The following is a 57,671-nucleotide window of genomic DNA, read 5'->3' on the forward strand; positions in this document are numbered from 1 at the left end:
CATTTTTTGCAAAGAATAGATATAATTTAGATTGGCCTATTTGTCGTTATATTGTTCGTGATATAAAAAACGGCAAAGATGTGTTTATTGGTATATTGGCACCTAACTTATATAATACTCTACCAACTATAGTTTTAGGTACTGTTTTTCCATTAGCTCAGTTTGCTCAGTATGCAATAGCATCAAAACTTATATCTATTATATTTACGGTTCAAAATGTGATAGCTAAATCACTATTTTCCACAATGTCAGTTATAAAAACAAATCCGGTAAGAAAGCTTTTACTTTTGAATTTTGCAATTTCAGTAATTCCAATTTTATTTATTCTTCTTTTTGGAGAGAAAATAATAACAATGCTTTTAGGCCAAGCTTACGCAGATGTAAATAAATACTTTAGTATTCTTAGTTTAGGTGCTTTATTTTTAGGGTTGTCTAATGCTCTTTCAGTTGGGTACTTTTTACCTAAAGGTTACGATAAGTTATACAGAAATATATCAATTCGTGTATCAGTGGTTTCTGGTATTATTACAATTCTTACAATATATCAATTAGGATTAATGGGCGGCGCTATATCTTTGACTTTTGCACGCTTTCTTTTTTTGTTGGATTATAGTGTTAATTATCTTAAATTAAAAAATAAAAAAATGCAGTATAAAGCTTCTTGTTAAATATATACCATTATTTATATGGTTGTAGCTTGGTGGTTGTAAATTAAACAGAGCATTAATCTTTGCATGGAATAGAGTGAATAAAAATGATTGAAAAATACACGTTAAATGATCATAACTTGGTATTAAAAGGAGAGGGAGCTGGAGAGTTTCCACTGTATATATTTTTATCAGATAATAAAAAAATACTTTTATATTCATATTCTATAAATGAGTTGTTAAATGACCCCCATGTTAAAAATACTATCCAGATGTCTGAAGTTGGGATTTCATTTTTATTACAAAGTGGTGTAGTGCCCCCTCCCCGTACTGCTTATAAAAATATATTTATTCTAGGTATAGGTGATAAAGTTAAGGTCAGTAGTGAGGCTGACTCGATAATTTTAGAATTCAGCCATAATTTTCCTTTTATGAACTCTAAACGCCTTACTGAAAGTGATATGCAACCAGATGAAGATTTGATTTTAGAGATGTTAGCTGAGGCAACAATTAGTCGACTTGATACAAAGTCTCCAAGCTTTTTGTTTCATAGTGCAGGTAAAGATAGTAATAGTATTGCATTGGCTATTGCCGAAGCTGGTTGGCAAGATAAAATCACATTAATTACTCATAAATCTAAAGGTAAAGCTGATGAAAGTGGAATTAGTGCAAAAATAGCAAAGCAGTTAGGTTATAAGCATATTATATTAAATGAAATTGATAACTTAAATGATGATCATAAAAAAGAAATAGAAAAATACTTTTATAATGCACCATTCCCATGTGTAGATAATGTTTCACTTGCTTATCCATTGTATGCTTATCAAGTAAGTGATTTAAAAGGGGCAAATCTAATCTTTGGCGACGGGAATGATAGCCATATGATTTCTCCTCCAAGTAAACGGGAAATTAAATATTCAAATTTATCAAAGTATTCTGCAAAGCTTGATTTTTTAAGAGGGTATGTGAACTCTGAAAGTGTCTTTAGCCCTTTTTTAAGAACCCCAGCTGAATGGTTTGGTGTATCAGGTTTCTCATTTAAAGATAGTAAAGCGATATACTCAGATAGTGAATCTGTTTATAGTTACTGGAATAATGAATCAAAAATAAGAGTTGGTTGGGATATCTTTGATTACAAATCAGATATATATTCAACTAGAACAATTACAGAGCGAATGATTAGAAAATTGCATAATTTTGCAGATGTTAACAATGCGAATATTGTGTTGCCTTTTGCGAATGAACGCGTAGCTGAATATTTTGGTAAGATGCCTGAGTCATATTTATTTAGTAGAGAAACATTCAAAAACAAGTTGATTTTGAGAAAAATACTAAAAGAACGAATGGGATTAGACTCTGATATTATTGGTAAAATGGGTTGGACATATGACTCGCATGCGATTATTTTCAAAAATTGGGATTGGGTTTTGAAGGAAATGAAACAGAGCAGTCTTTGGGAGCAAGATGAGTTGTTCGAGGTGGTTTGTCGTTTAAAAAAAGTTATGCATAGTACTCATAAGTATTCAGGGCTTTCAGGAAGGTTGATTTATCAGCTTTTTTTATTATCAGCCTGGTCTAATAGAAATAAATATTTAAAAGACACCAAGCTACCTATTTTTTAAATAGGAATACAGTAAGTGCAAGATAAAAATTAGTATTGATGGTATTAGTTGAAAAATAAAATATATCACTATTCTGTTAATAGCCTCAGTATTTTTTCTCCATATAAGTCGGTAAAATATTTTGAATGTCACATATATTGAAAAATCTATTCTGGTTTTGTTTTTTATTTCTCCTTTTTTAGTTGTATTTAATCATATATTTAATCCAATCCCATTCTCCTTGATTAAAGAGTTAATACAGTTGCAATTGATTTTCATACTACTTTCAAAGGTTATAGATGCTAAATTAGAGCGGTTTGAATTGTATTGTTTTATCTTTCTAGTATATATGTTATTTCATATAGTGACGGTAAATGATTTTTATGCATGGATCGATGGTGTTAGGTATCAATTAGGTTATATTACTATAGGGTTGCTATTGATTATTAATAGGCAGCATTATCCGAAAATGCTTCCTAAACTTATTTCTGTTTTATTTTATGTATCTTGCCCAGTAATATTAATTGCTACTATAGAGTTTTTCGATTCAAAAATCATTGAATTACTTTACGGAGAAAGTAAAAGCTTATTGAATAACACCGAACTAGCTCTTGGCGAACGACTAATATCTACTTTAGTTAATCCCATCAATTTGGGGATATTTTTAACTTTGGGATTTGTTTCTGCTTATTTCATGCTTAAGGAGAAAAGAATAAACTTTGCTATTTTCTTTATTTATTTCTTGTTTGTATTGTTTGTTGTTTTTTTTACTTTTAGCCGAATTGCATTTTTAGCAATTTTATTGGTCTCTTTTTATTTTCTATTCAGTGGTGGAAGTTATATAAAAAAGATACTTTTATGCATTGCTTTTTTTATTGTTGTATATGCAATTACATTTTATTTTGACAACCTATTATTTTTAAATAATTTTAATTTGGAATTGATGCAAGAGCGATTTTTTAATATTTCAAATTCAAATACTTATGTTGAAAATTCGAGAGTTCAGAATTGGAAGGTTGCATTGCAAAATATAGATACAATTTTACTTTCACTTTGGGGGCTAGGTGTGGGATTTATCAACCCAACTGTTGAAGTTGGCGGTATTGTAGTTGAAAATATGTTTATAAGTATATTAATTGAATTTGGCATTATAGGTTTGTTATTTTATATTTTATATTTTATATTTTTAGTGATAGCTAGTTTTAGGCTTAAAGGTAATGAAAGATATTTTGCAGTTGGTTTTTTGATAGTTTATGCAGTGTGCGGTATGGGAAATGATTTGAATCGTAATTTCCCCTTTGTATTCTATTTTTGGATTTTTTCTGCCGCTATAGTATTAACATATAAAAAGGAAAAATGTAGTGGGTGATTTTAAAGGAAGAGCTTTCCATTTTGTTTATAATTATTGGGATTATAGTGGTGCAACGCAGCAGTCAATAAAGCTGGCTAAGGAAAGTAGTTATAAAACTATTTTTATCAATTCGCAGAAAAATAATTTATTTTTTTTAAATCATACTTCAGATAATAATAGAGAGGTAATAAATGTACCATCTTTATTGGTTTCTCGCATTTTAGCTTTGTTATATATCCTTATTTTCAAGGTGAAAAAAAACGATGTATGTCATTTTCATGGGTTTCATCATATACCTTTGTTTATTGCTTCTCTGCTCTCTCGAGTTTGCTTCTTTAAATGTACTTTAGAGGGGGTGGATGACCTCTATAGTTTAAAGTTGAGAAACCCAAAGTTTCTTAATTTTATATTGAAAAAAATAAAATTTATCAACTCTTTGAATGAAAAGATATTGCGTATAAATAAAGAGTCAAACTTATGTCACGACGATAAGTTAGTGGTGATTCCTAATGGGGTTGAGATTGAGGAAATTGACACTAGTCTAGTATATGAAAGAAATTGCTTTATATGTGTTGGGGCTGTGGTTCCAAGAAAAAATGTAAAGGAGGTTATTGAGTATTACATACATAATTATTTAGATTCCGAACTCCCACTTTATGTCATAGGGCCTGCAGATAATTCTATTGCTGAGTTTAATGAAGCGTATTTCCAAGAATGTTTACTATTAGCTGAAAAATATAGTGAAAAAATTTTTATTGTAGGAAATAAAAATAAGCAGCAACTTTTTGAATACTATAGGCGAGCTACAGCAATGCTTTTCTTTTCTCATAAAGAAGGTACACCGAATGTCGTATTGGAAGCAATTAGCTTTAATTGCCCCGTTATATATAAAAAAGCAGATGAGGTTGTTCGGTCGATTCTATCTATCAAAAAAATTGATAATTTGCAGTGTGAGACCACGCCTTCTTTAAAATCTTTATGTATGATATCTGAGAGTGGAGAACTTAGAAAAAGAGCCTTCGATTATAATATTAGAACGATACAAATAAAAACTAGTCAGTTGTATTCAAATATGGTGGAGGAGAGGGTTTGAGGTTATTAACAGTCGCTATATCAACTGTAAAAAGTGAGCGGGATAATGTTTTAGAGAAAATAAATAATTTATCTGGTGCAACAAAAGATTTATTGGACTTTTTAGTAGTATCTCAATTTGAAGACGAGTACCAAAATTCTTTAATTGGGGATATAAGGGTTGTTAAACTTACAGGTAAAGGGTTGAGTAAAAGTCGAAATCTTGCGATTCAAGAAACATCTACGGAGTGGATATGGTTTCAAGACGATGATTTTTCGATAAATGAGAACGAGTTATCTTTTTTAGTGAGTAGTTTATCAAATGGTGATATTGATATTGCGCTTATTAGAATTGGCTCATTGGAAAATAGTGAGAAATATTATAAAAATTATGTAGATTATTCAAAATACACTCGCTTATTATCTTTAAAAGTATCATCCATAGAAATCATAGCTAGAGTAAGTTTCATTAGAGATAAGGAAATATCTTTTAATGAAAAGTTAGGTTTAGGTACTGAGTTACCTTGTTGTGAAGAAAATCAGTTTATGCTTGATAGTTTTGATAGGGGGGCCAATATTAATTTTTTAAATAGAACCCTTTGTTATCATACAACTCTAGCGGAGAATCGAAAGATAGATTATGTTAAAAATTTAAAAGCTAAAGGTTATTTCCTTCGGAGGCTACCTGCTTATATATCTTTACTTCTAATATTTAAGTGGGCTTTTACTCTAAATACCAATTTTAGTTTTTTTCAAAATATCAAATTACTTACCAATGGTTTTTTGCTTAATGAAAGGATAAAAAAATAGTGCATATTTTATATCTCCATCAGTATTTTGCTACCCCTGATTCTAGTGCAGGTACTCGTTCATATGAACTGGCAAAACGCTTTGTTAGGAGTGGTCATAGTGTTACTTTGGTTACCTCTTCCGCGGCCTTTCCTGATAAGTATCACTTTAATAAAGGTTGGAATTATATAGATATTGATGGGGTTAAACTTTACGTATTACATCTCGATTACTCAAATAAAGACAGTTTTATAGCAAGAATTTGGAAGTTTATATATTTTTCAGTTAGATCAACCGTTAAATCTCTCTCAATATCTGCTGATGTGGTTTTTGCTACAAGCACACCATTAACAATTGCAATACCAGGGTTAATATTTTCAAAAATAAAAAAAGTACCCTTAGTATTTGAAGTACGAGATCTCTGGCCTGAACTACCAGTGGTAATGGGTGTAATTAAAAATAAGTGGGTCATTAAGCTAGCTACATGGTTAGAGAAATATACTTACAAAAATTCTAAGCGCCTTATTGGCTTATCACCAGGGATGTGTGATGGAATAATAAGGCATGGAGTCCCATCAAAGCATGTAACCTTGGCTACTAATAGCTGTGATACAGATTTATTCGATGTTGATAAAAGTGTTGGTTTTCGTTATTTAAAAACTAAATTAAATTTTGTTAATGGACGTAAGCTTATTGTTTATACTGGGACTTTTGGTCTGATAAATAAAGTGGGCTATATTGTAGGGTTAGCAAAAGCTGCACAGAAAATCGATCCTAACTTGTGTTTTTTAGCCATTGGCGATGGCATGGAGAAGCTACAAGTGATTTCTGAAGCAGAAAAAGCTGGAGTTTTAAATGATAACCTTTATATTTTACCGCCAGTTCCAAAAACAGAAATTGTAGAGTTGCTATCTGCAGCTGACTTATCTTTATCTCTTTTTGGGCCTGTTAAAGAGATGTGGCATAACTCAGCAAATAAACTGTTTGATGCACTAGCCTCACAGACTCCAATTGCTATAAATTATGGTGGTTGGCAGCAAGACTTTATTAGTGAGCATAATTGTGGCCTAAAGCTAGATGCAACTGATTATTGTAAGGCTTCAGAAAGTATTTCTAAATTTTTAAATACTGAAAGTGAATACATAACTGCTGTTGAAAGTTGTAAAATTCTTTCATATGAACATTTTTCGAGAGATATAATGGCAGCTAGGATAGAGAGTACTTTAATAGATGCAATTAATAACTAATTGACATATATTTTAAGGGTTTTGCTATTCCAAAAATTTGATGGGCGTTTAGATCGTTGATTTTTTTTGTGTAAGGTTTGCTAGTTATTTTAGTTTAGTAGTACGTAATTTAAAAAATTAATGGGTACGTTTTATAAATGTTTTTCTCATAAGATTTTTTGAGGTGTGGATTATATCCATATATTATTTATCATATTTACTGTTAAGCTTCTACTTGTATGAGTATCAGAGGGTATTTAGGGATGGATTATATTTTATGAATGTGTTTGGTGAATTAGTAACTCTTCGCTCGATCGAAAGAACCGATGCTGATTTCTTATTGGAACTCGTTAACTCCCCTGAGCTGGAGTATTGGGTTGTTGGTAGCTCTGTTCCGATATCTACAATTCAGCAAGAAAAGTGGATTGATAATATAGGCAACTCGCATACAGATATTCGTCTAATTGTAGAGAATAAAGAGGGGGTTGCTGTAGGCTTTGCTAATCTAGTTCAAATTGATCCTATAAATAGAACTGCAGTTCATGGTGTTAAGTTTGCAAAAGAATTTAGAGGCTGTGGGTACGCAAAAGATACTGTAATAGCTATTATGGAATATGCATTTAATACTCTAAATTTGAATAGGCTAGAGTCAACTATTTTGGAATATAATGATTCATCAATAGGCTTATATACTAAAGCATGTGGATGGAGCGTTGAAGGGATTAAAAAATCAGCTGTATATAAAAATGGAGTCTATAATAACCTTGTTATGATTGGCATTACAAAAGATGATTTTAAACAGCTTTCTTTAAAAAAGTGTAGTTAAGGACGTAACTATGTATCGTATTATTTTTAAGCCCTTTTTAGACTTTATTGTTGCGGCTATCCTTTTAATTCTTTTATTCCCACTAATTTTTATTTCCTTTATTTTTATTAAATTAGAAGACCCTAGCGGACCTGTTTTATTTAAGCAAAAACGCATAGGCAAAGATTCTAAAGAGTTTAGAGTTTTTAAACTCAGAAGTATGAAAGTAAGAACACATGATAAAAGCGGTAAAGAATTAACAGATCATGAGCGTATGCTGCGATTTGGGGAGCTATTTAGAAAGTTAAGTATAGATGAGTTGCCACAATTAATAAATATACTGAGGGGCGAAATGAGCTTTATTGGTCCTCGCCCTTTACCGATAATCTATGGGCCGTATTATAATAAAAATGAAAATCGTAGGCATGAAATTAAACCTGGGATTAGTGGTTGGGCTCAGGTTAATGGTCGAAACAGTATATCTTGGGAAGATAAGTTTAAGCTTGATGTAGAGTATGTTGAGCGTATTGGTTTGGTTTTTGATATAAAAATTGCCTTTTTAACTGTTTATAAAGTTTTTGCTAAGTCAGATGTCGTTGTACGTGGAGAGAGTACTAACATCGATTTTCATACGTATAGGCAAGAGCAAAATAATGGAAAGTAAGTTATGGGAAATTGGCAGTGACTTTAATGCGGTATCAGGTAGCTTATGTAGTCTTGATAGTTGGCCTTCAGAAGCATTATTTTTGGCAAGTGGTCGTTCACCTGTTCTTTTATTAAAGAACCTACTTGCAGAGCGTGTGCTTTATTATCCTGATTATTTTTGTTGGGATGTAATCGAGTTCTGGAAAGCTCATGGAATAAAGACCAAAGCGTACCGTGTCTTTTTTGCAGATAATCAAATAAAAGTCGACTTTAGTAGCGTACCTAATAATGCGGCGGTTCTTGCTGTTAATTTTTTTGGCTGTGACAAGGGAGATTTATGGAAGCGCTTTAAGAGTGATAATGATATTTTACTCATTGAAGACCATTCACACTCGCCAATGTCTGAATGGGCAAAAAGCAGTAATGCTGATTTTGCTTTTTCATCTTTGCGCAAAACATTACCTATTCCTGATGGTTGCATTTTCTGGTCTCCTAATCATAGCGAAGTCCCTGTAGTTGCGATGAAGCCTTTTGACTCAAGTTTGAAGTTAGAGGCTATGAAGCTAAAAAGTGAATATTTTGAAGGGATTGAAGTTGATAAAAATACTTTTTTAGAGCTATTTACTGCTGGTGAACAGCATTTGGCTGAGAGTGAGCCATGCTTTATCTCAGATAATAGCCATAAGAAGATTTTAGGCGGATATCCTATCGAATATATGAATATTCGAAAGAGCAACCAACGGTTGTTTATAGCTAACTTGAGTGTCCTCGTACGTAAAAATGTTGAGCTATTTCATTTTGCCGACTTTGCAGTTCCATTTGGAGCCGTATTAAAATGCTCGACTCCAGAAATAAGAGCTCGGCTGAGAAGCCATTTGATTGCTAATAAAGTTTATTGTCCTGTACATTGGCCGCAGAAGAAGGGCTGTGTATCGCAGGAGAGTCTTTCTTTATCTGAGCAAATTATTACAATCCCTATCGATCAACGTTATTCATTAAAAGATGTTGGATTGGTAGCTCAATTAATTAATAGATTTTTTGAAAATGAATGAATTTAAAGTAATAACAGTAAAAGATGAGTGGTGTAAAGAACTTACTGACTATAGAAGTGATTGGTATCATAGTTGGGATTACCATGAAATGGCATTTAAAAATAATGAAGGTAAACCGATACTTTTTGTTTTAGCTAATGATTCCAATGAGAGTATCGCATTGCCTTTACTGCTTCGTGATATTACAGGCTCCGAACATAAAGATATGACATCAGTTTATGGTTATCCGGGGTTTTTGCTTTCAAGTGATGATGCAATTAATTTATTTGAACAGTTCCTTGAGCACTTACTTGTTTGGTCTAATAATAACTCAGTTGTGTCAATTTTTTCACGCCTTAACTCTTTGCTAGTAGATGCTAATGCATTAAAAGGGTGTTTCCCTAATGGTGAAACAGTGGTTGTTGATCTGAGTAATGATGAGGATGAGCAAAAAAGGCGTTATAGGAAAAATTATCGCAACCTATTAAGGCGATTAGAAAAGGATGGGTTTAAAGCTGACTGGTCAAATTCTCAAGAGAGCATTGATGACTTTAAATCTATTTATCTAGCGACAATGAAAGGTTTGGATGCTGGCGATTATTACTTCTTTGATGACGCATATTATGATGACTTATTGAATAGCACTGGCTTTGAGGTAAGGATTTATAATGTATGGTTAAATGAGATTAAAGTTTGTTCAGGCATGTTTGTATTTTGTGATGATATTGTTCAATATCATCTCAGTGGTACTTTGCAAGAGTATAAAGATTTAGCACCAACACGAATGTTGATAGATCAAGCACGAAAAGATGCTACCGAATTAGGTTTCAAATATTTACATTTAGGTGGTGGTTTAGGTGGTGGTAGAGATAGCCTATTTAATTTTAAGTATGGTTTTTCGAAAGAATCTATTGAGTTTTTTGTTTTTAAAATGATTACGAATATGGATGCGTATAAAGAGTTAAGTAATTTAACTGAGGTTGACGCAGTTCCTGAATCAGGTTACTTCCCATTATATAGAAAGGTTAATGAGTAATGTTAAATACCCCTTTTTCTCCTTGGCCTAGCTTCACTCAAGAAGAGGCCGATGCTGTAAGTCACGTAGTTTTGTCGAATAAAGTAAATTATTGGACGGGTACTGAAGGCCGTGAATTCGAAAAAGAATTTGCTGCATGGGCTGATTGTAGCTATGCCATAGCCTTAGGTAACGGGACTTTAGCACTTGATATTGCGCTTAAAGTGTTAGGTATTGGGGTTGGTGATGAAGTTATAACCACACCGCGTACTTTTTTAGCATCTGCGTCAAGCATTGTTACAGCGGGTGCTGCTCCTGTGTTTGCTGATGTTGACTTAAACAGCCAAGCAATTACGGTTGAGTCAATTAAGGCGGTGCTTACACCAAACACTAAAGCCGTTATTGTTGTACATTTAGCGGGTATGCCTGCTGAAATGGACGAGATAATGGCGCTCAGCAAAGAACATGGTTTTTATGTAATTGAAGACTGTGCACAAGCGCATGGCGCTAAGTATAAAGGTAAGTCTGTGGGCAGTATAGGCCACATTGGCGCGTGGAGTTTTTGCCAAGATAAAATAATGACTACTGGCGGCGAAGGCGGCATGGTAACCACAAACTCTAAAGAGCTATGGTCCGCTATGTGGAGCTATAAAGATCACGGTAAAAGTTTTGATGCAATTTATAATCGTGAACACCCACCAGGGTTTAGATGGTTACACGAAAGCTTTGGTACTAACTGGCGCATGACCGAAATGCAAGCTGTACTTGGTCGTATTCAATTAACCCGCATGACAGAGTGGACAACCAAACGCCAAGCGTATGGTTTGCAGCTAGATCAAGCCGCAGGTGATTTTGACTGTATTCGCTTAGTTTTAGTGCCTGAGTATAGTGAGCACGCTGAATATAAACATTATATGTTTATTAAACCTGAGTGTTTAGCCGAGGGTTGGGATCGTGACCGTATAGTAAACACCATTGTAGAGCACGGCGTACCTTGTTTTCAGGGGAGTTGTTCTGAAGTGTATTTAGAAAAAGCGTTTGATAACACCCCGTGGCGTCCTGAAACTCGCCTACCAAATGCTGTTGAGTTAGGTGAAACGTCAATTATGTTTTTAGTTCACCCAACTTTAACCGAAGCTGAGATAGCAAAAACAACCCAAGTTATGAAAGAAGTGTTTGCATTAGCGAGTAAGTGAAAGGTTGCTAGGGAAGAGGCTAGGACCTAGACTCCTAGCAACTAGAATCTATATTTCAAAGGAAGGGGCCTCAATGCAATTTGAAAAACTGGATGTTTGGAAAAGAGCTTCACGGTTAGCTTGTAATATATATAAAGTTACTAAAGATTGTAAAGATTATGGCTTTAAAGATCAGGTAACGCGTTCAGCGGTTTCGATTCCTTCAAATATTGCAGACAAAATTGTAGGAGCATATTTTGAACGCGCTTGCGCGGCCTCGAAGAGGTGAGATAAATGGACTTATCGAATAACGGTTGAAAGAGGGAGCACTAATGATGAATCTAGATTTTTATATTACGCTAAAGGTTCTGCTGGTGAATTAGTTACACAACTTTACATTGGCATTGAAATTGGATTTATAGAAAAAGGTCATGGATTAAAGCTAATATCTGAAGCTAAAGAAGTTGCAGCGATTATTGCGGCGTTAATTAAACGCAGAAAGGGATTTGTGAAAGAGCAAGAGTCCAACTATGGTACTGATAGCTCCTAGCTCCTAGCTCCTAGCTCCTAGCTCCTAGCTCCTAGCTCCTAGCTCCTAGCTCCTAGCTCCTAGCTCCTAGCTCCTAGCTCCTAGCTCCTAGCTCCTAGCTCCTAAGATCTAGCTAATTTAGGCTATCTACTCTATAATTCATGAAATTTTAACAAGTAAAAGCACTATTTTGTGTACTTTATTTTTTAAATCAATCAAATACAAGAAAAAGGGAACTTGTTGTGGATAGCTACATCAGATCTATTTTAAATGCATCGCGTGGTACAAAGCGTGTCATCACGTTATTTATAGACTCGCTCTTTATTGCGGCAGCATTTTGGCTAGCTTTAATTGTACGCTTAGATAGCCTTGCCCCTTTTAGCGATCTTGATAATTGGCTGCTTTTAGCTTTATTAATCCCCACTGCATTATTTGCATTTATTAACTTAGGCTTATATCGAGCTGTACTTAGATACATGAATGCACAAGCATTATGGGCAATTGTACTAGGCACCGTTATAACCACAGTTAGCTTGGTGTTATTGTCGTTTTTTGTTGGTATTACTATCCCGCGCACTATGCCATTTATTTTTGCTTGGTTATGCTTATTAACAGTTGGTGGTTCGCGTGTATTGGTACGAGCCATGATTGGTAAAATGGCAACGGCAAATAAAGAGTCGATTATTATTTATGGGGCTGGATCTGCAGGGCGACAATTAGCCACTGCGTTAGGTGCTGGGCCTGAATATTATGTACGCGCATTTATTGATGACGATGAGACAAAGCAAGGTTCAATCATTCAAGGTATACCAGTAATTAACTTTAAAGGTATTTACGAACTAATTAATAAAGGTAAAGCGACTAAAGTTTTACTGGCCTTACCAAGTGCAACTCGAGCAAGGCGTAAAGAAGTGTTAGCGCAATTAGAGCCGTTAACTATTAAAGTGTTATCAATCCCTGGTATGGCCGATGTGGTTGAAGGTAAAGCTAAGCTATCAGAGTTTCGTGATGTTGAAATTGAAGATTTATTGGGCCGAGACCCAGTAACACCTAAACCTGAATTAATGGCTGCTAATATTACCGGTAAAGTGGTAATGGTAACAGGCGCTGGCGGTTCTATTGGGTCTGAGCTTTGTAGGCAAATAGTTAGGCAGCAACCTAAAAAATTAGTGTTATTTGAAATATCAGAATTTGGCTTATATTCAATAGAAAAAGAGCTAAATGAGTACATTATTAATAACAGCATTGATTTAGAGCTAATACCAATAATGGGCTCTGTGCAGCGCATTAATCGTATTGAAACAGTAATGATGGCATTTGGCGTACAAACGGTTTATCACGCTGCGGCTTACAAGCATGTTCCACTGGTTGAGCACAATGTAGTTGAAGGTGTGCGTAATAATGTATTTGGTACATTTTATGCGGCAAAAGCGGCTGCAAATGCGGGTGTTGAAACATTTGTATTAATTTCGACGGATAAAGCGGTTCGTCCAACAAATGTAATGGGCGCGACTAAGCGAATGGCTGAGTTAGTGCTACAAGGTTTAGCGCAAACTAAAGGTAAAGGTCATCGTACACGTTTTTGCATGGTGCGTTTTGGTAATGTACTTGGCTCGTCGGGTTCGGTTGTGCCGCTATTTCGTAGGCAAATTAAAGAAGGCGGACCTATTACGCTTACTCATCAAGATATAACCCGCTTTTTTATGACAATACCAGAAGCAGCGCAGCTTGTAATACAAGCCGGCTCTATGGGCAAAGGTGGTGACGTATTTGTGCTTGATATGGGCGAGCCAGTTAAAATTAAAGATTTAGCAAGTAAGATGATTCGTTTATCTGGCTTTGAAGTAAAAGACAAAACTAACCCACATGGTGATATTGAAATTCAATGCACAGGCCTTCGCCCAGGTGAAAAGCTATATGAAGAGCTATTGATTGGTGACAATGTTGGCCAAACGACTCACGAGCGTATAATGACAGCTAGTGAGGTAATGCTGCCATTACCTGAGTTAAATGTATTTTTAGAGGCACTCGACATAGCTTGCCATAACTTTGATCACCAAGTGATTCGTCAGTTATTATTAGATGCACCAACAGGGTTTAATCCAACAGACGGTATTTGTGATTTGGTGTGGAATGCAAAGCATGAGCTACCAGCAACTAATGAACTTGCAAAGGTAGTTAATTTAAAAAGTTAACGACCTTTGCAGTTAACACCTCAGATTTAAAAAATTAGAATTAAAGTTTAAGGATATTTAAATGAAAATTGCAGTTGTAGGTACGGGTTATGTTGGCCTGTCAAACGCTATGCTACTTGCACAAAATAACAAGGTTGTTGCACTAGATATTGATGAAAATAAAATTGCGCTTTTAAAAAATAAACAGTCGCCGATCGTCGATGTTGAAATTAGCGATTTTTTAAAAAATAAGCTATTAAATTTCACAGCAACAACAAATAAAGAGTCTGCTTTAGTTGATGCCAAGTTTGTGATTATTGCGACGCCAACTGATTACGACCCCGAGACTAACTATTTTAATACAAATACAGTCGAATCAGTCATCCAAGATGTTCTGAAAATCAATCCAACTGCTACTATGATAATTAAATCAACAGTTCCCGTTGGTTATACTCAATCGGTGAAGGACAAATTTGAAACCGATAACATTATGTTCTCACCAGAATTTTTACGTGAAGGCAAAGCGCTGCACGATAACTTATATCCATCACGCATTATTGTGGGCGAACAAAGTGAGAGAGCACAAATTTTTGCTAACTTATTAGCACAGGGTGCGCAAAAGCAAGATATTGATATTTTATTTACCGATTCAACTGAAGCTGAGGCTATTAAGCTTTTTTCTAACACTTATTTGGCTATGAGAGTTGCTTACTTTAACGAACTTGATAGTTATGCTGAAAGCCATGGTTTAAATGCAAAGCAAATAATTCAAGGTGTGAGTTTAGATCCGCGAATCGGTAGTCATTATAATAACCCATCGTTTGGCTATGGTGGTTACTGTTTACCTAAAGATACAAAGCAATTACTCGCGAATTATAAAGATGTACCAAATAATATGATAGGTGCAATAGTTGACGCTAACACTACTCGTAAAGACTTTATTGCTGATTCAATTATTAGGCGTAATCCTAAAGTTGTTGGTGTATTCAGGTTGGTAATGAAAACTGGCTCTGATAATTTTAGAGCGTCTGCAATTCAAGGAATAATGAAGCGCATAAAAGCTAAGGGAATTGAGGTTGTTATTTTTGAACCAGCTTTAGCCGATAACGCTTTTTTTAACTCCCGAGTGATTAAAGATCTAAACGAATTTAAAGAACTTGCTGATGTTATTGTATCTAACCGTATGGCTGATGACCTATTAGATGTTGCTGATAAGGTTTATACTCGTGATTTGTTTGGCAGCGATTAATTTAAAGGAATATAAATGAAATATTTAGTAACTGGTGCTGCCGGTTTTATTGGTGCAGCGACTTGCCAAAAGTTGTTAGCCGCGAATCATACAGTAGTTGGGATTGATAACCTGAACGACTACTATGATGTCAATTTGAAGCTAGCACGTTTAGCGCAATTTGAAAACGACTTTGAATTTACATTTGTTAAAATGGATATTGCTGATCGTACCTCAATGACAGAGTTGTTCAAACATGAAAAATTTGATCGAGTTATTCATTTAGCCGCACAAGCAGGAGTTCGCTACTCTATTGAAAATCCTGATGCTTACGCAGACTCAAATTTAGTTGGACATTTAAACGTATTAGAAGGGTGTAGGCATAATAAAGTACAACACTTGGTTTATGCTTCTTCTAGTTCAGTATATGGGTTGAATGAAAAAACACCATTTGAAACTACAGATAGTGTTGATCATCCGGTATCGTTTTATGCTGCAACAAAGAAAGCTAACGAGCTGATGGCACATAGTTATTCACACTTATATAACTTACCAACTACAGGGCTACGCTTTTTCACCGTTTATGGGCCTTGGGGTCGTCCTGATATGGCGCCATATATTTTTACTAAAAAAATTCTTAATGGCGATACAATTGATATAAATAATAATGGCGATATGTGGCGCGACTTTACTTATATTGACGATATTGTTGAAGGTGTTATTAGAGCTTCCGATGTTGTTCCTAAAGCTGATGTAAATTGGAAAGTCGAGTCAGGTTCGCCGTCATCTAGCTCAGCGCCGTATAAAGTATATAATATAGGCCATGGTAGCCCTATAAACTTGATGGACTTTATTACCTCAATTGAATCTGAGTTGGGTATTGAAGCAAAAAAGAATTTTCGCGAAATGCAAGCTGGCGATGTTTATAAAACATTTGCTGATACCCAAGATTTATATATTGCAACAGGCTATAAACCTTGTGTAGGTTTAGAGCTTGGTGTAAAAAACTTGATTGATTGGTATAAAGATTTTTATGAAAAACAATAAAGGACTAACTATGAAAGCTGTTATACCAGTTGCAGGGCTAGGTACGCGTATGTTACCTATGACTAAAGCAATTCCAAAAGAAATGTTACCACTAGTTGATAAACCTCTTATTCAATATATTGTGAATGAATGTGTTGCTGCAGGAATAAAAGAGATTGTGCTAGTAACTCATAGTTCAAAAAATGCTATTGAAAACCATTTTGATACAAGTTTTGAGCTTGAAGCCACGTTAGAAAAGCGTGTTAAGCGTAAGTTATTAGATGAAGTACGCTCAATTTGCCCGCCAGATGTCACTATTTTGCATGTACGCCAAGGTGAAGCAAAAGGTTTAGGTCATGCTGTCTTATGTGCCAAACCAATTATTGGTGAAGATGATTTTGTTGTGGTTTTACCCGATGTAATTCTTGATGCCTATACGGCAGATCAAAAAAATGAAAACCTAGCCGCAATGATAGCTCGTTTTAAAGCTACGGCAGCTAGCCAGATCATGCTTGAGCCTGTACCACAACAAGACGTAAGTAAATATGGCATTGCAGACATTGGTGGTGTAGCTATTAGTGCCGGTGAAAGCGCAAAAATTAAAACGATGGTTGAAAAGCCGAGTATTGAAGATGCACCATCAAACTTAGCTGTTGTGGGTCGTTATGTTTTATCAAAAACAATTTGGTCGCTACTGGCTAAAACACCTATTGGCGCTGGCGGTGAAGTACAGCTAACCGATGCAATCGATATGCTTATGGAAAAAGAAGTCGTAGAGGCATTTCATATGAGCGGCCGTGCTCACGATTGTGGTGACAAACTTGGTTATTTGAAAGCGATTGTTGAGTACAGCATGCGCGATGAAAACCTTGGTGAAGAGTTTTCAAGCTTTATTGCAGGTTTAGTGCAATCAGATAATAAACACTTAAAGGCTATTTAAAATAGCTTTAGACTCGCTGCTTTATAAAAAGATGGCTTATGTCACCGTTTTTTAAATTATAAAGCAGTCACGGCTAAAGCCTGTGCCTACGGGTTACTTACACGTAGGAGAGCGCTTTAGCGTCGATGGTTTTACGCTGTATTCAAACGAATTATCATAGCCAAAAAATAAGCATTTTCACGGCTGAAGCCTGTTCCTACGGGTTACTTACACGTAGGAGAGTGCTTTAGCGCCGATGGTTTTACTGTATTTAAACGAATTATCATAGCCAAAAATAAGCATTTTCACGGCTAAAGCCTGTTCCTACAACTACTTTTGTTTGGGCAATAAAAAGCCACCTATTTTAAGGTGGCTTTTTTGATCGCAAGAATGGTGATGTTAATTCTATTGAAACATTACTACTCTAACGAGCTAAATAACTTACAGTGTAATCAGTATTACCAGATCTTTACGCGATCTTCTGGTTTGATATACATTTTATCGCCTTCTTTTACGTCGTATGCTTTATAAAATTCAGGCATGTTCGATAAAATACCAATTACACGGTAATGGCTTGGCGAATGCGAATCTGTCATTAGGCGATTACGTAACTCTTCGTCACGATATTTACGACGCCAAATTTGTGACCAACCCATAAAGAAGCGCTGGTCGCCAGTGTAGCCATCAATAATCGGTGCTTTATCATTTCCTAAAGATAGCTGGTACGCAGTGTGGGCAACGGTTAGGCCGCCTAAATCACCGATGTTTTCGCCTAATGTAAGCTCACCATTAACGTTCGCATCTTCAAATGGCTTATATTCGTTATATTGTGCGACTAACTGACCTGTACGCTCACCAAATTGCTTAAGGTCTGACTCACTCCACCAGTTACGTAAATTGCCGTCACCATCGTATTTAGCGCCTTGATCATCAAAGCCATGACCAAGTTCGTGGCCAATTACAGCGCCAATTGCGCCATAATTTACTGCATCATCAGCGTCTAAGTTAAAAAATGGTGGTTGTAAAATCGCGGCTGGAAATACAATTTCATTATTAACCGGGTTGTAATAGGCATTAACGGTTTGTGGTGTCATGTGCCATTCAGAACGATCTACTGGTTTACCTAATTTTGCAATCATATCTGCGTATGACCATTCGCTATGGCGAATATAGTTGCCTACGAGCTCATCAGCATTAATACTTAGCGCTGAGTAGTCTTTCCAGTTGTCAGGGTAGCCAATTTTTGGTGTGAATTTATCGAGCTTTTCTTTTGCAGCAAGTTTAGTTTCTGGGCTCATCCATTCAAGGTTTTCAATTGCTACGCCATAGCCTTTGATCACGTTATCAACGAGTTCTTCCATACGCGCTTTAGCTTCAGGCGGGAAGTTTTCTTTAACGTAGACTTTGCCTAAAATTTCACCTAGCACACCATTTGACGCATCAACAGCTTGCTTCCAAAGTGGGGCTTGTTCTTCTACGCCGCGTAATGTTGTGCTGTAAAAGTTAAAGTTTAAGTCAACAAGGTCTTTATTTAGTAGGCCTGCATAGTTGCTTACAAAGTGAAACTTAAGGTAATTTTGCCATGTTGTTACATCGGTTTTTGCGTAAATATCGGCAAATTTTTCAAAGTAACTTGGTTGACCCACTATGATATCAGTAGTATTCACGCCAGATGCTTTAAAATATTCAACAAGGTCAAAGCTTCCTGTTAATTTACTGGCATCAGCTACACTCATTTTATTGTATGTTTTAGTTGCATCACGCTGCTCTACACGACTCCACTGCGCTTGTGCAATATTGGTTTCAAGTGCAACAATAGCTTTTGCTTGTAGCTCTGGTTTTTGTACACCAGCACGCTTTAATACTTCAGTTACGTAGGTATTATAAGCCGCGCGGATTTTAGTGAATTTTTCATCGTCTTTTAAGTAATAATCACGATCAGGTAAGCCTAAACCTGATTGGTAAGCATACAAGGCATATTCGCTTGAATTTTTTGCGTCATTATTTACATACCAACCAAATGGAGCGCTGCCGCCTTGCATGCGAAGTTGCGCCATTAATGTAACGAGGTCAGACTTGTTTTTTACTGCGTCAATCGTATTTAGCTGTGTCATTAGCGGTGAAATGTTAAGTTCTTCACGCGCATTTTCGTCCATGTAGCTTTTAAAGAAAGCGCCAAGTTTGTACTCATCACTGCCTGGTTTTGCTGTTGTACTTGCTGCTGCTTTTTCAAGTACTGTTTTCATGGCTTTTTGTGATTCGTCATATAGCTGTGAAAATGAGCCGTAGTTAGATTTATCACCTGGGATTTCTGTCGTTGCTAGCCATTGGCCGTTTACGTGGTAGTAAAAATCATCCTGAGCACGGACTGATTTATCCATGTTCGCTAATTCAATGCCTGAATTTAATTGTTCAACTGGTGCGCTAACCGCCGCTGTTTCTGGGGCTTTTGTTTGTTCTTGTTTATCGCCACAGCCGATTAGTCCCAAAGCAAGTGCAATACTTGCTGCAGTAAGAGTTACTTTTTTCATGAGAGTCTCGTTTGTTAGTTGTTGTATGAATAATCAGTTAACCGAATAAATAAAGTATTTCGATAGAATATTCTCTGACCCCATCTTAAACCTGTTCGTAACAACAATAAACCAGTTACACGCAACGATAGTAGCTAATATGTAACAAAGTTTATCGAAGAGCAGAATCAAAGCTGTTCAAGCCGATGTAGGTGTGAGTTTACCTCGCGCGGTTTGGTGTTTTTGTTAATTTGCGCGGCGTAAAGCCCAGCCTACGGCAAATTTAAGAATGGATGTTTGGTTTATTTGTAGGCGGGAGTTATCTCCACAGTTTGGTTTTTTGTTAATTTGCGCGGCATAAAGCCCCGCCTACGGCAAATTTAAGCACTGGTATTTTGTGTATTTGTAGGCGGGAGTTTACCTCGCGCAGTTTGGTGTTAATGCGCGAGGTGGAGTTTAAAATTGTGTTTTTATTTTTTCGATGATTTCTACATTGGCGGCGGGGAAGTTGTATTCGCTTAGCTTATCAATTGCTACCCATGCGCTTAATTGGCCTTCGGCGCCATGTGCATCGCCGCTGAAGTCGGTGACAACATGCACGTCTAGTTTTACACATTTATCGCCATAATCATGCTCTATGACCATTAGCTGGCTTGAGCTGTGAATCGTTAATGCTACTTCTTCAATAAGTTCGCGTTTTAGTGCCTCAAATACGGTTTCGCCGCTTTCTACTTTCCCACCCGGAAACTCCCATAAACCGCCTTGGTGTTTATCGTCTGGGCGTTTGCAAATAAATAATGTGTTGCCAGCTTTGATAACGCCAACGGCTACGTGGATTATTTTTTTTGTCATATTTTAATCTCTATTTTTAATTAATCTGCGCGGCGTAAAGCCCCGCCTACGGTAAATATAAACGCCAAAGCCAGCTTATATCGGTTATTGTCACCTAATTATTTTCATAAAAAAAGCGACGCAGGCGTCGCTTTTTAATTATTACTTAACAATATATGGTTACTTTAATTTACCGCAACACTGTTTAAATTTTTGACCTGATTTACAAGGGCATGGTTCGTTACGGCCAACTTTTGGCTCCGCACGAGCTGCGACTACGGCACCTTGTGGTGTTTCGCCGCCAACGTGCTCAACTTCTTCGTGTTGATATTCGCGAGGTGCGCTTTCGCTTTTGCGATGTTGCTCTTCGATTTTTTCAACGTCTTCTTCAGCGCGCACTTGTACTTTACTTAAAATACTTACTACGTCGATTTTAAGGTTTTCAAGCATCTCTGAGAACAATTCAAACGATTCACGCTTGTATTCTTGCTTAGGGTTCTTTTGTGCATAACCGCGTAAGTGAATACCTTGGCGTAAATGGTCCATTGCAGCAAGGTGATCTTTCCAATGTTGATCAAGGCTTTGCAGCATAATTGCTTTTTCAAACTGGCGAAGTACTGGTTCGCCAACTTGCTCTTCTTTTTGCTTGTATGCGGTATTGATCTCTTCTTCGATTCGTTCACGCAGCTTTTCTTCGTAAAGCTTGTTGTCGTCTGCTAGCCATTGTGTGATTGGCAGCTCGATCAAGAAATCTTGTTTTAAGCGTTCTTCTAGGCCTGGGATATCCCACATTTCAGCAAGGCTTTGCGGTGCAATATATTGGTCAATTGTGTTACCAAGTACATCGCCACGAATAACCGTGATGGTTTCTGAAATATCGCCTTCAACAAGTAGCTCATTACGTTGTGCGTATACAACACGACGTTGGTCGTTTGCTACGTCATCGTATTCTAGTAATTGTTTACGAACGTCAAAGTTACGTGCTTCTACTTTGCGTTGTGCGTTTTCAATTGCGCGGTTAACCCATGGGTGCTCGATGGCTTCGCCGCGTTGCATGCCGAGTTTACGCATCATGTTAGTCATGCGTTCACCAGCAAATATACGCATTAATGCGTCATCCATTGATAAGTAAAAACGGCTTGACCCAGCATCACCCTGACGACCAGAACGACCACGAAGCTGATTATCAATACGGCGAGATTCATGACGCTCGGTACCAATAATATGTAAACCGCCAGCTGTAATTACTGCATCGTGACGTATTTGCCATGCCGCTTTGATTTCAGCTATTTTTTCATCACTTGGGTTATCAAGTTTTTCAAGTTCGCTATTCCAGTTACCACCTAACACAATATCGGTACCACGACCGGCCATGTTAGTTGCAATGGTTACTGTGCCAGGTAAACCTGCATCAGCAACGATGTCGGCTTCTTGCGCATGGAACTTAGCATTAAGTACGTTGTGCTTAATTTTTTCTTTACGTAAAAATTGCGATAAGTACTCTGAGCTTTCAATTGAAATAGTACCCACCAATACTGGTTGGCCGCGCTCTTGGCAATCTTTAATATCGACTAAAATTGCTTCGTATTTTTCTTCTTGCGTTAAGTAAACTAGGTCAGCACGGTCATCGCGGATCATTGGCTTATTAGTTGGCATAACAACAGTATCAAGGCCGTAGATTGACTGGAACTCAAATGCTTCAGTGTCGGCAGTACCTGTCATACCTGCAAGGGTTTCGTAAATACGAAAGTAGTTTTGGAATGTGATTGATGCCAACGTTTGGTTTTCGTTTTGAATTTTTACACCTTCTTTAGCTTCAACAGCTTGGTGTAAACCTTCAGACCAACGACGCCCTTCCATTGAACGGCCTGTATGCTCATCTATAATGATAACTTCGTTTTCTTTTACAACGTAATCAACATCTTTTTGATAGAGCTTGTGAGCGCGTAATGCAGCATAAACATGGCTTAGTAAAGTGATACTACCTGCAGAGTAAAGCGAATCGCCTTCTGCTATTAAACCGCGCTCGGTTAGTAATTCTTCAACTTTAATTTGGCCGCGTTCAGTTAAATGAACTTGCTTAGATTTTTCATCGATTGTGAAATCGCCATCGCCTTCAATACCTTCTTCGTCTTCTTTTTCTTGTAGTTCAAGAGTAGGAACGATGGTATTGATTTCAGTGTAAAGCTCAGAGCTATCCTCAGCTGGGCCTGAAATGATAAGCGGAGTACGCGCTTCATCAATTAAGATTGAGTCAACTTCATCCACTACTGCGTAGTAAAGTGGACGTTGTACGCGTTCGTTAATGCTAAACGCCATATTGTCACGTAGGTAATCAAAACCAAACTCGTTATTTGTACCGTAAGTAATATCGGCAGCGTAGGCTTCTTTTTTCTGCTGCGGCATCATACCTGGTACGTTGCAGCCAACTGTTAAGCCTAAAAATTCAAATAGTGGACGGTTTGTTTCAGCATCACGTTTTGCTAAGTAGTCGTTTACGGTAATAACGTGGACGCCTTTACCCGTTAAGCCACGTAAGTAAGCCGGTAAACTTGCAGTAAGTGTTTTACCCTCACCGGTGCGCATTTCTGCAATACGCCCTTGGTTTAGTACCATACCGCCAAGAAGCTGTACGTCAAAGTGACGCATGCTATTAACACGCTTTGATGCTTCACGTACCACAGCAAAGGCTTCTGGCAGAATGTCATCAAGGCTTTGTCCGTTATCGTAACGTTCTCTAAACTCTGCTGTTTTGGCTTTTAAATCTTCGTCTGAAAGCGCTTCTAGTTGCGTTTCAAGTGCGTTGATCAGCGCGACCGTCTTTCTTAAATTTTTAATAGTGCGGTCATTGCGACTACCAAAAATCTTGGTAAATAAATTAGATATCATGATAAAACCGTTACAATATATTCTTTGTTAGCCGATTATCAGCTAACCCATTTTGATATGCCCAAGCGTTTTGGGGTCATTACTAATTAATATACTGCTCATAAAAAGAACATATTAATTAGCAATTTTAATAAACGCTGCAAAATGCATCATTTATTACGTGCGTTACTATACCAGACTCTGCGAAACAACGAACCACCTGTTCATCAAGATGCCCATTTTTAACTGAAAAATTTCGTAAATACCGTAAAGATAACTTTAATCTTGCTCATTTATTACATTAACGATGAATATATGGAGGTGGATAAAATAAAATCAAGGGTGAAAACAAAGCAATCGGCTGGCTTATTATCAATGAGGTACTTACTTTTTCCCGTGCCGTGCGAGTCGCTCTAGTTTTGCTTTAAGCGAAGGGGGGGCGTTTGAGGCAATTGCGGTGAGGTAATCTGCTGTTTGTTCGCTCATGGGGGGGTGTTTAGCTGCGGGTGCGTTGTTATTCATTTTTGTAGTGGTGTTTGGGCTCAAGCGCTGCGTAGTTTGTGGATTTGCAGTAATTTTTATTTGCCCAAGCTCAGCCATACCAGCAGCTCGAAAATGTGAAAGCATATCCATTTTTAAATAATTTAAACGCAGTGCGATAGGCGCTGATACCGCTTCGATCATAAGTGTGCCATCGCGATAGTTACTTACGCGACATTTACCGCCTAAATTAGCGCCTAAAAAATCACTCAGTAAAGTTTGCTGCTTATCGAGAGCTTGGCTTTTGCCTGCATATGACGCCAATCTGCCGCTGAGGCCCGCCATAATATCGTTTAATGGCTTTGGTGCGAACCTGTCTTTAGCCATGAAAACACCAGTATTTAGAACGAAGAAATTTATTTTAAATGATTGCAAATACAAAGCAATGATTAATGCTGGCATTTCAAATTAAGTAACCCCATCGGCGCTAAAGCGCGCTCCTACGTGCGGGTATATCGTAGGAACAGGCTTTAGCCGTGATAATAGCTGTGTTTGGCTGTGATGACTCGGTTTGGCTGTTAATATTTTGTTTGAATAGCGTGAAACCCATCGGCGCTAAAGCGCGCTCCTACGTGCAGGTATATCGTAGGAACAGGCTTTAGCCGTGATGATAGCTGTGTTTGGCTGTTAATATTTTGTTTGAATAGCGTGAAACCCATCGGCGCTAAAGCGCGCTCCTACGTGCAGGTATATCGTAGGAACAGGCTTTAGCCGTGATTGCATACTCTATTTTGATTTAATCTTATATGGTGTGATTCCCCCACCGGCGCTAAAGCGCGCTCCTACGTGCGGGTATATCGTAGGAACAGGCTTTAGCCGTGATGATGGTTATTTTTGGCTGTTAATATTCTGCTTGACCGTTAATATTCTGCTTGACCGTTAATATTCTGCTTGAACATCGCATGAAATCCATCGGCGCTAAAGCGCTCTCCTACGTGCAGGTATATCGTAGGAACAGGCTTCAGCCGTGATGATGGTTATTTTTGGCTGTGATGATTCTGTTTGGCCGTTAATATTCTGCTTGAACATCGTGCGAAACCCATCGGCGCTAAAGCGCTCTCCTACGTGCGGGTATATCGTAGGAACAGGCTTTAGCCGTGAAAATAGTTATGTTTGACTGTGATGATTCTGTTTGACCGTTAATATTCTGCTTGAACATCGTGCGAAACCCATCGGCGCTAAAGCGCTCTCCTACGTGTAGATATATCGTAGGAACAGGCTTTAGCCGTGATATTAGTTATGTTTGGCTGTGATGATTCGGTTTGGCCGTTAATATTTTGTTTGAATAGCGTGAAACCCATCGGCGCTAAAGCGCGCTCCTACGTGTAGATATATCGTAGGAACAGGCTTTAGCCGTGAAAATAGTTATGTTTGACTGTGATGATTCTGTTTGACCGTTAGTATTCTGCTGAACATCGCATGAAACCTATCGGCGCTAAAGCGCTCTCCTACGTGTAGATATATCGTAGGAACAGGCTTTAGCCGTGATAATGGTTATGTTTGGCTGTGATGATTCTGTTTGGCCGTTAATATTCTGCTGAACATCGCATGAAACCTATCGGCGCTAAAGCGCTCTCCTACGTGCGGGTATATTGTTGAAACAGGCTTTAGCTGTGATAATGGTTATGTTTGGCTGTGATGGATTCGGTTTGAATATTGTGCGAAACCCTATCGGCGCTAAAGCCGCTCTCCTACGTGCAAATATATTGTTGAAACAGGCTTTAGCCGTGATGATGATTATGTTTGGCTGTTAAGGTTCTGTTTGAATATCTGTGCGAAATCTATCGGCGCTAAAGCGCTCTCCTACGTGCAGGTATATCGTAGGAACAGGCTTTAGCCGTGATGATGATTATGTTTGGCTGTTAAGGTTCTGTTTGAATACCTGTGCGAAACCTATCGGCGCTAAAGCGCTCTCCTACGTGCGGGCATTATGTTTATCTCTTTTATTTTGTGCTGATATATTTTAATCTCGCTGTACATTGTTTAAACATATAAGGATATATTATGAATATTACACACCATGGAGCGGTGAATGGGGTGACAGGCTCTTGTCATCAACTCGACTATACAAGTACTGAATCGGTGCTGATTGATTGTGGTATTTTTCAAGGTGAAGACGCGGGGCCAGATTTAGCAATCGATTTTGATATTTCTACCGTTACGGCATTAATCGTGACTCATTGCCATATTGATCATGTTGGCCGTATTCCTTATTTGTTTGCTGCTGGTTTTAGTGGACCCATTTTTACCTCAAAGGCATCAGCAAGCTTGTTGCCCTTGGTGATTGAAGATGCACTTAAAGTGGGTGTAACGCGAGATCAAAAAATCATAGATGCCTGCTTAAGTTTACTTGAAAAACGTATTGTCGCTGTTGAATTTAATCGGTGGTTTGAGTTACCTGGCAGTAATGAGTTACCCCTTACAAAGGCTCGGTTTCAGCGTGCTGGGCATATTCTTGGTTCAGCTTATGTTGAAGTCGATGTAGGGGTAAAACCTAATCTTCAGCGTGTGGTGTTTTCTGGTGATTTAGGCGCGCCTTATACGCCGCTGTTACCAAGCCCCAAAGCGCCTTATAAGGCTGATGTGCTCGTGATTGAATCAACCTACGGCGATAAAAACCATCAAGGGCGAAAAGAGCGAACATCAACGCTTAAAAAAGTGATTGAAAAAGCGGTTGCAGACAGCGGCGTTGTATTAGTGCCTGCTTTTAGCATTGGGCGTACGCAGGAGTTACTCTACGAGTTAGAGCAAATTATTCACAACGCCCGTAAAAACCCATCTTGGCAAAGTATTAATGTGATTGTTGATTCACCTATGGCGGCTAATTTTACGAGTAAATATCGAGAGTTTAAAAGTCTATGGGATGATGAGGCTAAAAAGCGTTTAGCGAACGGCCGTCACCCGTTAGATTTTCGACAATTACATACTGTTGATAGCCATAAAGAGCATCTTGCAGTGATTGAGTATTTAAGTAAGCGAGATGAAGCTGCAATTGTTATTGCCGCGAGTGGCATGTGCACAGGTGGCCGAATTGTGAATTACCTGAGCCGATTTTTGTCAGATAAAACAACGGATATAATTTTTGTTGGTTACCAAGGCCGTGGAACGCTTGGCCGAGACATTCAAACATATGGCCCACGTGGCGGTTATGTGCATATTAACGACAGTAAAGTGACTATACGCGCTAAAATTCACACAATTAGTGGTTACAGCGCTCACGCAGATCAAAAAGGCTTAGTTAAGTTTGTAACAGGAATGCGCAAAAAGCCTGCTTTGATTAAAATTGTGCACGGCGATGAGCAAGCAAAGCAAGCATTAGCGCAAAAGTACAAGGCTATTTTAGGTAATGCGACAAGCGTTGAAATTGCAAAATAGTTGTTATTTAGATAACTATATTTGGGTATAGAGACAAGTGTTAAAACTGATACACTTAGGTCGTTAAGAATCGAGAATAATAAAAATGGTTGAAAATGAATATTAAAAAACATGATTTGAGTTTAGTTATATTGGCGGGCGGCTTAGGCAGTCGCTTTGGTGGCAACAAGCAAATTGCTGAAATATCAGGATTAGGCTGTACCATCATGGAGTTAAGTATTACAGATGCATATGCTGCAGGTGTGACTCAAGTGGTTATTATAATCAACCAGGCTGTTCGCAGTGAAATAGAGCAGGTTATTTTACCGCGTCTGCCTTTAGATCTTGACGTGGTGTTGGTTGAACAGCGAATTGATTTAGTACCAGTGCAATTTAAAGCACTGGTTGATGAACGTGTAAAGCCTTGGGGCACGGGTCATGCTTTATTGTGCGCAAAACAGCATGTACATAATCCTTTTATTGTGATTACCGCTGATGATTATTATGGAACTTCGTCATTTAATTTATTGGCTGAACATTTTAAATTACACTCAGATTGGGCGATGGTTGGTTACCCAATTATCAATACTTTATCTGATCAAGGAGGCGTTAATCGAGGTGTTTGCAAGATCCAAAATAACCAGCTTATAAATGTTATTGAGTTTTTAAACATAAGCATAGAAAACAACTCCCTTATGGGTGAAAACCCACAGCAACAGCGGGTTCACATTGCTGATGATGCGCTAGGTTCAATGAGTTTTTGGGGGTTAACGCCTTCATTTTTCAATAGATTAGAAACCGGTTTTGATAACTTCCTGCAAAAATATGACAACGGTGTCAAGATGGAGTATTATTTGCCTGATCAAATTCAACAAACGATCACAAACAATCAACAAAGTGTCACCGTTTATACTGCGCAAGAGTCCTGGTATGGAGTGACCTATAAATCTGAATTACAGGATGTTGCGAGTAAATTATATGAATTACGTCATGGATGAAATAGCACCGATCTTGCCTTTTTCTGGGCACAAAAATAGCGAAGTAAGTATGAAGTCAAATCCCACTGCGGTTTACTTGTCTGAGAATTTTGGTCTAGGCAATGAACGTGTCAGCATGAAGCCGATTGGAAGTGGCCATATTAACAGCACTATGCTGTTAAGCGTGCCTAGCAAGTCGTTAGTAGTCCAAAAACTCAATACCGACGTTTTTCCTGAACCAGATATGCTGGTTAAAAACGCACGTTTAATTGAATCCCATTTAACGCAAAAGCATCAAGTAGGCGAATATAATTTAGATATTATTCGTCATGTTGCGACGGTTGGCGATGATTATTTAGTTGAATGTGAACAAGGTTTGTGGCGTGCGCTCGAATTTATTGGCGGCAGTTATAGTGAAGATGTAGTGGCAAATACTTCACAAGCAGAAACTGCGGCCAATGCATTTGGCCAGTTTGCTGTTGCGTTAGAAGATTTTGATGCGAAGCAGTTACACCATGTTATTCCTGATTTTCATAATTTAGCAATGCGCGCTGAAAAATTAACAGACGTTATCAAAGCAGATCCTGAAAACCGTTTAGCAAGTTGCCAAGCGGAGGTTGATTTTTGCTTATCTCAATTTGGTTTAATTGATGAATTAAAAGCATTGAAAGGGGTTGTACCAATTCGCCCTTGTCATAACGATACTAAAATTAACAACATGTTGTTTTGTAATAAATCACATGGTGCAAAAGCCGTTATTGATTTAGACACCTGCATGCCAGGTTATTGGCTTTATGATTTTGGTGATATGGTGCGAACTTTTTGTTCTCCAGAACAAGAAGATTCAACAAATTTAGCAAACGTGCGTGTGCGTGAAGACATTTTTGAAGCGGTTGTTAAAGGGTATGTGGAACCTTTAAAAGACCTAATCACTGAACAAGAAAAGCAAAGTTTTTGGTTAGGCACAAAGGTAATGACGTTTATGATTGGTTTACGTTTTTTAACTGATTACATTGATGGTGATCATTATTTCTCGATCAAGCATGCGAATCATAACCTTGAACGTGCGCAAAATCAGTTTGCGTTATATCGTGATATTCTAGCTAAAAAAAGCACGCTTAAAGCTATATTAAGTGATGTTTAACTAGATTTCATTGAATCACAACAGATAACCCTTAAGAGCCGCATTTGCTCTTAAGGGGTTGTACTTTGATAAACCCTATCGGCGCTAAAGCGCTCTCCTACGTGCAAATATATTGTTGAAACAGGCTTTAGCCGTGATAATGGTTATGTTTGGCTGTGATGATTCGGTTTGGCCGTTAATATTTTGTTTGAATAGCGTGAAACCCATCGGCGCTAAAGCGCTCTCCTACGTGTAGGTATATCGTAGGAACAGGCTTTAGCCGTGATAATGATTATTTTTGGCTGTTAAGGTTCTGTTTGGCTGTGATGATTCTGTTTGAATACCTGTGCGAAATCCATCGGCGCTAGAGCGCTCTCCTACGTGTAGGTATATCGTAGGAACAGGCTTTAGCCGTGATAATGGTTATGTTTGGCTGTTATGGATTCGGTTTGAATACCTGTGCGAAATCTATCGGCGCTAAAGCGCCCCCCTACGTGTAGATATATCGTAGGAACAGGCTTCAGCCGTGGTAATGGTTATGTTTGGCTGTTATGAATTCGGTTTGAATACCTGTGCAAAACCCATCGGCGCTAAAGCGCTCTTCTACATTAATCTCCTTTTTCTGCTATCTATCCCTATCAGCTTTACCTATTAACCTGTTTTAGGTAAGTTAAAAACAGGTTAATTCAAGGATAATAATAATGAAGCAGTTTAATCGTCGAGACTTTTTAAAAGCGGCTAGTGCAGCGGCTGCAGCAAGTGTTGTGGCAGGGTGTGCAAGTGGTGTTAATGGCGGAGCAGTTACGCCAGCACAACAAGGGCGTTCAGTTATTGGTTTAATTGCACCAAAAATGGATGTTGTACGGGTGGGCTTTATAGGTGTAGGCCAGCGTGGTTATGGCCATGTAAAACGCATGAGTCATATTGCGGGTACTAAGATAACAGCCATTTGTGATACGCATACAGAAGTACTCGAACGTTCAGCAAAATTCTTAACAGATAAAGGCCTTCCAAAGCCTGCGCTATATTCAGGAGCTGATAACGCCTATCAAGAAATGCTTAATCGCGATGATATTGATATTGTTATTATTTCAACCCCCTGGGCATGGCATGCTCCGATGGCGATTGATACTATGAATAGCGGTAAGCACGCATTTGTTGAAGTACCACTGGCATTAACAGTTGAAGAAATGTGGCAAATTGTCGATACCGCAGAGCGCACCCAAAAGAACTGTATGATGATGGAAAACGTCAACTACGGCCGCGATGAGTTAATGGTATTGAATATGGTTCGCCAAGGTGTATTTGGCGAGTTATTGCATGGTGAAGCGGCGTATATTCATGAGCTACGTTGGCAGATGAAAGAGCTTGAGCATAAAACGGGCTCTTGGCGTACTGCGTGGCATGCTCAGCGTGATGGTAACTTATACCCAACACATGGCTTAGGGCCGGTATCACAGTATATGAATATTAACCGTGGCGATCGTTTTGATTTTTTAACGTCGATGAGCTCACCCGCTTTAGGGCGCAGTGCCTACGCTAAAAAAGAGTTTCCTGCAGATCATCAACGCAATCAACTTAACTACATCGCTGGTGACATGAACACCACGCTTATCAAAACAATCAAAGGGCGCAGTATTATGGTCCAGCACGATACGACTACACCAAGGCCTTATTCTCGCCATAATTTAATTCAAGGCACTAATGGTGTGTTTGCTGGTTTTCCAAATCGTATCGCGCTTGAAGAAGGCGGCTCTAAGAGTTTTCATGAGTGGGATTATGAAATGGAAGATTGGTATAAAAAATATGATCATCCGTTATGGACTAAAATGGGTGAAGAAGCGCAGCGTAATGGCGGGCATGGCGGCATGGACTTTTTAATGTTTTGGCGCATGATTTATTGTTTACGCAATGGCGAAGCTTTAGATCAAGATGTATACGATGGCGCAGCATGGTCGGTTATATCGCCGTTATCGGCGCAGTCAGTCAGCAGCCGCAGTGCATCAATTGATATCCCTGATTTCACTCGGGGTGCTTGGAAAAATGCCCAACCATTAGGTATTGTTAGCTAGGCTAGGGCGTCAGCGCTTTAGTGTACAAATAAAAAAGCCCATTAATACGTTGTATTAATGGGCTTTTTTAATATCAATAATATTTAATATTATGACATTATTGTTTCTTTTAAATACTGAAAAAGCTCTTTATAGCCTCGTGCTGGCTTTTCTGCTTTAGCTTCTTTGGCAGCATTACGCACTAATTGACGCATTTTTTGACGCTCTAGTGCAGGGTAATCTTCAATTGTTTGATTAATTAAATCATCACCTTGTGCTATTAAGTCACTACGTAATTGCTCAATTTTTTTAATCATAACTTCAGCCTGATTATTTTTATTAAGCATGATGTCGATAATCGCTTTTATGTCTTCGATGTTTTCAACAGTACGTAATGTTTTTGCTATGTAGTTTAGGTGGCGACGGTATGCATCGCTCTTGTTACTGATTTTATCAGCAACAACCATTGCAGCTTTTAAATCGTCATTTAAGGGTAAGCGTTCGCGCTGCTTTTTCCCCATTTTGGCAATTTCGGAACCCAACTGATGAAACTCTTGCGCTTCGCGTTTGAGTTCACTTTTTGATACATAGATAATTTCTTCTTCAATTTCAGCAGGCTTGCCTTTTTTCTTCGCCATGGGGTGCTCATATAATAACGTTAACTGTCGGCATTATACGCGATTCTTTTAATGATTAATATTAGCTGATGCAATGCGATGAGTGTGTTAGCATTTAAGTATATTGTAAGCGTTACAAGCTCAGGACCTAAAATATGAAAAGCCAACAGCAAGATCCTATTTACACTCAGATTTCTCAAGTCAAAGATGCCGTGGCAGAAGTGCTAGAGCATGCAAAAAAACTTGGTGCAACTGGAGCCGAAGCGGCAATGTCGAGCACATCGGGTTTATCGGTAAGCACACGTATGGGTGAGGTCGAAACGATTGAGTTTAACCAAGACGGTGGATTGGGGATCAGCGTTTATGTTGGCAATCATAAAGGGTCTGCATCAACGGCTGATTTAAATCCTAAAACGTTACGTACCGTCGTCGAAAAAGCAATTGATATTGCAAAGTTCACATCTGATGACCCGCATAATGGTGTTGCCGATAAGGAATTACTTGAATTTGCTCCACTTGATTTAGATTTATACCACCCATGGGATGTGAGCCCTGAAGAGGGTATCGAGTTATGTCATGCGGCAGAACAAGCTGCACTCAATGCTGATGAGCGCATTGTGAATTCTGACGGCGCTAGTTTTTCATCACATCAAGGCTTACGAGTATATGGTAATAGCCATGGCTTAATCACTGGTTACCCGCGCACACGTCATAGCATTAGCACTATGGTGATAGGTAAAGATGGCGAACAAATGCAGCGTGATTCTGCGTACACTGTAGCACGTGACCAAGCAGGGTTAAATGATGCGGCTTCAGTTGGTCTGGAAGCTGCCACTGAAACGTTAGCAAAACTTAATAGTCAAAAGTTAGGCACCATGAAAGTCCCGGTTGTTTTTAGAGCTGATATTGCCAACTCATTGTTTGGGCATTTAGTGTCGGCTATTGGCGGTGGTGCACTATATCGTAAATCGAGTTTTTTATTAGACAGCTTAGGTAAACAGGTATTTAGCAATTGCGTTAATATTTCAGAACGTCCGCATATTTTAAAAGGCTTAGCGTCATCTCCTTTTGATAGTGAAGGTGTAAAAACAATTGATCGTGAGATCATTCAAGGTGGCCAGTTACAAACTTATTTATTAGCGAGCTACGCTGCACGTAAGATGAATATGACACCAACAGGCCATGCTGGTGGCATTCATAATTGGTTGGTTGAGCAAACTCATGCTGACTTAGCTGCATTATTAAAAACAATGGGCACAGGCTTATTGGTTACAGAGCTAATGGGCCAAGGTGTTAACACAGTAACGGGTGATTACTCTCGTGGCGCAGCGGGTTTCTGGGTTGAAAATGGTGAAATTCAATATCCAGTGAGTGAAATTACCATTGCCGGTAAGTTACAAGATATGTTTAAGGCAATTAGTGGAATTGGTGGCGATATAGAGCGTCGTGGTGGTATTCAAACAGGCTCGGTATTGATTGAACAAATGCAGGTTGCGGGAAGTTAGGTTAAAGCTTGAAGTTGTAAGCCGTAAGCCGTCAGCCGTCAGCCGTCAGTCATAAGCATAACATTGTGCGGGGTAAACTCCCGCCTACAGGTATGATTAACTCAGATATTTGGGTTTGTTGTAGGCGGGGCTTTACGCCGCGCAAATCGGTTATCTTTTTATTATCCAATTTTAAATAAAAACACTTTACCTCAACTATTGTTGAGGTTTTATTGTGACTTAAATTATTTTAAATAAAGGGTATTTATTATGTATTTAGAGCACGTAAATTTGGTGGTGAGTAATGTTGATGAGATGCTACATTTTTATAAGGCCGCTTTTCCACATTGGTCAATCAGAAGCGAAGGGCGAGGTGATTGGCATGGAAAACCACGTAAATGGTTGCACTTTGGAGATGACCGCCAGTATCTAGCACTTAGCGATAATGGTGAGCAACCTAATCGTAATCTAACAGGACACCAAGTTGGCCTTGCGCATTTTGCTTATGTGACTAGTAATATAGCTGCGGTTATTTCGCGTTTAGAAAATGCGGGTTATAGCATTGCTAAACCAGGTGCAGATAATCCATTCAGGAAAAATGTGTACTTTATTGATCCTGCTGGTTTTGAAGTAGAGTTTGTTGAGTATTTAAGTGATATTCCCAGTGAGCGAAATAACGATTTATGATTTGGGACAAAATTCAAACCGAATCATCACAGCCAAACACAGCTATCATCACGGCTAAAGCCTGTTCCTACGATATACCCGCACGTAGGGGAGCGCTTTAGCGCCGATGGGTTTCGCATGCTATTCAAACAAAATATTAACAGCCAAACGAATCATCATAGCCAAACACAACTATTATCACGGCTAAAGCCTGTTCCTACGATATACCCGCACGTAGGAGCGCGCTTTAGCGCCGATGGGTTTCACGCTATTCAAACAAAATATTAACAGCCAAACCGAATCATCACAGCCAAACACAGCTATTATCACGGCTAAAGCCTGTTCCTACGATATACCCGCACGTAGGAGAGCGCTTTAGCGCCGATGGGTTTCACGCTATTCAAACAAAATATTAACAGCCAAACCGAATCATCACAGCCAAACACAACTATTATCAAGGCTGAAGCCTGTTCCTACGATATACCTGCACGTAGGAGCGCGCTTTAGCGCCGATGGGTTTCACGCTATTCAAACAAAATATTAACAGCCAAACCGAGTCATCACAGCCAAACACAGCTATTATCACGGCTAAAGCCTGTTCCTACGATATACCCGCACGTAGGAGCGCGCTTTAGCGCCGATGGGTTCCGCATGCTATTCAAACAAAATATTAACAGCCAAACCGAATCATCACAGCCAAACACGACTATTATCACGGCTAAAGCCTGTTCCTACGATATACCTGCACGTAGGAGCGCGCTTTAGCGCCGATGGGTTTCACGCTATTCAAACAAAATATTAACAGTCAAACCGAATCATCACAGCCAAACACAGCTATTATCACGGCTAAAGCCTGTTCCTACGATATTCCTGCACGTAGGAGGGCGCTTTAATACTTATCTTTTCCTTGCCAGCTTGTTTTTAGGCTGTTGGCAAAGCTGACAAACTTTTCTTTTATTGTGCGTTTAATTTTTATTTCAACTGAGCCAAGCACCACTTTGCCTTCAATGGTAATTGTTGGCCCTTGATGTTTATTGAGCGACACCGATTTATTTTCGACACTACCAACAACACTGAATATTTTAGAAACCACGTTAACGTGCTCAGGTACATAAATTTCGTCACTGCCTAATAAGCAATTTACATGGATAGTAATGTGTTGGTGCTGAAAAATAGCATCTGTAAAATCTAATTCTATTGAACCAAGTAGGTTAGTAAGATGGATCACCTTTGGCACAACCCACTGGCCACTGCGTTCGTTTGACCCAAGAATACTACGTAGGTGCAGTCCTTCATCACTAGTGTTGTTACTGTAGTTAGGAGAAAACTGGGCACGTTTTTCAGATTGATAGCTACTGTCGGCTTTTAATTCTAAGTCACTCACCAGATCGATTAGAGTTTGGTTGTTTGTGGCTTCCATTGCTTGGTCCAATCGACGCTCAAAGGCTTCTGCAGAAATAACCGCGTGGCTGTAGTTATAGATTAATTGATCAATAACTTGTTCACGCACTTGTTCAATTGGGCGATCTTCTAATTTTACAGTCATGAGTTTTCCTTTGAGTGACTTTGTTGTTTTGTAATGGCTCTTTTGTAAAGCAAAGCTTAGGCCATTTTTTTAGTTGTTAAAAATCAGCTGTTTATTTATTTCAAAGATACTTTACCTTTTAAAATTAATGAAATATTAACGAACAACACTATTAATTGGTTTATTTAACAACCATGAGAACAAATTACTTAATAGCCTGTAAATTATTACCACACGTTGAAAGAGAGATAAACTAGGTTTGATTTAAGTTGTTGATATTAAAGGTTTAAAAAGTTGGCCTGATGTTCGCATTACTCTAATTGTCTTAAATCAAAAGGAAAAAGATTATGAAAACATTTAACAAATCTATTATTGCCGCTTTAGTTCTTGGTACAACTGCTATGAGTGCTCAAGCAAGTAGCTGGGAAAATGAAAGTAAAGATGCTTGGATTGATGGAAAGGCGGAAACAGTTCTTTTAATGAACACTAACCTAAACAATTTTGACATTAACACAGATGTAAAAAATGGCAAGGTTGTACTGACAGGTAAAGTTGAAAGCGAGCTTGATAAAGAGTTAGCTGAAGAACTAGTACTAAGTCTTGATGGTGTACTGGGCGTAAATAATGAGCTTACCGTTGTAAAAAATGCTGAAATCAAGCACAACGATAACGATAGCGTTGAAAGTGACTTAACTGACGCAAAGATTAGTACTGTTATTACTACACGTTATTTATTCAACTCAGAAGTTGGCGGTACAGATATTGATGTAGATACTGACAAAGGTGTTGTGACACTCAATGGTACAGTAGACTCTGATGCTGAAAAGCAACTTGCGGTTAAAATTGCTAAAAATGCTGAAGATGTACGTGATGTAGTTGATAATTTAACTATTATCGCAGAGTGATTTTAGTTAGAAACGCCCAGCTAGGCTGGGCTTTCTACTCTTATAACAAGGAGTGTAAACAATGGATTTAATACGTATTTTATTATCGGTTTTAATTCCGCCTTTAGGTGTGTTTTTACAAGTTGGCCTAGGTGCACAATTTTGGATTAATATTTTATTAACGCTATTAGGTTATTTTCCAGGCCTAATACATGCAATATACATTATTGCGAAACGTTAAATTTATTAGTTAGCGACAAGGAATGAACAGCAAGGACGGTAGCATATTCAAACCATTTCAAAATATGAATTTCTGTATCTTGAGGTTGTTTGGGTATATAAAGCGTAGCAGGAGATCTTTATGGAAAAGGTAGCGCAACACAATCAGGAAGAAAAAACACGCCCCCCAAAAGCGTTATGGACAGCGCAACAGTGGAAGCGAGTTATTGATATGACCCAAGGAATGAACAAATAATCAAGTTGATTAGTTAAGGATAATAAAAACTACAAGGATTGGCTCAGGAGTTAAAAGGATATTTATATTTATACGGACATTTTTGGAACTGCCTATTTAAGGTATGTGTTTGCACAAGGATCAAAAAGGATTTTAGCTAGGATGGTTACATTCAAATTATAAGTGCATGCTATTTACTAATAGAGAGCATGCACTTATGACCCACCAGAATTCTTCAGTATTAACTTACGTCCCAAATTTTAAGAAAATCCGCGCAAGGTAAATCCTGCCTGAGGCCGTGGTTAAATCATAGCAGTTTAAATTTGTGTAGGCGGGGCTTTATGCCGCGCGAATTTTTTGGAAAAGATATTTGGTTCTAGGAAAGTAATAAATTCTAAGTAAGTAATAAACTAGGCGGGATATATGCTTTTTCTGTGTTGTTTCAGGCAGTGTGCGAGGTAAACTCCCGCCTACGGCCATGGTTAAAATCATAGCAGTTTAAATTTGTGTAGGCGGGGCTTTATGCCGCGCGAATTTTTTTAAAAGATATTTGGTTCCAGGAAAGTAATAGATTCTAGGTAAGTAATAAACTAGGCAGGATATATGCTTTTTCTGTGTTGTTTCAGGCAGTGCGCGAGGTAAACTCCCGCCTACGGCGTGGTTAAAATCACTGTTTTAATTTGTGTAGGTACGCTCTTAGACGAGCAGCCAGGTTGCGGTTCCTAAGAATGCGAATATGCCGACAATGTCTGTAACGGTTGTCAGTACTACGCTACCAGCAAGGGCGGGATCTATTTTCATTCTTTTCAAGATCAGTGGGATACTTGCACCAGCGATGCCCGCAGCAACTAGATTCATAAACATTGCAAATGCGAGTACGCCACCAAGTTTAAAGTCCCACTGCCAAATTGCGACTACACCTGCTATCAGAATTGACCAAACAATACCGTTAATCGCGCCAATAGCGAGTTCTTTCATAAGTAAGAAACGTTGGTTAGTTTGGTTTATATGACCAACGGCAATACCACGTATTACAAGTGTTAATGTTTGGCTACCCGCAACGCCACCCATTGAAGGCACTATGCCATTCAATACAGCAAGGATAGGTAGGATTGCTAAGGTGTTTTCAAAAAAGCTGGCAACAATAGCTGCCATAAGTGCTGTTAATAAGTTAACTCCCAGCCAAATAGAGCGTTTTTTAGAGCTTTTTAATACGGGAGCAAAGGTGTCTTCTTCATCATCAAGACCCGCCAAGCTTAACAGGCTATGCTCGGCGTCTTCTCGGATAACGTCAACGATATCATCGATTGTAATACGACCAAGTAGATGGTCGTTATCATCAACAACAGGTGCTGATATCCAGTTATGGCGCTCAAATAGTTGGGCTACTTCCGTTTCATCCATTGAAATAGGAATGGACTCACAATCTTCATCCATAAAATCACGAATGATCTTATCCGGCGAATTAGTCAATAATGTGGTTAGTGACATGGCACCTATAAAGCAGTTGTTTTTATCAACGACATAAAGGTCATCGGTGCCCTCTGGTAGTTCACCTCTTAAGCGTAAATAACGAAGTACCACGTCGATAGTGACATCTGGACGAATGGTCACGGTATCTGTATTCATCAGCGCACCAGCAGAGCGCTCTTGATATGAAAGAGCTTGCGTTGCGCGTTCTCTGTCTTGGCTATCCATTGCGCTAACAACGTCTTGATAAACTGTGTCAGGCAGGCTTCTTAGCACTTCACCTAAATCATCATGCCCCATGTCTTCAGTGGCCGCAGCAATATGCTCCGGTTCCATTTGGGCGATAATACCTAAACGAACATCTTCTGAGAGTTCTTCGAGTACGTCACCTTGAACATCAGGGTCAACTAGTTGCCATAGTTGGGTACGAGTTTTATGGGGGGATGACTCAAGCAGTAATGCGGTGTCACATGGGGCTGTTTTTGCCAACATACGCCTAACTTGAACAAACTGACCACTGTTAAGTGACTTAGTCACTTGTTTTAGTTGTTGTAGTGGGTAATCTTGTTCAAAAGCTTCAGGCATTGGCGTCCTTAAATAATTAATACACTTTTAGGGTAGGGTAGACTTCGATAATTAAGCAGGCTGATTGTTATAACCAACATGCTTATTCAGTTTATCGCAATTTGTAAAGCGATACTACGAGCTATTCTTGCTCGTTAAATTTCTGTGCAATAAGTTGTCCTATTGCCGCTAGTGCGGGTTCTGCATCGGGGCCTTCGCACACTACTTTTACTTCTTTTCCTTGGCTACTTTCAAGTAACATTAAGCCTAATACGCTATCTCCAGCGGCTTCTTTGTTATCTTGATGAAGCGTAATACTGGCATCGAACTGCACGGCTAGTTGCGCTAATACACTGGCTGCACGGGCGTGTAAACCAAGCTTATTTTCTATTAAAAATGTATCTTCTAAACGCATTGGTTTCTCTTTGTTTATTCTTGTTCGCGATGGCGAATCTTCACATTACTATGGCTCATTGCAAAGCTTTCGCCAATGGTTTGTGCTAAATACACTGAACGATGTTGTCCACCGGTACAGCCGATTGCAATTGTTAAGTAGCTACGATTATTGCGTTCAAGGTGTGGTAACCATGTTTGCATAAAAGTTTGAATTTGCCATGTGAATTTTTGCACTATGCTGTGACTCGCTAAATAATCTTTTACCGGTTGATCAAGCCCTGTTAGTGGCTTTAATTCAGGTTCCCAGTGTGGGTTTGGTAAAAAGCGCGCATCAAATACATAATCAGCTCCCTTAGGAATGCCATGCTTAAAACCAAATGACTCAAATGTAATGATCAGTTTTTTATCTTTTTTTCCTAAGATTTTTTCGCGAATTGATTCAGCCAGCTGGTGGACACTTAAATCGGTTGTATCAAGAATAAAGTCGGCGCGGGTAATGAGTACATCTAATAGCACTTTTTCTTGTTTAATGGCTAAATCAAGTGGCAATGAATCTAAAGAAAGTGGGTGTAAACGGCGTGTTTCAGAAAAGCGCTTAATGAGCGTTTGGTCGTCACTGTCTAGATAAAATAGAGTTGGGTTTGCAAACCCCGGAAGATACTCAAGGATATCATTAAACTCTTGCTGTTCTTTGGGTAAGTTACGCACATCAATACTGACGGCAATCTTATCGTAGTTATCAGATACACTACGCACTAACGACGGTAATAAGTTTACAGGGATATTATCAACACAATAATAGCCAAGGTCTTCTAATACACGCAAAGCGACAGATTTACCTGACCCTGAGCGCCCACTGATGATAATTAATTCCATGTAAACTCTCCTTCTTTTAACTACGACTGTTCAACAATTACTTGATATAGATCTTGGTCTGTTTTTGCGCTACGTATTTGTTTACAAAACTCTTTGTCGTTGAGTTTATCAGCAATTGTAGCCAACGTCTTTAAATGAAGTTCACTGTCACCGTCAGGTACGATGAGTGCAACAAAAATATCGACGGGGCGATTATCAATGGCATCAAAATTGATTGGTTGTTCGCTTACTAAAATTAAAGCGAGTGGTTCTTGTGCGCCACTCATGCGACCATGCGGGATCGCGATACCACGGCCAATACCTGTACTACCTAATTTTTCTCTATTTAATAGAGCACTCAATATGTCTTGTTGTGATAAGTGAGGAAGCCGTTCATGAGCCAATTGGCTGATAAATTCGAGGATACGTTTTTTGCTATTAAAAAGGACCGCAGCTTTACTGCAGTCCTGACAAGTAAGTGAACTTAGTTTCATAGTGTTAGTGTCGAGCGTGCTTCTCTTTGTGTTTGATAACTTGACGGTCGAGTTTATCGATGAGCCCGTCAATCGCGGCATACATGTCCTGGTGCTGCGTTGAGGCAAATAGCTCTGCGCCACTGACATGTAATGTTGCTTCTGCTTTTTGGTTGAGCTTTTCTACGTCAAGAATAACATGGACATTGTTGATGTGATCAAAATGCCTCTCAAGCTTCGCAAACTTATTGTTTACATAGTCTCTTAATGAATCAGTAATTTCTACGTGACGACCAGTTAAATTTAGTTGCATAAGCATTTTCCTTCTTGTGGTTTTACGCCTTAAATCAAGCTTTTACGTTGATTTGACGGTGGAATAGCTAGCGATTCACGGTACTTTGCTATTGTTCGTCTAGCTACTTTGATACCTTGCTCTGCCAATATATCTGCAATTTTACTATCACTCAATGGTTTAGCTGAGTTTTCTGCTGCAATCAATTTTTTTATGAGTGCACGAATTGCTGTCGATGAGCATTCTCCGCCATTTTCGGTACTGACATGGCTTGAGAAAAAATACTTTAACTCAAAAATACCACGTGGTGTATGCATGTACTTCTGGGTTGTTACCCGGGAGATTGTTGATTCATGCATTTCAACCATTTCAGCAACATCGTTTAATACCATAGGTCGCATAGCCTCGGGGCCATGCTCAAAAAAACCTTGCTGCTGTTTAACAATGCAGTTAGTTACTTTGAGTAATGTGTCATTACGACTTTCTAGGCTTTTTATAAACCATTTAGCTTCTTGTAAATGAGAGCGAATAAATTGGCTGTCAGTGCTCGATTTTACTGAGCGCGACATCGCCGCATATTGGCTGTTAACTCTAATTTTTGGCATGCTATCTGGGTTGAGCTCTACCACCCAGCGGCCTTTAATTTTTTTCACTGACACGTCGGGAATAACGTACTCTGACTCTTCTCGAACTATGGTATCCGCAGGCTTTGGATTAAGGCTGTGGATGAGTGTCATTACTTCTTTTAGTTCATCTTCCTTTAGCTTAGTCTTTTTCATCAAAGTACGATAGTCGCGACTAGCTAATAAATCGATATGATCAGTTAAAATCATTTTTGTTTCGGCAATCCAAGGCGTTGCAGGATCAAATTGATTTAGCTGAATACATAAACATTCAGGTAGGCTGCGTGCAGCAATACCGACCGGATCAAATAACTGAATACGCTTTAATACCGCTTGAACTTCATCAAGTTCAATTTCTTCTTCGTTATTACCTTTGTTTAGACTTTCAGCAATGTCTTCACAGCTTAGTGTAAGAATACCTGAGTCATCAACCGCTTCGACAATGGCTATCGCGATAGCTTCGTCAGTCGGACTAAAATGAGTCAGCTGTAGTTGCCACATAAGGTGATCGTGGAGGGTTTCAGATGAAGCGCCTTGATAAATAGATTCATCTTCAGGCATTGGCCCTGATGAAGAGCTTGGTGCGGCGCTCATGTATTCATCCCATGTAACATCCATCGCCATTTCGTCGCTTACGGTATCTTTTGCTAGCGCTTCACTGCTTTCTTGTTCGTATTCACTTGGCGTGTCATCAGCTGAGGCACTGACAGTTTGATCATCAGTATCTTGTTTTTGTTCGTTCTTACCACCTGATTCATCACCAAAGTCATTTTCATCGACCTCAAGTAATGGATTGCTATCTAGTGCTTCTTGGATCTCTTGTTGAAGATCTAACGTGCTCAACTGTAACAAACGAATAGCTTGTTGTAGCTGTGGTGTCATTGTAAGTTGCTGGCCCATGCGCAGCTGGAGTGATTGCCTCATGTATCTCTAACAATCCTTTTATTGTTGTCATAATTAAGTCTAGCAGAACCTTAGCCGGGCGTGGCTTTATAGCCTAAATTGCTCACCCAAATAAACGTCGCGGACTGTTTGGTCGGCAAGTACATGCTCAGGAGTGCCTGATGCAATTAACTCCCCATGAGAAACTATGTAGGCTTTTTCACAAACATCAAGGGTTTCTCGTACATTGTGGTCGGTAATAAGTACGCCTATCCCACGGTTTTTAAGATGTTCAATAATCTTCTTTATATCTAACACCGAAATAGGATCAACGCCAGCAAAAGGCTCATCTAACAGAATAAATTTAGGGTTTGCGGCTAAAGCGCGAGCAATTTCAACGCGACGGCGTTCACCACCAGATAATGCCATACCTTGACTATCGCGGATATGCTGAATGCTAAATTCATCAAGTAAGCCATCAAGCGCTTCTTCACGAGCTTGTTTATTTAGCTCTTTACGGGTTTCGAGTATCGCCATCAGGTTTTGGTAAACGGTCAGTTTGCGAAATATCGAAGATTCTTGCGGTAAATAGCCAATCCCTAAACGTGCACGGCTGTGCATTGGTAATAAGGTGATGTCGTTATCATCTATGCTTATTTTACCTTTGTCGCTTGGCACTAATCCTACAATCATGTAAAAAGTGGTGGTTTTGCCTGCGCCATTAGGGCCAAGTAAGCCAACAATGCTACCAGCGCTGACTTCTAAGCCTACATTTTTTACGACTTGGCGGCCTTTATAACTTTTTGCTAAAAACTCAGCTTTTAATGTGCTCATGGCTGACCTTTTTCGTTATCTTTTTTAGTGTTTACTGGGACTAATATTGTATGCACTCGTTCGTCTGAATTTTCATCTTTTTCAGCGCTAATTAATTGTTGGTCCATGTCGTATGTAATACTTTTGGCATTAATCTTTTGACCTGCTTGAGTGACTTGGGCGTTACCGATTAAAGTTAAATAGCGTTTATCAACATCGTAACGAACCTCATTGGCGCTGGCGCTCATAATTGTGCCATCTGTTTGTTTTTCTTCAAAGTATGCAGGGCTTCCAGTGGCAACAAGCAGCTGCTTATTATCACCTAAATCTTCACGTTTGTGCACTTCTAGGTGATCGGCTGTGATACGACGATTACCATGGATTATCTCTACGTTTTTTTCAAAAATACCGACATTTTTTTTCAGCTGTGCAAGCTGTTTATCAGCGCTTATCGATACTTGGTCTGCAAGTGGAAGAGTACCTTCAGCAAAGCTTGAAAGGGCAATGAACAAGCTAGGTATTACAAGTAAGTGAGCAAATTTATTGGTCATAATATATGGTTCGCGTATGGTTAATAAGTTCTACCACTTCGGCTTTTAAGTCGGCTCTAAGGCCGCGTCCGGTGGTCTTTAAATTTGGTCCGATTAATTCAACAGGCTGTTCTGAACTCATGGTTTGTTGTTCAATATCAACCAAGATATTATCGGCATTAATATGCTTAATCATTGCGTTGTTTGTGAGATTTTTAGCAACAACATTGCCTTCTAAAATCAACTGGTTATTTTCATATAATGTGGCTTCTTGCGCATTGATTTGCCACGTTTGCTGTTGATTATATAAAGTAAAAATAGGCTTTTCAAAGTAAGTAAATCCTAACTGCTGATAAAGTTCCATTTTTGCTGCGGTTACTTTGTGGCTAATTTTACCTTGCTCATCAAATGCGGTTTGCTTTAATTCGACCGCGGTATAATCAGGTTTTGCTATCACATCTTCTTGATTTTTTACCGTGGTCGTTGTTTGGCTAAAGTACGGGAGCCACAACCACGCCATAAAACCTATAAATAATACGCTTAATATTAAACGCGCACTATTCATGAGCTAGTCCCTTCACTGGTCAATGATTTTCCATTAACTAGCATTAATAAGTCGGTTAGCTCGCGTACTGCACCAAAGCCACCGGGTAGCATTGTTGTGTAATGTGATAGTCGCTTAATTAGCGGGTGTGCGTCATTTACAGCAACTGCAAAGCCAACCAGTTCCATGACCGGTAAATCAGGACCGTCATCGCCGATATAGGCAATTTGTTCGTCACTTAACTGGAGTTTATCTTTTAGCTCTTGATAAGCGTGCAACTTGTTTTCTTGGCCTTGGTAGATATGCGGTACAGTTAGGCTAGTCATTCGTTGCTGAACTATCTGTGAATGGCGGCCTGTGATCACGGCTACTTCAAAACCACTATTGATAAGCGCTTTGATACCAAAACCGTCTTTAGTATTGAAGGCTTTTAGTTCTTCACCTTGGTTACCAAGATAAATACGGCCATCAGAGAATACCCCGTCAATATCACAAATAAGTAATTTAACTTTTTTGGCGCGGGTTTGCGCATCGTCTGAAAGTGGTTGGTATAAGTCTGCAAATTGCATTATAAAACTCCTGCTTTTAGCAAATCTTGCATGTTAAGTGCGCCAATAGGGTGGTGATTTTCATCAATGACAATTAAGCCATTAATGCGTTTATTCTCCATGATATTAAGCGCTTCGGCTGCTAGCATATCGGCTGTAGCTGTTGTGCAAGAACGGGTCATTACGTGACTAATTAAAGTACTGTGAATATCAATTCGTTGCTCTAAAATTCGGCGCAAATCACCATCTGTGAACAAGCCAGCAAGTTGACCCGAATTATCAACTATAGCGGTCATGCCCAAGCCTTTAGCCGACATTTCAATTAACGCGTCTTTAATACATTGCGTGTCTTTGATGATAGGCGTTGTATTGCCAGTATGCATAATATCTTTTAAGCACAGCAATAAGCGTTTGCCTAAACTTCCACCAGGGTGTGATAGTGCAAAGTCGTCAGCAGTAAAACCTCGCGTTTCCAGTAGGGCAACTGCCATTGCATCCCCCATAGCAAGCGTGGCTGTTGTGCTTGCTGTTGGGGCAAGGCCAAGCGGGCATGCTTCTTGGCTTACTTTAACGCATACGTGAACATCAGCCCATGTAGCCATTGATGAGTCAGGATTGCCGGTCATTGCGATCATTTTTGCACCAAGGCGCTTTATGACCGGGATAATGTTTAATACTTCACTGGTTTCACCTGAATTAGAGATAAGAATAACCACATCATCACGTGTGATCATACCTAAATCGCCGTGGCTTGCCTCTCCTGGATGCACAAAAAAAGCAGGGGTACCTGTGCTGGCTAACGTTGCCGCTATTTTATTACCAATATGGCCAGATTTACCCATGCCTACGACAATAATCCGACCGCTGCATTGATACATTAGTTGGCAGGCTTGATTAAAATTATGATCAAGGTATTGAGCAATATCAGCAAGGGCTTGGCGTTCTATTTCAAGGACTCGTTTACCTTGTTCAATAAAATTTAACTGCGTCATTGTGTTATCCATTTTATGAGGTGCATTAAGCAACTTGGCTGAAAATATAACCTTGGTATACTAAAAATGAGATCAGTAATATGCCACCTTCTACTCGAGTAATACGTCGTGACCCTCTAAAACTCAAGGACATGGCAATTAATGCGATGGTTGCACCAATCATTATTAATGCATCGCGGTTTGCTGCCGAAGGGTCAATGATCGATGGGTTTATAATACCAGCCAGTGGCAATACGGCTAATATGTTAAATAAGTTTGAACCAACGATATTACCTAAAGCTAAGTCATCTTCTTTTTTAAGGACCCCAGCAATACATGCTGCAAGTTCTGGCAAGCTTGTACCAATGGCAATAATTGTTAGACCGATAACTAAGTCACTCAAACCAAAGTACTGTGCTATGTCAACGGCTGAACCAACTAAAAAATGCGAACTTACTGGCAGTAATATCATGCCAATGACTAACCAAAAAAGCGCCGACTTAGTTGTTACATTGTCTGGCACATCTTCACATGCTTCGCTAACAAACGGGTCATCTGCTTCGTTTTTTGCTCGAATAGATACAAGGATAAGACCGGCAATAAAAACAACAAAGCCAATAACTAGCGCAATACCTTCAAAAAATGAAAAATAGTTATCAGAAAAAATGTACCAAGCGGCAATTGATACTAACAACACAAGGGGCATTTCACGTTTTAAAGTCGTTGAAGAAACAGATAAAGGTCTGAATAATGCTGTAATACCAAGTACTAAAAGAATATTGGTGATATTTGACCCTACAGCATTACCCACTGCAGTGTCAGTTTTACCAGCGAGTGCAGCAGAGGCTGACACCATCATTTCAGGTGCGGATGAGCCCATTGCAACAACCGTTAAACCGATAATTAAAGTAGGGATCCCTAAGTTTTTAGCTAATGCAGCAGCACCGTAAACAAAGCGATCAGCACTCCAAACCAGAGCTGCAAAACCAAGAATTAAAATGACAAATGAAGTCACCATTATATTACGCCAATTATTCAAAATGAGATGGCTGCAAATAGTAACAAAAGCCAACCTGAAAGTATAAATAAAAGAATCAGGTCAACTTGTTAGATTTGCCTTTAAAAGTAACGTAGTAAGGAGGTATTTAGAGGTGAATATGTAAGCGAGGTTACTTTTACATTAAATATTACAAAATTTTACGATTTGTTTTTTCCATCTTGGTGGAAAAACCCTTAAAATAGCAAAACTAGGAAAATAGTAATGGAGAGCGACTTGTCGCAACCAATAGTAGAAATCAAGGATGTGAGCTTTTCACGGGGCAACAGAAGCATATATAAAAATATGAGTTTCAGTGTTCCAAAAGGCAAAATAACGGCGATTATGGGCCCTAGCGGCATTGGTAAAACGACGATGCTACGTTTGATTGGCGGTCAGTTGAAACCAGATAATGGCACTATTTTGTTTGAAGGCGATAATATCCCGACCATGTCGCGTAAAGAGCTTTATGCTGCGCGAACCAAAATGAGCATGTTATTTCAAAGTGGAGCATTGTTTACCGATATGTCCGTGTTTGACAATATCGCGTTTCCACTACGAGAACATACCCGCTTAAGTGAAGATTTAATTCGCCTTGTTGTATTAATGAAGTTGCAAGCTGTGGGCTTGCGTGGCGCACAAGATCTTATGCCTTCAGAATTATCAGGTGGTATGGCACGCCGAGCAGCGCTGGCACGTTCAATTGCGCTTGATCCTGAGTTGATAATGTATGACGAGCCATTTGCAGGGCAAGATCCAATCTCAATGGGAGTATTGGTGAAATTGATTAAGTCGTTAAATCAGGTGTTAGGTTTGTCATCGTTGATAGTGACTCATGACGTTACTGAAGTGATGAGCATTGCTGACCACGTGATCATTATTGCTGATCAAGGCGTAATAGGGTGTGGCACGCCTGATGAAATGCGTAATCATGAATCACCGTTAGTGCAACAGTTTTTAAAAGGCTTGTCAGATGGTCCAGTGCCATTTCATTTTCCTGCTCAACCATACGATGAAGAGTTACTCGGAGTGCATAGCTGATGTTTGATTTACTTCAAAAGCTAGGCCATAAAGCTTTAGGTCGTTTTGCGGCGTTAGGGCGTTCAACGCAAATGTTAGTTGGTGCCTTGTGGAATATACCTAACTTTAGAAAAGGTACCCCGCTATTAATTCGTCAGTTATACATGATAGGTTCGCAGTCACTGCTGATTATTATGGTGTCAGGGCTGTTTATAGGTATGGTGCTTGCGCTGCAAGGTTATACGGTTTTGGTGGGCTATGGTGCAGAAGATAGCTTGGGCCCGTTAGTGGCATTGAGCTTATTACGAGAATTAGGCCCGGTAGTGACCGCATTATTATTTGCTGGGCGCGCAGGTAGTGCATTAACCGCCGAAATAGGGTTGATGAAAGCGACAGAGCAATTATCGAGCCTTGAAATGATGGCAATTGATCCGCTTAAGCGTATTATTGCGCCGCGTTTTTGGGCTGGCTTTATCAGCATGCCATTACTGGCATTAATTTTCTCTGCGGTAGCAATAATTGGTGCGCATCTTGTTGGTGTTGATTGGCTAGGCGTAGATACCGGTAGCTTTTGGTCAATTATGCAATCTCAAGTATCGTTCCAACAAGATATTTTAAATGGCATGATAAAAAGTTTTGTATTTGCCATCGTCGTTACTTGGATAGCACTTTATAAAGGATATGACTGCATACCGACTTCAGAGGGGATAAGTAAAGCAACGACAGAAACGGTTGTGCACTCATCGTTGGCTGTTTTAGGGTTTGATTTTATTTTGACTGCGGTAATGTTTACCAACTAATAAAGGTATAAATAATGAATTCACGGAAATTAGAAATTTTAGTTGGCTTTTTTGTAGCGTTAGGAATTGCTGCATTTGCCATGTTGGCATTAAAGGTCGCAAACGCAGGGATCAGCGGTAGCGGTGAAACCTATCAGTTAAAAGCTAAATTTGAAAATATTGGCTCATTAAAAGCACGTGCGCCAATCAAGGTCGGTGGTGTTGTTATTGGCCGTGTTGAAGCTATCTCGGTTCATCCTCAGGAGTTTTTACCTGTGGTAGATATGACAATAGATGCCCTATATCAGTGTCGCTTTTCAGATACCAGTTCGGTTTCTATTTTAACGTCAGGTATTTTAGGCGAGCAGTATTTAGGTATTAACCCAGTGATAGCGCCTAAATCTGCAGAACAGCGCTGTATGGGTCAGGAAGTAACCAGTAACGATCAAGATTTAGGATTAGATGAATTATTTGGTGTCGAAAGTAAGGCACTAAATGATGGTGATTACATCACTGATACTAAGTCAGCATTAGTGCTTGAAGAGTTAATTGGGCAGTTTTTATTCAATCAAGGTGGCGAGTAATTTATTATGTTTAAAAAGTTTTTAATGGTTTTAGCGTTGACCGTCAGCGCCGTTAGTGTAGCCAGTGATGCAGTTGATTTGAAAGACCCATATAAAATGGTCCGCCAAGTATCTGATAACACTTTTCAGCGTATTACGCGCGATCAGGCTTTAATTAAACAAGACAACGAGCACCTGCGTGTGATTGTTAGTGAAGAGCTTATGCCTTATATAGATTATAAGTATGCGGCATTACGTGTACTAGGCAGTCATGTATCAAAAGTGCGTGCAATTAAAGATCCAGCAGAGCAAAAGCAAGCAGTTGAAGACATTAAACGTTTTATTGATGTTTTTCAGCAGTATTTAGTAGCGACTTATGCGGGGGTTTTTACTCAATACACTAATCAGCAAGTTGAGTTTGGCCAAAGTAAGGCGTTTGCAGGACAAGACGTCGTATTAGTTAAAACTAAAATTGTTGAGCCGGGTAAGCCAGAAATCAAAATAGATTTCAAAGTACGTGAAGATCGAAGTGGTGAATGGCGTGCTTATGATATGGTTGCTGAAGGTATTAGCTTACTAGATGCCAAGCAAAGTGAATTTCAAGGTATCTTGCGCCAGCAAGGTATTGAGCATGTAAGTAACTTACTAGAGCAAAAAAGCACATTACCAGTGCAGTTTAGAGGTGAAGGTGGTGATGAGTAAAGTCACCGTCACGAAACTCAGTGATGCGCAGTTTCGGGTCAGTGGAGAATTGACCCGAAATTCAATTTCAGCTGAACCACTTGTTAATAAACACTCACAAAGTAACCATAAAACATGGTATTTTGACCTTTCTGAGGTATCTAGGGTTGACACGGCGGGCTTAGCTTGGTTAATTCACTCTTTCGCAGAATTAAAGCAACAAGGCATACGCCTTGAATTGCAAAATATCCCTGAACAATTGCAAAAATTAATGCAGTTGGGGCAGGTCACAAACCTATTTGAGTGAGAGTTATGGAAACTAGCCAAGTTGAAACTTTATTGCGCGACGAACTGCAATTAGCCGAAGTACATGTTAAAGCCAACGGTAGTCATTATGAAGTGATTGCTGTAGGTGAATGTTTTGACGGGTTAAGCCGTGTAAAAAAACAACAGCTAGTTTATGGCCCGTTAATGAATACGATTTCTGACGGCACGATCCATGCTGTATCGATTCGGGCTTTTACCCCGACAGAGTGGAAGCGCGAACAAAAATTCATTTTACCTCAATAAAAAGGTTTCCTCATGGATCAATTTGTAATTCAGGGTGGAACCGGGCTTGCCGGTGAAGTCACTATTTCAGGCGCTAAAAATGCAGCTTTACCTATTTTATTTGCTGCATTGTTAGCACAGGGTAAAAGCACATTTAACAATGTCCCTCGCTTACGTGATATCGGCACTACTGAAGCACTATTAAAAACGCTTGGCGCAGAAATACAATGGCATGGCGATCAGCTTATAATTGATGGTGGCAAAGTTGATAAAACACTTGCCCCTTATGAGCTTGTTAAACAAATGCGTGCATCAGTGCTTGCACTTGGACCTTTGGTTGCTCGTTTTGGTCAAGCGCAAGTATCATTGCCTGGTGGTTGCGCTATTGGTGCGCGCCCAGTTGATATTCATATTCAAGGTTTAGAGCGCATGGGCGCGACGATTAACGTTGAAAATGGTTATATCAATGCCACCGTTGATGGGCGACTCAAAGGCGCTGAAATTTATATGGAAATGGTTAGCGTCGGAGCCACTGAAAACTTATTAATGGCGGCAACGCTTGCTGATGGTAAAACAGTATTAGAGAATGCGGCTCGTGAACCTGAGATTGTTGATTTAGCTACTTGCTTAACTGCAATGGGTGCAAAAATCACCGGAGCAGGCACTAGTCGTATAGAAGTTGAAGGTGTCGAAAAGCTAAGTGGGTGTGAGCACCGCATTTTACCTGATCGCATTGAAACCGGTACGTTTTTGGTTGCCGCAGCGATGGCTGGCGGCGAAGTGTTATGTAAGTTAACTGATTTTCATAGCCTTGAGCCAGTCATTGAAAAATTACGCGCCGCTAATGCATTAGTTGAAGTTCATAGCGATAGCATTTATTTAGATATGCGTGGCCGCGAGTTAAAAGCAGTTAATATCAAAACCATGCCTCACCCGGGTTTTCCAACTGATATGCAAGCCCAGTTTACCGCGTTAAATGTGGTTGCAAATGGCAGTGCAACAATCACAGAAACGATTTTTGAAAACCGCTTTATGCATGTTCCTGAACTGCAACGTATGGGCGCTAATATTCGCTTAGAAGGTAACACTGCAATTTGTGGCGACACTAAAAGCTTGAGCGGCGCACAGGTAATGGCAACTGACTTACGTGCATCTGCAAGCTTAATTTTGACCGGTATTGTTGCGCAAGGTGAAACGGTTGTTGACCGTATTTATCATGTAGATCGTGGTTATCAGCGTATCGAAGATAAGCTGAGTGCGTTGGGTGCAAATATTAAGCGTAGAAGTAGTTAAGTGGTTCTAGGTCCTAGGGTTCCAGGGTCCTAGGACCCTAGGTTTTTATAACTTGGTTTCTAGCTCTGCAACTGTCAGCATTACTTTTTGAATTTTTCCGTCACGATAAAGCTCAAACTCAATTTTTTCACCGGGTTCTGAGTTTCCTATGGTACTCAATGTTTGTTGTGGGTTAGATACGCTCACCCCCGCAATTTTAATAACAATATCTTGCTCTTTGATGCCCGCTTGCCATGCTGGACCTAACGGGTCTAAATTAGTAATACGCAGCCCTGAAACCGGTGTAAAGTTATCACTTACTTCTTTGCCAGTCGTATCTACGGCAGTACCCGTAAAGCCTAAGTAACCTCTAACAACACGACCATGGCGGATCAGTTTATCCATAACTTCTTTCGCCAATGAATAAGGCACAGCAAAGAAAATACCCTGAATATCTAAATTCTCACGGGTTTTAAATTGTGCGGAAGTAATGCCTACCAAGTCGCCATTGGAATTAACCAGTGCACCACCTGAATTACCGACATTAATCGCAGCATCCATTTGTAGCAGGTTATTATAGGGACTATCGGTGATTTTTTGCTTACCTGTAGCACTTATAATCCCTTGGGTAATTGTTTGGCCAAGGTTTAATGGGTTACCTATTGCCAGCACTACATCACCAACGCGGGGCGAGAATCGCTCACTGATTGGAATAACAGGCAAATGCTCTACATTAATTTTTAATAACGCTAAATCAGTAATGGTATCAAAGCCAATTAACTGCACATCAAAAAAGCGTCGGCCATCGGTTAAAATTACAATAATTTGATCAGCATTATTAATGACATGATAGTTCGTTAAAATGTACCCGTCACTAGACATTATTACCCCTGAACCTAACTCCCTTACGGTATTTTGGCGCTTATAACGAGGTTGGCTAGAAATGCTTTCTGAAAAGATAGTGACAACAGAAGGTGCAGCACGTTGCACTGCATCAGCAAAGCTAAGATGTTGTGCACTCATTGCGCTGGGCAAGGGGACGTTAGGTAATAGTGACGCTCGCATGTTAGGGCTAAAAAACACCACTAAAAACGCAATCCCAAGGCCTGCAAAAAGTGGTGGAAGGACAAACTTAAAGAATTTCAGCACGGTTTTCTTATTATTAGTGGGCATTCCCTTTATGATGGCACAAAAAAAATAACAGCGGCAAGTGCCACTGTTATTTTTTATGTTATTAAATGTGTTTATTGCTTACTGAATGAGTACAAATACAGATTCGCGGCCTCGTTTTACGCCAAGTACAATATTTCCCTTGGTGTTTTCGATGATTTTGTTCATATCACGAATCGATTCGACGCGTTGACGATTCACTTGCATAATAATGTCGCCTTCCTCAAGTCCCACTCTTGCTGATGGAGAACGAGGATCGACAGATGTTAATTCAATTCCTTTAGCGCCATTTTTCTGTACGCTTTCGAGAGTTGCACCTTGGAATGCAGGATGTAGTTCATCACCAGCGGCTGTTAGACCTGCTGCACCATCAAGAGTTACTTTTATCGTTTTGATTTTACCATCGCGATAAATTCCCAATTTAACTTTTTTACCTTCGCCCAGAGTCGCAATTTTACTGCGTAGCTCATGGAAGCCACTTATATCTGTGCCATCTATACTAACAATTACATCACCTGCTTGGATCCCTGCTTTACTTGCAGCTGAATCATCAGTGACCTTCATCACATAAGCACCTTGTTTTACATCTAGCTTTTGCGCTTTGGCAAGGCCTGCATCGAGAGGGCGGCCAGATATACCTAATGAGCCTCTACGTACTTCGCCATGTTCAACAATTTGATCGACGAGGTTTTTCATCATATTGGAAGGAATTGCAAAGCCAATCCCTACATTACCACCAGATGCGCCTAAAATAGCGGTATTAATACCAATCAACTCGCCATTTAAGTTAACCAATGCGCCACCGGAATTACCTTGGTTTATAGCTGCATCAGTTTGAATGAAGTCTTCGTAGCCTTCTATATTTAAGCCGCTGCGGCCAAGAGCGCTAACGATTCCTGATGTTACCGTATGACTCAAGCCAAATGGGTTACCAATCGCCACCGCAAAGTCACCAACGCGAAGTTGATCAGAGTTAGCAAGTTTCACTTCGATTAAGTCTTCAGCGTCTATTTGTAAAAGGGCGATATCGGATTCTTTATCGCTGCCAATTTTCTTCGCTTCATATTCACGGCCATCTTCAAGTGTAACAAGCATGGTTTGCGCATCTTGTACTACATGGTTGTTTGTAACAACGTAACCTTCTTTGGCGTCAATAATTACACCGGAGCCTAAACCGCTAAATTGGCGCTTTTGGCTGCGCGGTTGTGGATTGCCAAAAAAGAAGTCGAGCGGGTCACCGCGACGGCGCACTTCTTTTGAACCAGAAACTTGGATACTGACAACACCAGGCGTTATTTGTTCTAGCATGGGCGCTAAAGTTGGTAATTGTTGACCATTTACTGCGATAGGCATTTTAGCCACTGAGATTGCAGGGGTTAATAACAAGCTGGCAGATACCATAGCTGCACTGATTAACGATAATTTCATTTTCATAGTCAGGGTTTACTCCACTTTACAGAAAAAGCACACACAAAAAAGGCTGCAAATGCAGCCTTTTATCAATGTTGTATCTAATGCACTGGAAAATATATTTCAGTGTCTTTAGGTATGCATATAAAACATAAGCTGCTCTATCTACAGACTATGGGGTCAAATAAAAGTTCATCAAGACACTTTAGAATATTTGAAATTACTAGGGCGTGTTGACCTTTGTGGATTGAAATTTGTTCAATCTAGGGGCGATTTAATCGCGGCGCGAGGTTTGTAACCTAGCGGGCTAAGTAAAAACCGAGCAACAAAGAGTCAATCGCCCCTAGGAAGAACCCTTTGGGCAGCGCATGTTTGGCATTTATACTGCGTTATCGCTTATTTATGGGGAACAACCACACTGCATAGGCGCTGCCTTGTCTAAATACCAAACATACTGCTGCAAAATCAATCACGAAAGGTCAACGCGCCCTAAGACGCTTTCGCTGATTCAGGCTCTTTATTCTCGCCTGCAAATAACCCTGACTCACCTGATACATAGTCAGCTGGTTGTGCATGAGCAGATGAGCGATCGCTCTGACGCTCTTTTAATGAGCGTTGTAATTGTTCTGTGGTTTCTTTAGAGAAAAATGGTTCAGCAGGGTGCTGCTTTTTATCATTAACGAGTAATTTGTTTGTTTCTTCAACGTGATCAAGTAGCTGATCATAATTGTCTTTCATCTTATTAACGAGCTTACCTGTACTTGCTAGATGATCGGCAACATCTTGACGGTATTGCTCAAGTGCATTTTTTGCCTGTTCAGCCTGTTGTTCTAGCTCATCTTGTTTAAATTGCTTTTTAGTTACAAATGCGCCGAGGAAAAACGCCGCAACTGCCACAATAATAATAATGCCGATCCAAGTAACTGTACCCATAAATTCTACCCCTTTGGGAAAATAACTAAAATTACGCATAAAGCGTATATTCAAAAATAATTTCTGCTGCGGATAATATACCCCGAGTTACGATGCGTGTTAATATATTGCGCAAATTAAACCGTGTTTTATTGTAATAATCTATGACTCCTTGGCAAAAATACCAACAAGATCTACAGCGTGATGACTTTGTTTATGATGCCGCACAAGAAAATGCAGTGCGTCACCTACAAAGGTTATACGATGATTTAACGACTCAAAAACCTGCGACTCAAGGTTGGTTTGCGAAGCTATTTAGTAAAGATAGCACGGCTCCTATAAAAGGTTTGTACTTTTGGGGTGGTGTGGGTCGCGGTAAAACCTATTTAGTCGACACCTTTTATGAGGCGCTACCGGGAACACGGAAAATGCGCGTGCATTTCCATCGCTTTATGCACCGTGTTCACGATGAGCTTAAAAAGCTCAATAAAACGGCTGATCCACTTGAAGTGGTGGCTGATATTCTCAAAGCTGAAACTGACATTATCTGCTTTGACGAATTTTTTGTACAAGACATCACAGATGCCATGCTACTTGGCGGTTTAATGGAAGCATTATTTGCTCGTGGTATCGTTTTAGTGGCAACGTCCAATATTGTGCCTGACGAATTATATCGCAATGGCCTGCAGCGAGCTCGTTTTTTACCAGCAATAGCACTCGTAAATGCAAACACTGAAATTGTGAATGTGGATTCGGGTATTGATTACCGATTACGTACTTTGGAGCAGGCTGAGATATTTCATAGTCCGTTGGATGAGCAAGCTGATAAAAACTTGTTTGAGTATTTTGATAAGCTATCGCCAGAGCCTGGCAAGCTCGATACTTCTATACAAATAGAAGGGCGAATGATCAAAACCCGCAAAGTATCCGATTGTATTGTGATGTTTGATTTTGCTGAGCTATGTGAAAGCGCACGTAGCCAAGTTGATTACATGGAAATAAGCCGACTATATAATACGGTGATTTTATCGAACGTAAAACAACTCGGGCAAAGTAATGATGATGCAGCACGTCGCTTTATTGCATTGGTCGATGAGTTTTACGAGCGCCACGTAACATTGATCATCTCAGCAGAAAAACCAATCACTGAGTTATACACGCAAGGAAATCTTAATTTTGAGTTCAAGCGTTGTATTAGTCGATTGCAAGAAATGCAGTCGTTAGAGTATTTAGCAAGAGAGCATTTGGCGTAGCTTGAGCCGTCAGCCGTCAGCCGTCAGCCGTCAGCCGTCAGTTAAGGCAAGCTTTTCTTGACACGTAAGTTAATACGAACAAAATTGACAGCTTACAGCTTACAGCTTACAGCTTACAGCTTACAGCTTACAGCTTATAGAACAAATTTCTTGCGGAAAAAACAACCGTTGAGTAGCAATGTGGTAAAAGTGCTGGTATACTCCCGCGTCTGCCACGTTGCGTTCTATTGCCTTCATTAGATTAGCCTCTTTTGAATGGCGCACAAGTCTTAAACTCGAAGGGGTTGGAGCAAACATTTAGAGCGGTAATTAATAATAATTACCTGTGGTTTTAATTGAAAAACATTGGATTTTTATAAATGAAAACGTTTGTTGCTAAACCGGAAACAGTAAAACGTGACTGGTATGTAGTTGACGCTGAAGGTAAAACTTTAGGTCGTATCGCTACTGAAATCGCTCATCGCCTACGCGGTAAGCATAAAGTTGAATATACACCGCACGTAGATACTGGTGATTATATCATCGTTATCAACGCTGAAAAAGTTACTGTAACTGGTAACAAATTCAAAAACAAAGTGTACTATTCACACTCTGGTTTTCCAGGTGGTCTTAAGTCTACTACTTTTGATAAACTTCAAGCTGCAAAGCCTGAAATGATCATCGAGAAGGCTGTTAAGGGCATGTTGCCACGTGGTCCTTTAGGCCGCGCAATGTACCGTAAACTTAAGGTTTACACTGGTACTGAGCACAACCATGCTGCACAACAGCCTCAGGTTCTAGACATTTAAGGAGCACTAACATGGCAAATCAATACTACGGTACAGGTCGTCGTAAAAGTTCAAGTGCTCGCGTATTCTTACGCCCAGGCACTGGTAACATCGTAATCAACAATCGCTCTTTAGAAGAGTATTTTGGTCGCGATACAGCACGCATGGTTGTTCATCAAGCT

At 39.4% G+C, this 57,671-nt stretch carries 54 protein-coding genes and 1 pseudogene (2 of these 55 only partly in view); 34 read left to right on the forward strand and 21 right to left on the reverse strand.

All coding sequences use genetic code 11. The features are described from left to right. The 16 genes and pseudogenes from A7967_RS12435 to galU form a co-directional block, all read left to right on the forward strand. On the forward strand, positions 1-668 hold the 3' portion of the coding sequence (locus A7967_RS12435; RefSeq protein ID WP_064435730.1) for a lipopolysaccharide biosynthesis protein. 568 nt of this gene lie to the left of the window's left edge; the window shows 668 of its 1,236 coding nt (coding positions 569-1,236); its start codon lies beyond the left edge, outside the window; its stop codon occupies positions 666-668. An 86-nt stretch (positions 669-754) separates the two neighbouring features. After that, positions 755-2,269, forward strand: a complete 1,515-nt coding sequence (locus A7967_RS12440; protein WP_064435731.1) for an asparagine synthase-related protein — start codon at positions 755-757, stop codon at positions 2,267-2,269. A 121-nt stretch (positions 2,270-2,390) separates the two neighbouring features. Then, positions 2,391-3,617 carry an O-antigen ligase family protein gene (locus A7967_RS12445; protein ID WP_157756411.1) on the forward strand — a complete coding sequence of 409 codons (1,227 nt, stop codon included), beginning with the start codon at positions 2,391-2,393 and terminating at the stop codon, positions 3,615-3,617. Further along, positions 3,610-4,692, forward strand: coding sequence for a glycosyltransferase family 4 protein (locus A7967_RS12450; RefSeq protein ID WP_064435733.1), 1,083 nt, complete (start codon positions 3,610-3,612; stop codon positions 4,690-4,692). The genes A7967_RS12445 and A7967_RS12450 overlap by 8 nt, the downstream gene beginning before the upstream one ends. Continuing rightward, positions 4,689-5,480 carry a glycosyltransferase gene (locus tag A7967_RS12455; protein ID WP_064435734.1) on the forward strand — a complete coding sequence of 264 codons (792 nt, stop codon included), beginning with the start codon at positions 4,689-4,691 and terminating at the stop codon, positions 5,478-5,480. The genes A7967_RS12450 and A7967_RS12455 overlap by 4 nt, the downstream gene beginning before the upstream one ends. Next, positions 5,480-6,706, forward strand: coding sequence for a glycosyltransferase family 4 protein (locus A7967_RS12460; protein WP_054204439.1), 1,227 nt, complete (start codon positions 5,480-5,482; stop codon positions 6,704-6,706). The genes A7967_RS12455 and A7967_RS12460 overlap by 1 nt, the downstream gene beginning before the upstream one ends. Positions 6,707-6,962: 256 nt before the next feature. Next, positions 6,963-7,511, forward strand: a complete 549-nt coding sequence (locus tag A7967_RS12465) for a GNAT family N-acetyltransferase (protein ID WP_064435735.1) — start codon at positions 6,963-6,965, stop codon at positions 7,509-7,511. A gap of 10 nt (positions 7,512-7,521) precedes the next feature. Further along, on the forward strand, positions 7,522-8,154 hold the full coding sequence (locus A7967_RS12470; RefSeq protein ID WP_064435736.1) for a sugar transferase: 633 nt from the start codon (positions 7,522-7,524) through the stop codon (positions 8,152-8,154). After that, positions 8,144-9,187 carry a hypothetical protein gene (locus tag A7967_RS12475; protein WP_064435737.1) on the forward strand — a complete coding sequence of 348 codons (1,044 nt, stop codon included), beginning with the start codon at positions 8,144-8,146 and terminating at the stop codon, positions 9,185-9,187. The genes A7967_RS12470 and A7967_RS12475 overlap by 11 nt, the downstream gene beginning before the upstream one ends. After that, positions 9,180-10,202 carry a GNAT family N-acetyltransferase gene (locus A7967_RS12480; protein ID WP_054452764.1) on the forward strand — a complete coding sequence of 341 codons (1,023 nt, stop codon included), beginning with the start codon at positions 9,180-9,182 and terminating at the stop codon, positions 10,200-10,202. Before A7967_RS12475 ends, A7967_RS12480 begins: the two co-directional genes overlap by 8 nt. Further along, positions 10,202-11,377 (forward strand): DegT/DnrJ/EryC1/StrS family aminotransferase, encoded by a 1,176-nt coding sequence (locus A7967_RS12485; protein WP_064435738.1) that lies wholly within the window; start codon positions 10,202-10,204, stop codon positions 11,375-11,377. Before A7967_RS12480 ends, A7967_RS12485 begins: the two co-directional genes overlap by 1 nt. 73 nt (positions 11,378-11,450) lie before the next feature. Then, a pseudogene (locus A7967_RS12490) lies at positions 11,451-11,906 on the forward strand (four helix bundle protein). A gap of 221 nt (positions 11,907-12,127) precedes the next feature. After that, the gene (locus tag A7967_RS12495) at positions 12,128-14,080 is read left to right on the forward strand and encodes a nucleoside-diphosphate sugar epimerase/dehydratase (RefSeq protein WP_064435739.1); all 1,953 of its coding nucleotides are present in this window, start codon (positions 12,128-12,130) and stop codon (positions 14,078-14,080) included. Positions 14,081-14,141: 61 nt separating this feature from the next. Further along, on the forward strand, positions 14,142-15,308 hold the full coding sequence (locus tag A7967_RS12500; protein WP_064435740.1) for a nucleotide sugar dehydrogenase: 1,167 nt from the start codon (positions 14,142-14,144) through the stop codon (positions 15,306-15,308). 15 nt (positions 15,309-15,323) lie between these two features. Beyond that, positions 15,324-16,334, forward strand: a complete 1,011-nt coding sequence (locus A7967_RS12505) for an NAD-dependent epimerase (RefSeq protein WP_064435741.1) — start codon at positions 15,324-15,326, stop codon at positions 16,332-16,334. A gap of 10 nt (positions 16,335-16,344) precedes the next feature. Beyond that, positions 16,345-17,253: a UTP--glucose-1-phosphate uridylyltransferase GalU gene (galU, locus tag A7967_RS12510; RefSeq protein WP_064435748.1), complete on the forward strand. Its 909-nt coding sequence runs from the start codon at positions 16,345-16,347 to the stop codon at positions 17,251-17,253. A gap of 437 nt (positions 17,254-17,690) precedes the next feature. Here the strand turns inward: galU and A7967_RS12515 are convergent, their stop codons facing one another. From A7967_RS12515 to A7967_RS12530, 4 genes are all read right to left on the reverse strand, one after another. Beyond that, a complete protein-coding gene (locus tag A7967_RS12515; RefSeq protein WP_064435742.1) occupies positions 17,691-19,763 on the reverse strand; it encodes a M13 family metallopeptidase in 2,073 nt (690 codons plus the stop codon). Between the two features lie 435 nt (positions 19,764-20,198). Continuing rightward, the gene (gene mutT / locus A7967_RS12520) at positions 20,199-20,594 is read right to left on the reverse strand and encodes an 8-oxo-dGTP diphosphatase MutT (protein ID WP_054452747.1); all 396 of its coding nucleotides are present in this window, start codon (positions 20,592-20,594) and stop codon (positions 20,199-20,201) included. A 159-nt stretch (positions 20,595-20,753) separates the two neighbouring features. Further along, positions 20,754-23,462, reverse strand: coding sequence for a preprotein translocase subunit SecA (gene secA, locus A7967_RS12525; RefSeq protein ID WP_054204426.1), 2,709 nt, complete (start codon positions 23,460-23,462; stop codon positions 20,754-20,756). A gap of 363 nt (positions 23,463-23,825) precedes the next feature. Beyond that, positions 23,826-24,308, reverse strand: a complete 483-nt coding sequence (locus tag A7967_RS12530) for a DUF721 domain-containing protein (protein ID WP_054204555.1) — start codon at positions 24,306-24,308, stop codon at positions 23,826-23,828. Positions 24,309-25,985: 1,677 nt separating this feature from the next. Between A7967_RS12530 and A7967_RS12535 the strand changes: the two genes are divergently transcribed. The 4 genes from A7967_RS12535 (at position 25,986) to A7967_RS12550 (ending at position 31,507) form a co-directional block, all read left to right on the forward strand. Continuing rightward, positions 25,986-27,356 carry an MBL fold metallo-hydrolase RNA specificity domain-containing protein gene (locus tag A7967_RS12535; RefSeq protein ID WP_054204425.1) on the forward strand — a complete coding sequence of 457 codons (1,371 nt, stop codon included), beginning with the start codon at positions 25,986-25,988 and terminating at the stop codon, positions 27,354-27,356. 95 nt (positions 27,357-27,451) lie between these two features. After that, positions 27,452-28,333, forward strand: a complete 882-nt coding sequence (locus A7967_RS12540; protein WP_054204424.1) for a nucleotidyltransferase family protein — start codon at positions 27,452-27,454, stop codon at positions 28,331-28,333. A 49-nt stretch (positions 28,334-28,382) separates the two neighbouring features. Then, complete coding sequence (locus A7967_RS12545; RefSeq protein ID WP_054204554.1) at positions 28,383-29,456, forward strand: phosphotransferase enzyme family protein; 1,074 nt, start codon at positions 28,383-28,385, stop codon at positions 29,454-29,456. 680 nt (positions 29,457-30,136) lie between these two features. Next, entirely contained in the window at positions 30,137-31,507 is a 1,371-nt protein-coding gene (locus tag A7967_RS12550) for a Gfo/Idh/MocA family protein (protein WP_054204423.1), read from the forward strand. An 89-nt stretch (positions 31,508-31,596) separates the two neighbouring features. Here the strand turns inward: A7967_RS12550 and yjgA are convergent, their stop codons facing one another. Continuing rightward, entirely contained in the window at positions 31,597-32,124 is a 528-nt protein-coding gene (yjgA, locus tag A7967_RS12555) for a ribosome biogenesis factor YjgA (RefSeq protein ID WP_054204422.1), read from the reverse strand. Positions 32,125-32,258: 134 nt separating this feature from the next. On the opposite strand from yjgA, the gene pmbA reads away from it, so the two are divergent. After that, entirely contained in the window at positions 32,259-33,608 is a 1,350-nt protein-coding gene (gene pmbA / locus A7967_RS12560) for a metalloprotease PmbA (protein WP_054204421.1), read from the forward strand. A 249-nt stretch (positions 33,609-33,857) separates the two neighbouring features. Beyond that, entirely contained in the window at positions 33,858-34,274 is a 417-nt protein-coding gene (locus A7967_RS12565; RefSeq protein ID WP_054204420.1) for a VOC family protein, read from the forward strand. A gap of 868 nt (positions 34,275-35,142) precedes the next feature. On the opposite strand, the gene A7967_RS12570 is transcribed toward A7967_RS12565, so the two are convergent. Continuing rightward, positions 35,143-35,799: a LiaF domain-containing protein gene (locus A7967_RS12570; RefSeq protein ID WP_054204419.1), complete on the reverse strand. Its 657-nt coding sequence runs from the start codon at positions 35,797-35,799 to the stop codon at positions 35,143-35,145. 326 nt (positions 35,800-36,125) lie between these two features. Between A7967_RS12570 and A7967_RS12575 the strand changes: the two genes are divergently transcribed. Beyond that, positions 36,126-36,683, forward strand: a complete 558-nt coding sequence (locus tag A7967_RS12575; RefSeq protein WP_054204418.1) for a BON domain-containing protein — start codon at positions 36,126-36,128, stop codon at positions 36,681-36,683. Between the two features lie 61 nt (positions 36,684-36,744). After that, positions 36,745-36,903 carry a YqaE/Pmp3 family membrane protein gene (locus A7967_RS22130; RefSeq protein ID WP_064485887.1) on the forward strand — a complete coding sequence of 53 codons (159 nt, stop codon included), beginning with the start codon at positions 36,745-36,747 and terminating at the stop codon, positions 36,901-36,903. A 909-nt stretch (positions 36,904-37,812) separates the two neighbouring features. Here A7967_RS22130 and mgtE read toward each other — a convergent pair. The 12 genes from mgtE to A7967_RS12635 all read right to left on the reverse strand — a co-directional run bounded on the left by mgtE (position 37,813) and on the right by A7967_RS12635 (position 47,095). Further along, the gene (gene mgtE / locus A7967_RS12580; protein WP_054204417.1) at positions 37,813-39,171 is read right to left on the reverse strand and encodes a magnesium transporter; all 1,359 of its coding nucleotides are present in this window, start codon (positions 39,169-39,171) and stop codon (positions 37,813-37,815) included. A gap of 121 nt (positions 39,172-39,292) precedes the next feature. Next, the gene (locus A7967_RS12585) at positions 39,293-39,565 is read right to left on the reverse strand and encodes an HPr family phosphocarrier protein (RefSeq protein ID WP_054204416.1); all 273 of its coding nucleotides are present in this window, start codon (positions 39,563-39,565) and stop codon (positions 39,293-39,295) included. A gap of 14 nt (positions 39,566-39,579) precedes the next feature. Further along, entirely contained in the window at positions 39,580-40,422 is an 843-nt protein-coding gene (gene rapZ / locus A7967_RS12590; protein ID WP_054204415.1) for an RNase adapter RapZ, read from the reverse strand. Between the two features lie 20 nt (positions 40,423-40,442). Beyond that, complete coding sequence (locus tag A7967_RS12595) at positions 40,443-40,895, reverse strand: PTS sugar transporter subunit IIA (protein ID WP_054204414.1); 453 nt, start codon at positions 40,893-40,895, stop codon at positions 40,443-40,445. A 4-nt stretch (positions 40,896-40,899) separates the two neighbouring features. Further along, positions 40,900-41,187, reverse strand: a complete 288-nt coding sequence (hpf, locus tag A7967_RS12600) for a ribosome hibernation promoting factor (protein WP_054204413.1) — start codon at positions 41,185-41,187, stop codon at positions 40,900-40,902. A gap of 29 nt (positions 41,188-41,216) precedes the next feature. Beyond that, positions 41,217-42,713 (reverse strand): RNA polymerase factor sigma-54, encoded by a 1,497-nt coding sequence (locus A7967_RS12605; protein WP_054204412.1) that lies wholly within the window; start codon positions 42,711-42,713, stop codon positions 41,217-41,219. Between the two features lie 66 nt (positions 42,714-42,779). Beyond that, a complete protein-coding gene (gene lptB, locus A7967_RS12610) occupies positions 42,780-43,505 on the reverse strand; it encodes an LPS export ABC transporter ATP-binding protein (protein ID WP_054204411.1) in 726 nt (241 codons plus the stop codon). After that, entirely contained in the window at positions 43,502-44,035 is a 534-nt protein-coding gene (lptA, locus tag A7967_RS12615; protein WP_054452733.1) for a lipopolysaccharide transport periplasmic protein LptA, read from the reverse strand. The genes lptB and lptA overlap by 4 nt, the downstream gene beginning before the upstream one ends. Then, positions 44,025-44,579 carry an LPS export ABC transporter periplasmic protein LptC gene (lptC, locus tag A7967_RS12620; protein ID WP_054204409.1) on the reverse strand — a complete coding sequence of 185 codons (555 nt, stop codon included), beginning with the start codon at positions 44,577-44,579 and terminating at the stop codon, positions 44,025-44,027. Before lptC ends, lptA begins: the two co-directional genes overlap by 11 nt. Continuing rightward, positions 44,576-45,127, reverse strand: coding sequence for a 3-deoxy-manno-octulosonate-8-phosphatase KdsC (gene kdsC, locus A7967_RS12625; protein WP_054452732.1), 552 nt, complete (start codon positions 45,125-45,127; stop codon positions 44,576-44,578). The genes lptC and kdsC overlap by 4 nt, the downstream gene beginning before the upstream one ends. Next, positions 45,127-46,098: a KpsF/GutQ family sugar-phosphate isomerase gene (locus A7967_RS12630; RefSeq protein WP_054452731.1), complete on the reverse strand. Its 972-nt coding sequence runs from the start codon at positions 46,096-46,098 to the stop codon at positions 45,127-45,129. The genes kdsC and A7967_RS12630 overlap by 1 nt, the downstream gene beginning before the upstream one ends. Positions 46,099-46,123: 25 nt before the next feature. Continuing rightward, positions 46,124-47,095, reverse strand: coding sequence for a calcium/sodium antiporter (locus tag A7967_RS12635; protein WP_054452729.1), 972 nt, complete (start codon positions 47,093-47,095; stop codon positions 46,124-46,126). A gap of 243 nt (positions 47,096-47,338) precedes the next feature. Here A7967_RS12635 and mlaF point away from each other — a divergent pair, with 243 nt between their 5' ends. The 7 genes from mlaF to murA are packed head-to-tail and all read left to right on the forward strand — an operon-like array spanning position 47,339 to position 51,998. Then, positions 47,339-48,154 carry a phospholipid ABC transporter ATP-binding protein MlaF gene (gene mlaF / locus A7967_RS12640; protein WP_054204405.1) on the forward strand — a complete coding sequence of 272 codons (816 nt, stop codon included), beginning with the start codon at positions 47,339-47,341 and terminating at the stop codon, positions 48,152-48,154. Next, complete coding sequence (gene mlaE, locus A7967_RS12645; protein ID WP_054204404.1) at positions 48,154-48,933, forward strand: lipid asymmetry maintenance ABC transporter permease subunit MlaE; 780 nt, start codon at positions 48,154-48,156, stop codon at positions 48,931-48,933. Before mlaF ends, mlaE begins: the two co-directional genes overlap by 1 nt. Before the next feature lie 14 nt (positions 48,934-48,947). Then, a complete protein-coding gene (gene mlaD, locus A7967_RS12650; protein WP_054204403.1) occupies positions 48,948-49,496 on the forward strand; it encodes an outer membrane lipid asymmetry maintenance protein MlaD in 549 nt (182 codons plus the stop codon). 6 nt (positions 49,497-49,502) lie between these two features. Then, positions 49,503-50,177, forward strand: a complete 675-nt coding sequence (locus tag A7967_RS12655; protein ID WP_054204402.1) for an MlaC/ttg2D family ABC transporter substrate-binding protein — start codon at positions 49,503-49,505, stop codon at positions 50,175-50,177. Beyond that, entirely contained in the window at positions 50,170-50,463 is a 294-nt protein-coding gene (locus tag A7967_RS12660; protein WP_054204401.1) for an STAS domain-containing protein, read from the forward strand. Before A7967_RS12655 ends, A7967_RS12660 begins: the two co-directional genes overlap by 8 nt. A 5-nt stretch (positions 50,464-50,468) precedes the next feature. Next, positions 50,469-50,726: a BolA family protein gene (locus A7967_RS12665; RefSeq protein WP_007378312.1), complete on the forward strand. Its 258-nt coding sequence runs from the start codon at positions 50,469-50,471 to the stop codon at positions 50,724-50,726. 12 nt (positions 50,727-50,738) lie between these two features. After that, positions 50,739-51,998: a UDP-N-acetylglucosamine 1-carboxyvinyltransferase gene (murA, locus tag A7967_RS12670; protein ID WP_054204400.1), complete on the forward strand. Its 1,260-nt coding sequence runs from the start codon at positions 50,739-50,741 to the stop codon at positions 51,996-51,998. A gap of 45 nt (positions 51,999-52,043) precedes the next feature. Here murA and A7967_RS12675 read toward each other — a convergent pair whose 3' ends face one another. From A7967_RS12675 to A7967_RS12685, 3 genes are all read right to left on the reverse strand, one after another. Further along, entirely contained in the window at positions 52,044-53,126 is a 1,083-nt protein-coding gene (locus A7967_RS12675; protein ID WP_054204553.1) for a trypsin-like peptidase domain-containing protein, read from the reverse strand. 102 nt (positions 53,127-53,228) lie between these two features. After that, positions 53,229-54,581, reverse strand: coding sequence for a DegQ family serine endoprotease (locus A7967_RS12680; RefSeq protein ID WP_054204399.1), 1,353 nt, complete (start codon positions 54,579-54,581; stop codon positions 53,229-53,231). Positions 54,582-55,046: 465 nt separating this feature from the next. Continuing rightward, positions 55,047-55,490 (reverse strand): Z-ring associated ZapG family protein, encoded by a 444-nt coding sequence (locus tag A7967_RS12685; RefSeq protein WP_054204398.1) that lies wholly within the window; start codon positions 55,488-55,490, stop codon positions 55,047-55,049. A gap of 143 nt (positions 55,491-55,633) precedes the next feature. Here A7967_RS12685 and zapE point away from each other — a divergent pair, with 143 nt between their 5' ends. The 3 genes from zapE to rpsI form a co-directional block, all read left to right on the forward strand. Continuing rightward, entirely contained in the window at positions 55,634-56,722 is a 1,089-nt protein-coding gene (zapE, locus tag A7967_RS12690; RefSeq protein ID WP_054204397.1) for a cell division protein ZapE, read from the forward strand. Positions 56,723-57,081: 359 nt separating this feature from the next. Further along, positions 57,082-57,510: a 50S ribosomal protein L13 gene (gene rplM, locus A7967_RS12695; RefSeq protein WP_007378318.1), complete on the forward strand. Its 429-nt coding sequence runs from the start codon at positions 57,082-57,084 to the stop codon at positions 57,508-57,510. A gap of 11 nt (positions 57,511-57,521) precedes the next feature. Beyond that, positions 57,522-57,671 carry the beginning of a 30S ribosomal protein S9 gene (gene rpsI, locus A7967_RS12700; protein WP_054204396.1) on the forward strand. Its footprint extends 240 nt past the window's final position, so the window shows 150 of its 390 coding nt (coding positions 1-150); its start codon is at positions 57,522-57,524; the stop codon falls past the right edge of the window.

Origin of the sequence: Pseudoalteromonas neustonica (assembly GCF_001653135.1) — a bacterium.
Classification (GTDB): Bacteria; Pseudomonadota; Gammaproteobacteria; order Enterobacterales; family Alteromonadaceae; genus Pseudoalteromonas; species Pseudoalteromonas neustonica.

What these genes read in the sequence shown, in the direction of transcription:
- A7967_RS12485 (WP_064435738.1), top strand. Translation starts at nt 10,202, where the DNA reads ATGTTAAATACCCCTTTTTCTCCTTGGCCTAGCTTCACTCAAGAAGAG.
- A7967_RS12480 (WP_054452764.1), top strand. Translation starts at nt 9,180, where the DNA reads ATGAATGAATTTAAAGTAATAACAGTAAAAGATGAGTGGTGTAAAGAA.
- galU (WP_064435748.1), top strand. Translation starts at nt 16,345, where the DNA reads ATGAAAGCTGTTATACCAGTTGCAGGGCTAGGTACGCGTATGTTACCT.
- A7967_RS12540 (WP_054204424.1), top strand. Translation starts at nt 27,452, where the DNA reads ATGAATATTAAAAAACATGATTTGAGTTTAGTTATATTGGCGGGCGGC.
- A7967_RS12545 (WP_054204554.1), top strand. Translation starts at nt 28,383, where the DNA reads ATGAAGTCAAATCCCACTGCGGTTTACTTGTCTGAGAATTTTGGTCTA.
- A7967_RS12570 (WP_054204419.1), bottom strand. Translation starts at nt 35,799, where the DNA reads ATGACTGTAAAATTAGAAGATCGCCCAATTGAACAAGTGCGTGAACAA.
- A7967_RS12530 (WP_054204555.1), bottom strand. Translation starts at nt 24,308, where the DNA reads ATGGCTAAAGACAGGTTCGCACCAAAGCCATTAAACGATATTATGGCG.
- A7967_RS12565 (WP_054204420.1), top strand. Translation starts at nt 33,858, where the DNA reads ATGTATTTAGAGCACGTAAATTTGGTGGTGAGTAATGTTGATGAGATG.
- rapZ (WP_054204415.1), bottom strand. Translation starts at nt 40,422, where the DNA reads ATGGAATTAATTATCATCAGTGGGCGCTCAGGGTCAGGTAAATCTGTC.
- A7967_RS12680 (WP_054204399.1), bottom strand. Translation starts at nt 54,581, where the DNA reads ATGAAAATGAAATTATCGTTAATCAGTGCAGCTATGGTATCTGCCAGC.
- A7967_RS12630 (WP_054452731.1), bottom strand. Translation starts at nt 46,098, where the DNA reads ATGACGCAGTTAAATTTTATTGAACAAGGTAAACGAGTCCTTGAAATA.
- mgtE (WP_054204417.1), bottom strand. Translation starts at nt 39,171, where the DNA reads ATGCCTGAAGCTTTTGAACAAGATTACCCACTACAACAACTAAAACAA.
- yjgA (WP_054204422.1), bottom strand. Translation starts at nt 32,124, where the DNA reads ATGGCGAAGAAAAAAGGCAAGCCTGCTGAAATTGAAGAAGAAATTATC.
- rplM (WP_007378318.1), top strand. Translation starts at nt 57,082, where the DNA reads ATGAAAACGTTTGTTGCTAAACCGGAAACAGTAAAACGTGACTGGTAT.
- A7967_RS12575 (WP_054204418.1), top strand. Translation starts at nt 36,126, where the DNA reads ATGAAAACATTTAACAAATCTATTATTGCCGCTTTAGTTCTTGGTACA.
- A7967_RS12465 (WP_064435735.1), top strand. Translation starts at nt 6,963, where the DNA reads ATGAATGTGTTTGGTGAATTAGTAACTCTTCGCTCGATCGAAAGAACC.
- A7967_RS12440 (WP_064435731.1), top strand. Translation starts at nt 755, where the DNA reads ATGATTGAAAAATACACGTTAAATGATCATAACTTGGTATTAAAAGGA.
- A7967_RS12535 (WP_054204425.1), top strand. Translation starts at nt 25,986, where the DNA reads ATGAATATTACACACCATGGAGCGGTGAATGGGGTGACAGGCTCTTGT.
- A7967_RS12660 (WP_054204401.1), top strand. Translation starts at nt 50,170, where the DNA reads ATGAGTAAAGTCACCGTCACGAAACTCAGTGATGCGCAGTTTCGGGTC.
- mutT (WP_054452747.1), bottom strand. Translation starts at nt 20,594, where the DNA reads ATGACAAAAAAAATAATCCACGTAGCCGTTGGCGTTATCAAAGCTGGC.
- A7967_RS12505 (WP_064435741.1), top strand. Translation starts at nt 15,324, where the DNA reads ATGAAATATTTAGTAACTGGTGCTGCCGGTTTTATTGGTGCAGCGACT.
- A7967_RS12550 (WP_054204423.1), top strand. Translation starts at nt 30,137, where the DNA reads ATGAAGCAGTTTAATCGTCGAGACTTTTTAAAAGCGGCTAGTGCAGCG.
- A7967_RS12595 (WP_054204414.1), bottom strand. Translation starts at nt 40,895, where the DNA reads ATGAAACTAAGTTCACTTACTTGTCAGGACTGCAGTAAAGCTGCGGTC.
- A7967_RS12665 (WP_007378312.1), top strand. Translation starts at nt 50,469, where the DNA reads ATGGAAACTAGCCAAGTTGAAACTTTATTGCGCGACGAACTGCAATTA.
- A7967_RS12585 (WP_054204416.1), bottom strand. Translation starts at nt 39,565, where the DNA reads ATGCGTTTAGAAGATACATTTTTAATAGAAAATAAGCTTGGTTTACAC.
- A7967_RS12470 (WP_064435736.1), top strand. Translation starts at nt 7,522, where the DNA reads ATGTATCGTATTATTTTTAAGCCCTTTTTAGACTTTATTGTTGCGGCT.
- hpf (WP_054204413.1), bottom strand. Translation starts at nt 41,187, where the DNA reads ATGCAACTAAATTTAACTGGTCGTCACGTAGAAATTACTGATTCATTA.
- lptC (WP_054204409.1), bottom strand. Translation starts at nt 44,579, where the DNA reads ATGAATAGTGCGCGTTTAATATTAAGCGTATTATTTATAGGTTTTATG.
- secA (WP_054204426.1), bottom strand. Translation starts at nt 23,462, where the DNA reads ATGATATCTAATTTATTTACCAAGATTTTTGGTAGTCGCAATGACCGC.
- mlaF (WP_054204405.1), top strand. Translation starts at nt 47,339, where the DNA reads ATGGAGAGCGACTTGTCGCAACCAATAGTAGAAATCAAGGATGTGAGC.
- A7967_RS12605 (WP_054204412.1), bottom strand. Translation starts at nt 42,713, where the DNA reads ATGAGGCAATCACTCCAGCTGCGCATGGGCCAGCAACTTACAATGACA.
- A7967_RS12635 (WP_054452729.1), bottom strand. Translation starts at nt 47,095, where the DNA reads ATGGTGACTTCATTTGTCATTTTAATTCTTGGTTTTGCAGCTCTGGTT.
- A7967_RS12475 (WP_064435737.1), top strand. Translation starts at nt 8,144, where the DNA reads ATGGAAAGTAAGTTATGGGAAATTGGCAGTGACTTTAATGCGGTATCA.
- mlaE (WP_054204404.1), top strand. Translation starts at nt 48,154, where the DNA reads ATGTTTGATTTACTTCAAAAGCTAGGCCATAAAGCTTTAGGTCGTTTT.
- mlaD (WP_054204403.1), top strand. Translation starts at nt 48,948, where the DNA reads ATGAATTCACGGAAATTAGAAATTTTAGTTGGCTTTTTTGTAGCGTTA.
- A7967_RS12500 (WP_064435740.1), top strand. Translation starts at nt 14,142, where the DNA reads ATGAAAATTGCAGTTGTAGGTACGGGTTATGTTGGCCTGTCAAACGCT.
- A7967_RS12655 (WP_054204402.1), top strand. Translation starts at nt 49,503, where the DNA reads ATGTTTAAAAAGTTTTTAATGGTTTTAGCGTTGACCGTCAGCGCCGTT.
- zapE (WP_054204397.1), top strand. Translation starts at nt 55,634, where the DNA reads ATGACTCCTTGGCAAAAATACCAACAAGATCTACAGCGTGATGACTTT.
- A7967_RS12685 (WP_054204398.1), bottom strand. Translation starts at nt 55,490, where the DNA reads ATGGGTACAGTTACTTGGATCGGCATTATTATTATTGTGGCAGTTGCG.
- pmbA (WP_054204421.1), top strand. Translation starts at nt 32,259, where the DNA reads ATGAAAAGCCAACAGCAAGATCCTATTTACACTCAGATTTCTCAAGTC.
- A7967_RS12515 (WP_064435742.1), bottom strand. Translation starts at nt 19,763, where the DNA reads ATGAAAAAAGTAACTCTTACTGCAGCAAGTATTGCACTTGCTTTGGGA.
- A7967_RS22130 (WP_064485887.1), top strand. Translation starts at nt 36,745, where the DNA reads ATGGATTTAATACGTATTTTATTATCGGTTTTAATTCCGCCTTTAGGT.
- kdsC (WP_054452732.1), bottom strand. Translation starts at nt 45,127, where the DNA reads ATGCAATTTGCAGACTTATACCAACCACTTTCAGACGATGCGCAAACC.
- murA (WP_054204400.1), top strand. Translation starts at nt 50,739, where the DNA reads ATGGATCAATTTGTAATTCAGGGTGGAACCGGGCTTGCCGGTGAAGTC.
- lptA (WP_054452733.1), bottom strand. Translation starts at nt 44,035, where the DNA reads ATGACCAATAAATTTGCTCACTTACTTGTAATACCTAGCTTGTTCATT.
- lptB (WP_054204411.1), bottom strand. Translation starts at nt 43,505, where the DNA reads ATGAGCACATTAAAAGCTGAGTTTTTAGCAAAAAGTTATAAAGGCCGC.